At 67.8% G+C, this 57,671-nt stretch carries 49 protein-coding genes and 1 pseudogene (1 of these 50 only partly in view); 22 read left to right on the top strand and 28 right to left on the bottom strand.

Annotated features, from left to right (window positions below):
- Window positions 1-214: 214 nt before the first annotated feature.
- A complete protein-coding gene (locus tag EV648_RS34275; protein ID WP_132299261.1) occupies window positions 215-526 on the top strand; it encodes an antibiotic biosynthesis monooxygenase in 312 nt (103 codons plus the stop codon).
- 49 nt (window positions 527-575) lie between these two features.
- On the opposite strand, the gene EV648_RS34270 is transcribed toward EV648_RS34275, so the two are convergent.
- Window positions 576-1,724, bottom strand: coding sequence for an epoxide hydrolase family protein (locus tag EV648_RS34270; protein WP_132299260.1), 1,149 nt, complete (start codon window positions 1,722-1,724; stop codon window positions 576-578).
- A gap of 60 nt (window positions 1,725-1,784) precedes the next feature.
- Between EV648_RS34270 and EV648_RS34265 the strand changes: the two genes are divergently transcribed.
- From EV648_RS34265 to EV648_RS34250, 4 genes are all read left to right on the top strand, one after another.
- Window positions 1,785-2,756 carry a YafY family protein gene (locus tag EV648_RS34265; RefSeq protein WP_132299259.1) on the top strand — a complete coding sequence of 324 codons (972 nt, stop codon included), beginning with the start codon at window positions 1,785-1,787 and terminating at the stop codon, window positions 2,754-2,756.
- A 125-nt stretch (window positions 2,757-2,881) separates the two neighbouring features.
- Entirely contained in the window at window positions 2,882-3,643 is a 762-nt protein-coding gene (locus EV648_RS34260) for a 3-hydroxybutyrate dehydrogenase (RefSeq protein WP_132299258.1), read from the top strand.
- Window positions 3,628-5,493, top strand: coding sequence for a helix-turn-helix domain-containing protein (locus EV648_RS34255; RefSeq protein ID WP_132299257.1), 1,866 nt, complete (start codon window positions 3,628-3,630; stop codon window positions 5,491-5,493). Before EV648_RS34260 ends, EV648_RS34255 begins: the two co-directional genes overlap by 16 nt.
- 267 nt (window positions 5,494-5,760) lie before the next feature.
- Entirely contained in the window at window positions 5,761-6,423 is a 663-nt protein-coding gene (locus EV648_RS34250; RefSeq protein WP_132299256.1) for an alpha/beta hydrolase, read from the top strand.
- Window positions 6,424-6,425: 2 nt separating this feature from the next.
- On the opposite strand, the gene EV648_RS34245 is transcribed toward EV648_RS34250, so the two are convergent.
- From EV648_RS34245 to EV648_RS43465, 7 genes are all read right to left on the bottom strand, one after another.
- Window positions 6,426-7,334: an ornithine cyclodeaminase family protein gene (locus tag EV648_RS34245; protein WP_158294147.1), complete on the bottom strand. Its 909-nt coding sequence runs from the start codon at window positions 7,332-7,334 to the stop codon at window positions 6,426-6,428.
- Between the two features lies 1 nt (window position 7,335).
- Window positions 7,336-8,397 (bottom strand): branched-chain amino acid ABC transporter permease, encoded by a 1,062-nt coding sequence (locus EV648_RS34240; protein ID WP_132299254.1) that lies wholly within the window; start codon window positions 8,395-8,397, stop codon window positions 7,336-7,338.
- Complete coding sequence (locus EV648_RS34235; RefSeq protein WP_132299253.1) at window positions 8,394-9,266, bottom strand: branched-chain amino acid ABC transporter permease; 873 nt, start codon at window positions 9,264-9,266, stop codon at window positions 8,394-8,396. The genes EV648_RS34240 and EV648_RS34235 overlap by 4 nt, the downstream gene beginning before the upstream one ends.
- A complete protein-coding gene (locus EV648_RS34230) occupies window positions 9,263-10,525 on the bottom strand; it encodes an ABC transporter substrate-binding protein (protein WP_132299252.1) in 1,263 nt (420 codons plus the stop codon). Before EV648_RS34230 ends, EV648_RS34235 begins: the two co-directional genes overlap by 4 nt.
- A 33-nt stretch (window positions 10,526-10,558) precedes the next feature.
- Window positions 10,559-11,242 (bottom strand): ABC transporter ATP-binding protein, encoded by a 684-nt coding sequence (locus EV648_RS34225; RefSeq protein WP_199234970.1) that lies wholly within the window; start codon window positions 11,240-11,242, stop codon window positions 10,559-10,561.
- Between the two features lies 1 nt (window position 11,243).
- Entirely contained in the window at window positions 11,244-12,026 is a 783-nt protein-coding gene (locus EV648_RS34220) for an ABC transporter ATP-binding protein (RefSeq protein WP_132299251.1), read from the bottom strand.
- Between the two features lie 208 nt (window positions 12,027-12,234).
- The gene (locus EV648_RS43465; protein ID WP_199234969.1) at window positions 12,235-13,179 is read right to left on the bottom strand and encodes a hypothetical protein; all 945 of its coding nucleotides are present in this window, start codon (window positions 13,177-13,179) and stop codon (window positions 12,235-12,237) included.
- Between the two features lie 357 nt (window positions 13,180-13,536).
- Between EV648_RS43465 and EV648_RS34210 the strand changes: the two genes are divergently transcribed.
- The 4 genes from EV648_RS34210 (at window position 13,537) to EV648_RS34195 (ending at window position 19,324) form a co-directional block, all read left to right on the top strand.
- Window positions 13,537-14,112, top strand: coding sequence for a hypothetical protein (locus tag EV648_RS34210; protein WP_132299250.1), 576 nt, complete (start codon window positions 13,537-13,539; stop codon window positions 14,110-14,112).
- Between the two features lie 114 nt (window positions 14,113-14,226).
- A complete protein-coding gene (locus tag EV648_RS34205) occupies window positions 14,227-14,811 on the top strand; it encodes an OsmC family protein (protein WP_132299249.1) in 585 nt (194 codons plus the stop codon).
- Window positions 14,808-15,995 (top strand): NAD(P)/FAD-dependent oxidoreductase, encoded by a 1,188-nt coding sequence (locus EV648_RS34200; RefSeq protein WP_199234968.1) that lies wholly within the window; start codon window positions 14,808-14,810, stop codon window positions 15,993-15,995. Before EV648_RS34205 ends, EV648_RS34200 begins: the two co-directional genes overlap by 4 nt.
- Window positions 15,996-16,099: 104 nt before the next feature.
- Window positions 16,100-19,324 carry an AAA family ATPase gene (locus EV648_RS34195; protein ID WP_158294146.1) on the top strand — a complete coding sequence of 1,075 codons (3,225 nt, stop codon included), beginning with the start codon at window positions 16,100-16,102 and terminating at the stop codon, window positions 19,322-19,324.
- A gap of 420 nt (window positions 19,325-19,744) precedes the next feature.
- Here EV648_RS34195 and EV648_RS34190 read toward each other — a convergent pair whose 3' ends face one another.
- Both EV648_RS34190 and EV648_RS34185 read right to left on the bottom strand, forming a co-directional pair.
- Entirely contained in the window at window positions 19,745-20,404 is a 660-nt protein-coding gene (locus EV648_RS34190; protein ID WP_132299246.1) for a response regulator transcription factor, read from the bottom strand.
- A complete protein-coding gene (locus EV648_RS34185; protein ID WP_132299245.1) occupies window positions 20,401-22,467 on the bottom strand; it encodes a histidine kinase in 2,067 nt (688 codons plus the stop codon). Before EV648_RS34185 ends, EV648_RS34190 begins: the two co-directional genes overlap by 4 nt.
- Before the next feature lie 171 nt (window positions 22,468-22,638).
- Between EV648_RS34185 and EV648_RS34180 the strand changes: the two genes are divergently transcribed.
- From EV648_RS34180 to EV648_RS34170, 3 genes are all read left to right on the top strand, one after another.
- Complete coding sequence (locus EV648_RS34180; RefSeq protein ID WP_132299244.1) at window positions 22,639-22,992, top strand: hypothetical protein; 354 nt, start codon at window positions 22,639-22,641, stop codon at window positions 22,990-22,992.
- Window positions 22,989-23,696: a DUF4386 family protein gene (locus tag EV648_RS34175; protein ID WP_132299243.1), complete on the top strand. Its 708-nt coding sequence runs from the start codon at window positions 22,989-22,991 to the stop codon at window positions 23,694-23,696. Before EV648_RS34180 ends, EV648_RS34175 begins: the two co-directional genes overlap by 4 nt.
- A gap of 193 nt (window positions 23,697-23,889) precedes the next feature.
- Window positions 23,890-25,290 (top strand): hypothetical protein, encoded by a 1,401-nt coding sequence (locus tag EV648_RS34170; protein ID WP_199234967.1) that lies wholly within the window; start codon window positions 23,890-23,892, stop codon window positions 25,288-25,290.
- Between the two features lie 273 nt (window positions 25,291-25,563).
- Here the strand turns inward: EV648_RS34170 and EV648_RS34165 are convergent, their stop codons facing one another.
- The 3 genes from EV648_RS34165 to EV648_RS34155 form a co-directional block, all read right to left on the bottom strand.
- Window positions 25,564-26,622: a hypothetical protein gene (locus tag EV648_RS34165; protein WP_132299242.1), complete on the bottom strand. Its 1,059-nt coding sequence runs from the start codon at window positions 26,620-26,622 to the stop codon at window positions 25,564-25,566.
- Between the two features lie 30 nt (window positions 26,623-26,652).
- On the bottom strand, window positions 26,653-27,339 hold the full coding sequence (locus EV648_RS34160; protein ID WP_158294145.1) for a DUF429 domain-containing protein: 687 nt from the start codon (window positions 27,337-27,339) through the stop codon (window positions 26,653-26,655).
- Between the two features lie 77 nt (window positions 27,340-27,416).
- Window positions 27,417-28,250: a S9 family peptidase gene (locus EV648_RS34155; RefSeq protein ID WP_132299240.1), complete on the bottom strand. Its 834-nt coding sequence runs from the start codon at window positions 28,248-28,250 to the stop codon at window positions 27,417-27,419.
- A gap of 386 nt (window positions 28,251-28,636) precedes the next feature.
- Between EV648_RS34155 and EV648_RS34150 the strand changes: the two genes are divergently transcribed.
- Window positions 28,637-29,713 (top strand): restriction endonuclease, encoded by a 1,077-nt coding sequence (locus EV648_RS34150; protein ID WP_132299239.1) that lies wholly within the window; start codon window positions 28,637-28,639, stop codon window positions 29,711-29,713.
- A 113-nt stretch (window positions 29,714-29,826) separates the two neighbouring features.
- On the opposite strand, the gene EV648_RS34145 is transcribed toward EV648_RS34150, so the two are convergent.
- A complete protein-coding gene (locus tag EV648_RS34145; RefSeq protein ID WP_132299238.1) occupies window positions 29,827-33,276 on the bottom strand; it encodes a S8 family serine peptidase in 3,450 nt (1,149 codons plus the stop codon).
- A 252-nt stretch (window positions 33,277-33,528) separates the two neighbouring features.
- Between EV648_RS34145 and EV648_RS34140 the strand changes: the two genes are divergently transcribed.
- Both EV648_RS34140 and EV648_RS34135 read left to right on the top strand, forming a co-directional pair.
- Window positions 33,529-34,518: a helix-turn-helix domain-containing protein gene (locus EV648_RS34140; protein ID WP_132299237.1), complete on the top strand. Its 990-nt coding sequence runs from the start codon at window positions 33,529-33,531 to the stop codon at window positions 34,516-34,518.
- A gap of 51 nt (window positions 34,519-34,569) precedes the next feature.
- Window positions 34,570-35,133 (top strand): flavodoxin family protein, encoded by a 564-nt coding sequence (locus tag EV648_RS34135; protein ID WP_241995872.1) that lies wholly within the window; start codon window positions 34,570-34,572, stop codon window positions 35,131-35,133.
- Here EV648_RS34135 and EV648_RS34130 read toward each other — a convergent pair.
- Together EV648_RS34130 and EV648_RS34125 are read right to left on the bottom strand one after the other, a co-directional pair.
- Window positions 35,123-35,806 (bottom strand): TIM barrel protein, encoded by a 684-nt coding sequence (locus tag EV648_RS34130; protein ID WP_241995870.1) that lies wholly within the window; start codon window positions 35,804-35,806, stop codon window positions 35,123-35,125. The genes EV648_RS34135 and EV648_RS34130 overlap by 11 nt on opposite strands.
- A complete protein-coding gene (locus EV648_RS34125; RefSeq protein WP_132299235.1) occupies window positions 35,731-36,009 on the bottom strand; it encodes a 3'-5' exoribonuclease in 279 nt (92 codons plus the stop codon). The genes EV648_RS34130 and EV648_RS34125 overlap by 76 nt, the downstream gene beginning before the upstream one ends.
- A gap of 479 nt (window positions 36,010-36,488) precedes the next feature.
- Here EV648_RS34125 and EV648_RS34120 point away from each other — a divergent pair, with 479 nt between their 5' ends.
- Entirely contained in the window at window positions 36,489-37,046 is a 558-nt protein-coding gene (locus EV648_RS34120; RefSeq protein ID WP_132299234.1) for a hypothetical protein, read from the top strand.
- 247 nt (window positions 37,047-37,293) lie between these two features.
- Complete coding sequence (locus EV648_RS34115; protein ID WP_132299233.1) at window positions 37,294-38,664, top strand: FAD-binding oxidoreductase; 1,371 nt, start codon at window positions 37,294-37,296, stop codon at window positions 38,662-38,664.
- Between the two features lie 132 nt (window positions 38,665-38,796).
- Here EV648_RS34115 and EV648_RS34110 read toward each other — a convergent pair.
- The 5 genes and pseudogenes from EV648_RS34110 to EV648_RS34090 form a co-directional block, all read right to left on the bottom strand.
- Window positions 38,797-39,195 (bottom strand): annotated as a pseudogene (locus tag EV648_RS34110) (class I SAM-dependent methyltransferase); the annotation flags it as partial.
- 156 nt (window positions 39,196-39,351) lie between these two features.
- The gene (locus EV648_RS34105; RefSeq protein WP_132299232.1) at window positions 39,352-40,017 is read right to left on the bottom strand and encodes a hypothetical protein; all 666 of its coding nucleotides are present in this window, start codon (window positions 40,015-40,017) and stop codon (window positions 39,352-39,354) included.
- Entirely contained in the window at window positions 40,014-40,637 is a 624-nt protein-coding gene (locus EV648_RS34100) for a hypothetical protein (RefSeq protein WP_199234966.1), read from the bottom strand. The genes EV648_RS34105 and EV648_RS34100 overlap by 4 nt, the downstream gene beginning before the upstream one ends.
- A 205-nt stretch (window positions 40,638-40,842) precedes the next feature.
- Window positions 40,843-41,382, bottom strand: coding sequence for a dihydrofolate reductase family protein (locus EV648_RS34095; RefSeq protein WP_132299231.1), 540 nt, complete (start codon window positions 41,380-41,382; stop codon window positions 40,843-40,845).
- A gap of 31 nt (window positions 41,383-41,413) precedes the next feature.
- Window positions 41,414-41,989: an NADPH-dependent FMN reductase gene (locus tag EV648_RS34090; protein WP_370452758.1), complete on the bottom strand. Its 576-nt coding sequence runs from the start codon at window positions 41,987-41,989 to the stop codon at window positions 41,414-41,416.
- Between the two features lie 151 nt (window positions 41,990-42,140).
- Here EV648_RS34090 and EV648_RS34085 point away from each other — a divergent pair, with 151 nt between their 5' ends.
- A complete protein-coding gene (locus EV648_RS34085) occupies window positions 42,141-45,221 on the top strand; it encodes a BTAD domain-containing putative transcriptional regulator (RefSeq protein WP_132299229.1) in 3,081 nt (1,026 codons plus the stop codon).
- A gap of 34 nt (window positions 45,222-45,255) precedes the next feature.
- Here EV648_RS34085 and EV648_RS34080 read toward each other — a convergent pair whose 3' ends face one another.
- The gene (locus EV648_RS34080; RefSeq protein WP_132299228.1) at window positions 45,256-45,612 is read right to left on the bottom strand and encodes a pyridoxal-phosphate dependent enzyme; all 357 of its coding nucleotides are present in this window, start codon (window positions 45,610-45,612) and stop codon (window positions 45,256-45,258) included.
- Window positions 45,581-46,012, bottom strand: a complete 432-nt coding sequence (locus EV648_RS34075; protein ID WP_132299227.1) for a MarR family winged helix-turn-helix transcriptional regulator — start codon at window positions 46,010-46,012, stop codon at window positions 45,581-45,583. Before EV648_RS34075 ends, EV648_RS34080 begins: the two co-directional genes overlap by 32 nt.
- A 120-nt stretch (window positions 46,013-46,132) precedes the next feature.
- On the opposite strand from EV648_RS34075, the gene EV648_RS34070 reads away from it, so the two are divergent.
- Window positions 46,133-47,719, top strand: coding sequence for an LLM class flavin-dependent oxidoreductase (locus tag EV648_RS34070; protein WP_132299226.1), 1,587 nt, complete (start codon window positions 46,133-46,135; stop codon window positions 47,717-47,719).
- Window positions 47,720-47,802: 83 nt separating this feature from the next.
- Here the strand turns inward: EV648_RS34070 and EV648_RS34065 are convergent, their stop codons facing one another.
- The 5 genes from EV648_RS34065 to EV648_RS34045 form a co-directional block, all read right to left on the bottom strand.
- Window positions 47,803-48,429: a DUF6308 family protein gene (locus EV648_RS34065; RefSeq protein WP_132299225.1), complete on the bottom strand. Its 627-nt coding sequence runs from the start codon at window positions 48,427-48,429 to the stop codon at window positions 47,803-47,805.
- A 183-nt stretch (window positions 48,430-48,612) separates the two neighbouring features.
- Window positions 48,613-48,951 (bottom strand): NUDIX domain-containing protein, encoded by a 339-nt coding sequence (locus tag EV648_RS34060; protein WP_132299224.1) that lies wholly within the window; start codon window positions 48,949-48,951, stop codon window positions 48,613-48,615.
- A gap of 72 nt (window positions 48,952-49,023) precedes the next feature.
- Window positions 49,024-49,656 carry a LysE/ArgO family amino acid transporter gene (locus EV648_RS34055; RefSeq protein ID WP_241995869.1) on the bottom strand — a complete coding sequence of 211 codons (633 nt, stop codon included), beginning with the start codon at window positions 49,654-49,656 and terminating at the stop codon, window positions 49,024-49,026.
- 237 nt (window positions 49,657-49,893) lie between these two features.
- Window positions 49,894-53,460 carry an exodeoxyribonuclease V subunit beta gene (locus EV648_RS34050; protein ID WP_132299223.1) on the bottom strand — a complete coding sequence of 1,189 codons (3,567 nt, stop codon included), beginning with the start codon at window positions 53,458-53,460 and terminating at the stop codon, window positions 49,894-49,896.
- Entirely contained in the window at window positions 53,453-56,548 is a 3,096-nt protein-coding gene (locus tag EV648_RS34045; RefSeq protein ID WP_241995866.1) for a PD-(D/E)XK nuclease family protein, read from the bottom strand. Before EV648_RS34045 ends, EV648_RS34050 begins: the two co-directional genes overlap by 8 nt.
- Before the next feature lie 141 nt (window positions 56,549-56,689).
- Between EV648_RS34045 and EV648_RS34040 the strand changes: the two genes are divergently transcribed.
- From EV648_RS34040 to EV648_RS34030, 3 genes are all read left to right on the top strand, one after another.
- Window positions 56,690-56,887, top strand: a complete 198-nt coding sequence (locus EV648_RS34040) for a hypothetical protein (RefSeq protein ID WP_132299222.1) — start codon at window positions 56,690-56,692, stop codon at window positions 56,885-56,887.
- A gap of 7 nt (window positions 56,888-56,894) precedes the next feature.
- Entirely contained in the window at window positions 56,895-57,293 is a 399-nt protein-coding gene (locus tag EV648_RS34035; protein WP_132299221.1) for a VOC family protein, read from the top strand.
- 113 nt (window positions 57,294-57,406) lie between these two features.
- Window positions 57,407-57,671, top strand: partial view of an FtsK/SpoIIIE domain-containing protein gene (locus tag EV648_RS34030; protein ID WP_241995863.1) — the 5' end (the start) only. The gene runs 2,486 nt beyond the window's last position; only the first 265 of its 2,751 coding nucleotides appear in the window; it begins with the start codon at window positions 57,407-57,409; its stop codon lies beyond the right edge, outside the window.

The raw sequence follows: 57,671 nt of genomic DNA, 5'->3' as shown, positions 1-57,671 counted from the left end.
CGCTGCCTCAAGCGCTACATCGCCCGCGAACTCCTACCCCACATCCACCAAGCCCTCACCCCAACTCCTTGACGATCTATAGGAGCGTCAGGCCGCCGCGTCTCAATGCAGTGCCCGCCTGCGCGACGGCGACGCCCTGGCGGCGATTTGCTGGTCTGTGCGCGGATGGGGATCGGTGGGAAGGTGAAGGTCGGGTCTGTGGGAAGGGGCGGTCATGATTGTTCGGGTTTGGCGGACGGGGATCGATCCGGAGCGGGCGGCGGAGTATGACGCGTTTGCGACTGCGCGGTCGTTGCCGATGTTTCGGCGGCAGGATGGGATTCGGGCGGTGTTCTTTGTCCGTACTGCGACGGGGCGGGCGGTGATCTCCGTGTGGCGGGATCTGGCTGCGGTGGAGGCGCTTGGGGAGTCTTCCGACTATCTGGAGACTGTTGAGGCGATTCGGGCTGCTGACTTTCTGAGGCCGCCGTGGTCGGTTGAGTTGCTGCCCGCAGATGGCGCGTGGCTGTCGCCGGACCTCGTTTGAGCAGCCTGGCGGGGCGTCTCGGTGGAGACGCCCCGCGGTGGTGGTTGGGTCAGGAGGCGCGGAGGCCGGCGAAGAAGGTGCGGAGGTCGGCGACTACCTCGTTGGGGCGTTCGAGGGTGGCGAAGTGGCCGCCGTCCTTGAAGTTGCTCCAGTGCACGATGTTGGTGTTGTCGCGTTCGGCGAGCGAGCGGATCGTCTTGAAGTCGTCGGCGAAGACGGCGACACCGGTGGGCGCCGAGTTGATGGCCGGCTCGGTGCCGGCGTGGGCCTCCTCGTAGTGGTAGCGGCCGGCGGCGGCTGAGGTGTTGGTGAACCAGTAGAGCGAGACCTCGGTCAGGATCTGGTCGCGGGAGACCAGGCTGGTGCCGTCGCCGAAGTTGTTGAAGAGTTCGTTCCAGGCGAGCTGGCCGACCGGGGAGTCGGAGATGCCGACGGCAACGGTCTGCGGGCGGGTCGCGTTGATGGCGTTGTAGCCGCCGACCGACTGGAACCACTTCAGGTGTTCGAGCGCCGCGTAGTCCTCAGGGGTGAACTTCTCGAACTCGCTCGGGTCGCCCGACGGGAACGAGAACAGCTGCAGGACATGCATGCCGAGGTACCCGGGAGGGTTCAGCAGGCCGAGTTCGCGGGAGATCATGGCGCCTGCGTCGCTGCCGTGCGATCCGTACGACGAGTAGCCGAGGCGGCGCATCAACGTGTCGAAGGTGCGGGCGACCCTGGCCATGGTCCAGCCGCGGTCGACGAGCGGAGTACTGAATCCGAAGCCGGGGATCGACGGGACGACGACCGAGAAGGCGTCCGAGGCCTTGCCGCCGTGCGCGACGGGATCCGTGAGCGGGCCGATCAGGTCGAGGAAGTCGACGAACGAGCCCGGGTAGGGGTGGATCAGCAGCAGCGGGGTGGCGTCGGCCTCGGCCGAAGGTACGTGGATGAAGTGCACGTTCTGGCCGTCGATCTCGGTCAGGTAGTGCGGGAATTCGTTCATCCGCGCCTCCTGCTCGCGCCAGTCGAACCCGGTCTGCCAGTGGTCGACCATCTCGCGGAGGTAGTGGTTCGGAGTACCGAGGTCCCAGTTGTCGCCCGGCGCCGGCTCGGGGAGTCGCGTGTTGGCGAGGCGGGCGAGCAGGTCGTCCAGGTCGGCCTGGGCGACATCGACGCGGAAGGGGTAGATCTCTGCGGAGGAGCCGTTGTTGTTCATGGCTTCACCGTAGGAGCCATATAGGAACGTTAGATTCCCAATTGTGAGACTATTTTCCGTATGCGTGAAACCTCGTCGCGGTTGCTGGCTCTGTTGGCGTTGATGCAGTCGCGGCCGGCCTGGCCCGGGTCGGAGTTGGCCGAGCGGTTGGGGGTGTCCACGAGGACCATCCGCAACGACATCGATCGGCTGCGCGAGCTCGGCTATCCCGTGGATGCGATGCGGGGTGCGGCTGGGTACTACCAGTTGGGGGTGGGGGCGAAGTTGCCGCCGCTGTTGCTGGACGACGAGGAAGCGGTTGCTGTTGCCGTCGGGCTGCGTACGGGCGCGGGGGTCAGCGGGATGGAGGAGAGCAGCGCTCGCGCGTTGGCGAAGCTCGAGCAGGTGCTGCCGCATCGCCTCCGCCGCCAGGTGAACGCGATCCACACGACGCTCTCGAAGGGGCCGGACAACACCGGGTCGAACGTGAAGGATCCCGAGGTGGACCCGGTGGTCGTCACGACGATCGCGGCGGCGATTCGCGATGGGCACTACCTGCGCTTCGACTACGCAGTACCGGACTCGGAGAGCGCTCCCTCGTTTCCGATCCTGGTCGAGCCGTATCGGTTGGTGAGCTGGCAGCGCTACTGGTATCTGGTCGCGCGGGACGAGTCGGGCGACTGGCACACCTATCGGGTCGACTGGATGGATCTGCGGATGGCGACCGGCCGGAAGTACGAGCCGCGGCCGATGCCGGAGGACGACTACATGGATTTCGTACTGCGTGACGTCGCGTCGACCGGGTGGAAGTTCCATGCCAGGATCACGATCTTCGCGTCGGCCGAGGAGGTGCTCTCCCGAATCCATGCCGCGGTGGGCATCGTCGAGCCTGTCGACGACAAGTCCTGCGTTCTCCTCACCGGCGCCGAGTCCCTCGAGGTGGTTGCCGTCTACATCGGCATGCTCGGTCTCGACTTCCACGTCACCGCTCCACCCGCCCTGGTCGAACACCTCAAGATCATCGGACAGCGCTATCTCCGCTCGATCGAGTGAGCTCAGTCGGCTCAGTTGAGAGGACATCGAGTAGCGGGGGTATGTCTGCGCCGGACATCTGAAGGCATGGCGGTGTGTGAGCAGAGCACGTGTTGGATCCAGCTCGCGATGCATAACGTCGGGGGATGGGCGATGTGGGGCTTGGCGCGCTGGTCGGACGTTCTGTGGTGGTGACGGGCGGGGCCAGTGGGATCGGGGCGGCCTGCGCGGAAAAGTTCGCCGGAGCAGGTGCTGACGTGGTTGTGATCGATCTGGACGGTCCCCGGGCGAAGGAGGTTGCGGATCAGATCGGTGGCCGGGCTGAGATCCTGGACCTGTCCGACCTCGGTGCTGTGGATGCGCTCGAGCTGCGATGCGACATTTTGATCAACAACGCGGGGCTCCAGCACATCAGTGCGATCGAGGACTTTTCTCCGGAGCAGTTTTCGCTCATGCTGCGGGTCATGTTGGAGGCGCCGTTTCGGTTGGTGAGGCAGGTGTTGCCGGGGATGTATGCCAACGGGTGGGGCCGGGTCGTCAATATTTCCTCGGTGCATGGGTTGCGTGCGTCGCCGTTCAAGGCGGCGTATGTCGCGGCCAAGCATGGTCTCGAGGGGTTGTCGAAGGTGATCGCGCTGGAGGGCGCGGCGCAGGGCGTTACGTCGAACTGCATCAACCCGGCCTACGTGCGGACGCCGTTGGTCGAGAGGCAGGTCGAGGCTCAGGCGGTCGCTCATGGGATTGAGCCTGATGAGGTGCTGGAGCAGATCATGTTGGCGCCGGTGGCGATCAAGCAGCTGATCGAGCCGGAGCAGGTCGCTGAGTTGGCAGCCTATTTGTGCAGCCCGCATGCCGATTCGATGACGGGGACTTCCTTCGTGATGGATGGAGGGTGGACCGCACGCTGACCGAGACGAAGTTCCTGAACCTGCTTGCTCGCGACGCTCCGGCCGAGGAGTACGACGAGGCGCTGCGTGCTGCGGTCGCAGCGGGCGCCGGCCGCGCGGAGCTGCACGATCTCGAGCAGGCGAAGGCGCTTGCGTTGAGGGTGCGTCGGGCGTTGGAGCATCGGCGGCGTCGGGAGATCGAGCTCGAGGCGTTGTTCGAGACGGCGGGTGACCTGGCCGGACTGCAGGACGTTGATGCCGTGCTCACTGCGATTGTGCGTCGGGCTCGCACGCTGTTGCATACCGATGTCGCCTACCTGACACTGATCGACCCCGACCGCGGTGACACGTACATGCGAGCTACCGCCGGCGTGGTTTCGGCGAGCTTTCAGCGGGTCCGGCTGGCCATGGGAGCTGGTCTGGGCGGCCTGGTCGCCGACACTTCGTTGCCGTATGCCACCGACGATTACGCGGCTGACCAGCGGTTCGATCATGTCCAGGATGTCGACAGCGCTGTTGGTGACGAAGGGCTGGTGGCGATTCTGGGCGTGCCGCTGCTGCTTGGGCCGCAGGTGCTCGGGGTGCTGTTTGCGGCCGACCGCAGCAGGCGTCCGTTCGCAAGGGATGAGATCTCGCTGCTTTGCTCGTTGGCGGCGCACGCGGCGATCTCGATTGACGGAGCACGTCTGCTGGAGGAGGCACGGGCCGCAGTACGGGAGCTTGATGCGGCCAACAAGCTTGTACGGCGGCATAGCGAGGCGGTGGAGCGGGCTGCTGAGGCGCACGATCGGTTCGCCGATCTCGCGCTGCGGGGAGGTGGGGTTGACGAGGTCGCAGAAGCGGTGACGGAAGTGCTTGGAGGCAGTCTCGTCGTGTTGGATCCGGATGGGGTGGGCCAGCACAACGAGGCGCCGGCCGGCTGGCCGACGGCCGTTGCGGAATCGCGCGCCGAGGGTAGAGCGGTATGTCGCGACGGCACGTGGTTTGCCGCTGTGGTGGCTGGTTCGGAGGAGTTCGGAGCGCTGGTGCTGCAGGGTCGAGAAGACCTGGAAGGTGCTGATCAGCGGGTGTTGGAACGCGCCGCGCTGGTGACGGCCCTGTTGCAGCTGATGAACCGTACAGCGATGGAGACCGAGAACCGGGTTCGCGGCGAGCTGATCTCCGACCTGGTCACGAACGGCGAGCGCGCCGGTGATGGCCTGCGGGAGCGAGCGCGGCAGGTCGGCTTCAACTGCGATGGCGAGTTCGTCGTGGTGGTTGCACAGACGGATCGTGAGCGCCTGCACCGGCTGGCGTTTGCGGCGAGCCACCTTGCTCCGCGGAGCGACGGAATCGCCGGGCTGCACCAGGATCGCGCAGTACTGCTGCTGCCTGGCGAGGAAGCAGGTGCGGCTGCGCGTCGGCTCGCCAAGGAGTTGGCGGTTGCTATTGGTCAGCCGGTGACCGTCGGTGCCGCGGGACCAGTGTCCGGGCCCGAATGTGTTCCAAAGGCCTATGCCGAGTCGCTGCGGTGTCTCGAGGCTCTGACGGCGCTCGGCCGGTGTGGGGACGGAACGAGCAGCCGCGAGCTCGGCTTCATGGGTGTCCTACTGGGCGAGTCCCGTGGCGTCGAAGGGTTCGTCACCTCAGTGCTCGGTCCCGTTCTCGAGTACGACGAACGCCGTGGCACCGGGCTCCTCCAAACTCTGGAGACCTATTTCGCCAACGGCGGCAACCTCACCCGCGCCAAGGACGATCTCCACGTGCACGTGAACACCGTTGCCCAGCGCCTCGACCGGGTGTCGCAATTGCTCGGCAGCGACTGGCAGGACGCCGAACCTGCGCTGGAGATCCAGCTCGCACTGCGGCTACACCGCCTGGTGCGTTCGTAAAGGTCGGCTATGCGGCCCGTTGGGCGCTCTATATTGAGGGCCATGTCGCACAGACGGGTCGCCGCGCTTTCCCTATTCACGGTCGTTGTGCTGGGGTTGACCGGCTGCAGCGCTGACACGGAAACGGGCGGGCCGAGCCAGCCACCGGTCTCGTCTACGTCGGTCACGTCGCCGATTGCCACGCCTGTCTCGCCCAGGCCGTCCGCCGAGCCTCTCGGTGCGATCACGCCGAGCGGACGGCGCACTGCGACGGTCCCGCCTTCGCCCTTGCCTGAGGTCGGCGCCACCTGCCTGGAGCCATCCGATCGGGCACGCCGCGTCATCATTCCGACGAGTACTGGGGCGAAGCTCACCGCTGCGTTGTTGGGTCAAGGGCGACGCGGCGTGGTTCTCGTCCATGAATCCAACCAGGACGTGTGCCAATGGCTGCCGTATGCCCGCGAACTCGTGCGGACCGGCTACTTCGTTCTCGGCCTCGACCTGTCGACATCCGGCTACGTGCAGTACGAAGGCGTGCAGCCGAGCCCGCTAGGCCTGTCCGTCTCGGCCGCAGCCGGCTATCTGCGCAAGCAAGGTGCAGGCAGGGTCGTCCTGGTCGGTGCCTCGATGGGCGGAACGGCGTCGCTGGCCGCTGCGGCGATCACCACACCTCGGGTCGATGGAGTGGTGAGCCTGTCGGCCCCGGCGGAGTTCGACGGCATCGACGCCCGCACCGCGGCAGGCATGCTACGCGTGCCGGTGCTTTATGGGGCGGCGGCAGACGACAGGAGTTTCGCCGATGCCAGCAGGGTCTTGCATGCGGCAACCACATCGAAGAAGTCGATCCACATCGTGCCGGGTACCAGGCACGGTGTCGCCCTCGTTGCGCAGGACGGCGACCCGACGCTGCGGCGTGCCGTCGGCGCCTTCATCGCCATGCACGCGCGCTAGTGTCAGCTGTCGACAAGACCGGCATTCCGAGCAGCCAAGGTCGCCACCACGAGATCCGCCATGCCCAGACCGACCGACACGAAGAGCGTGACCTCGTCGTGCGTCTCGCGTCGTACTGAACCGCGAGCCAGCGCGACCAGGTCGCCAGTCATGTCCTCCCACGACATCGTGCCGGCGGCCACGGCGAGCAGCAGGTCACCAGAGGTCCGTGCAGCTTCCCAATCGTCGACGACAACCCGAGACCGGCCCATCAGCTGATCATCGACCTCACGCCGGTCCGGCTGATCGGTCCCGACCGCGTTGATGTGCGCGCCGGGTTTCACGGCGTCATTGATCAGCACCGGCTGCGAACTCGACGTACATGTGCAGATCAGGTCCGCGCTGGACGCGTCCACCGCGCTCGCCGCCACAGCGGGGTGCCCCTCGCCCCGCAGCATGGCGACGAATCGCTCCGTCGCCGCCGACTCGCGTCCCACGACGTCGATCTGCTCCAGACTGGGGCGGACCCAGCGCATCGCGCGGACGTGCTCACGGGCTTGCACACCTGTACCAAAGACTGCCAGGCGCCGTACGTCGGTGCGAGCGAGCGCATCCGTGACCAGGGCTGAGACGGCCGGCGTACGGCGTGCCGTCAGCGCGGCGCCATCCAAGGTCGCCACGACGTCACCTCCGCCGCCGAAGAGCGTGTACAACCCCTGCGCTCCCGACGGCCGAACGGCTACCGCCCCGGCAAGTCGCCCGATGACCGCGGGCAGCACCAGCAGGTCGCCAGAGCCGTTGCCAAGGGCAACTCGCTGGGACGGCGCGACCGACGGGCCGGCGGCGAAGGTCGTCCGCAGCTCGTCAACCACCTCCTCGAACGGTGTGAGCCGGTAGATCCGGCCCGCGTCCAGATGCGGAGGACCGCTCATCTCACGACTTCGGTGCAACGGCCGGCTCACGCTCAGCCACAGACGGAGTACCGCTGAGGTGCGGCTCGACATCAGGGACACCCCGGCGGCGGCTTCGCACCAAGTGCGCGATGGTTCCCCACACGCCTCGCCGGAAGAGCAGGACGACGCCCACGAAGATGAGCCCGGTGATGAGGCCGGGACCGGTGATGTTCAGTGGGCCGAGGTGAATGCCCGAGGTCGCGACGTAGTCCTCGACCTGGACGATCAGGGCGGCGCCGATCACGCTGCCCCACAACGTGCCGATCCCACCGAGCACCGTCATGATCACGACCTTGCCGGACGTCGTCCAGTACACCTCCTGCAGGGAGGCGAACCCGTGGCTGATGGCGTACAGCCCGCCAGCGAGCCCGGACAACCCCGCGGAGATGACGAAGATCATCACCTTGTACCGGTCGACCGGGAAACCGAGCGAGCGCGACCTGGCCGGGTTCTCACGGATCGCGACGAGCACCCGGCCGAAGGGAGAGTGGACCACCCGCCACGCGATGAGCAGTCCGATCAACGCGATCGGCAGCCCGGCGTAGTAGAAGTAGAACGGGTCCGACAGATCCAGCCCGAACAGGTTCTTCGGGATCCCCTGCAGCCCGTTCTCGCCACCGGTAAGGCTGCTCCACTGGTTTGCGAGGTAGTAAACCATCTGCGCGAAGGCGAGAGTCACCATCGCGAAGTAGATGCCGGTACGCCGTACTGCGAGCAGCGCGATCGGCACGGCCAGCACCATCGCCACCAGGGCCGCACCAGCCACCGCGACGGGGAAAGGCGCGCCGGTCTTGATGGCGATGGTGCCGGCCGCGTACGCCGCGGTGCCCCAGAACGCCGCGTGGCCGAACGAAAGCAGCCCGGTGAATCCGAGCAGCAGGTCGAGCGCCACCGCGAACAGTGCCCAGGCAACGATGTCCATCGCCACCGGCGGGTAGATGAGCCAGGGCAGCGCGAGCGCGATCAGCAGTCCGCCGAGTACAGCGACCAATCGCCACAGGCGAGACATCGCCCCCAGCTTGCGGAATACCAGCGCCGTCATACGGCAGTCTCCTCACGGCCGAACAGCCCAGCCGGCCGCCACAGCAGCACGACGGCCATCAGGATGAAGACCGACGTGGTCGCCAGTCCGGGGACGTACACATTGCCGAGCGCCTGCAGCATGCCGATCAGGAACCCGGCGGCGACCGAGCCGAAGATCGAGCCGAGTCCGCCGATCACAACGACCGCGAACACCAGGATGATCAGGTCCGCCCCCATCAGCGGGCTGACCGCCCGCATCGGGGCAGCCAGTACGCCGGAGAGCGCGGCCAGGGCGATCCCGAACCCGAAGACCGGCGATACCCACCGACCGACATCGATGCCGAGAGCCCGGGTCAGCTCGGGTCGCTCGGTGGCGGCGCGGATGATCATCCCGACCCGAGTACGGGCCAGGAGCAACCAAGCACCTAGCGAGACGAGTACGGAGAACACCAGCACGAACACCTGGTAGGCCGGGAAGTCGAACAACCCGAGGTCGACTGTGCCGCGGAGGCCGGCTGGTTGCGGATAGGGCTGCGGCTGCGAGCCGTACTTCATCCGCAGCAGATCCTGGAAGATCAGCGTCAGGCCGAACGTCAGCAGGAAGTTGTACAGCGGGTCCAGCGCGACCAAGCGGCGTACGAGCAATCGTTCCAATCCCATCCCGAACAGGCCGAGCACCACGGGAACGATCACCAGCGCGAGCCAGAAGTTGACGCCGGCCTCGTTGAGCAGGATGAACGCGCCGAACGCACCGAGCATGTAGAACGCGCCGTGGGCGAAGTTGACCACGCCGAGCATCCCGAAGATGACGGCCAACCCGAGTGCGAGCAGTGCGTAGAAGCTGCCGTTGACGAGTCCGTTGAAGGCGTGTTGAAGCAGATCGGTCATCCCTGGCCCATCTTGCAGGTGCTCTCGGACACCGGCTTGAACGCCTTGTCCGCGGGAATGGTGGTCACGATCTTCTCGTAGTCGTAGTCCTCCTTGACGTCGCTCTTCGGCTTCACCTCGGCGAGGTAGACGTCGTGGATGACGCGGTGGTCCTCGGCCCGGATCTTGCCGTTGCGCAGGAAGAAGTCGTTGATCTCCTTGCCCTCGAGGTTCTTCACCACGGCGTCCGACTCGTCGGTTCCGGCCGCCTGGACGGCTTCGAGGTAGTTCATCGCGGCCGAGTAGTTCCCGGCGTGGGCGAACGACGGCCGGGAGCCGGTCTTCTCCTTGAACTTGTCGGCCCAGTCGCGGTTCTGCTGGTCGAAGTTCCAGTACCAGGCGTCGGTGAATCTCGTGCCGGCCAACGCGTCCGGGCCGAGGGAGTGGATGTCGGTGATGAACATCAGGCCGACCGACAGGCCGACGCCCTTGTCCTTGAGCTTGAACTGGTTGTACTGCTTGACCAGGTTCACCAGCTCACCGCCGGCGTGCATGGTCCCCAGTACGTCGGGGTGCGCCGCGGGGGCCTGCAGCAGTTGCGACGAGAAGTCCCCGCTGGTGTTCGGGAACTCGGACGACTTCTTGCCGACCACCTTGCCGCCGGACGTCTCGATCGCCTTGGTGAAGCTCTTCTCCATGTCCTGCCCGAACGCGTAGTCGGGGTAGACGATGTACCAGTTTTTCGCCCCGGCCTCGGTCACGGTCGTCCCGGTGCCGTTGGCCAGCATGTAGGTGTCGTAGGCGTAGTGGAAGGTGTACTTGTTGCACTTGTCACCGGTCAGCGCGGTCGTCGCCGCGGTGATGTTGAAGTACAGCTTCTTCTTCGCCAGCGCCTGACTGGCCACCGCCAGCGCAGCTGATGAGGTCGGTACGTCGAGGATGATGTCGGCCTTCTGCCGGTCGTACATCTCCTGCGCCTTGGTGTTGGCCACCTCGGGCTTGTTCTGGTGGTCGGCGACGACCACCTCGATGTTCTTGCTGACGGCATCGTCGGCGTGCTTGGCCTTGAAGTCCTCGACGGCCATCTTGACCGCCTCGACGGCGTTCGGGCCGGAGAGCGCGCTGTAGATGCCGGTCTGGTCGTTGATGACGCCCAGCACGATCTTGTCGTCGCTGATCTTCCCGCCGCCACTGGATGGGCCGCCCGCCCCGCCGCCACAGGCTGCCAGCAGCGAGACGACCGCCAGGGTCGAGATCGCCGGGATGAGGTTTCGTCGCATCAGTTCTCCTCCGATGGTGGGGTCAGATCCCCGTCAGATGCCGAGGTACTCGAGCAGTTCGTGCTCGCGTTCCTTGACCTCGGCGTTGTCCAGCGTCTGCGCGACCCGGCCTTGGGCGAGCAGGTAGTGGCGGTCGGCAACGGTCGAGGCGAACCGGACGTTCTGCTCGACGAGCAGCACCGTCACCCCGGCCGCCTTGACGTCGCGCAGGATGTCGCCGATCTGGTGTACGAGCACCGGCGAAAGTCCTTCGGTCGGTTCGTCGCACAGCAGCAGCCGCGCGCCCATCCGTAGTACGCGGGCGATGGCGAGCATCTGCTGCTCGCCGCCGGAAAGCTTGGTGCCTGGGAACCTGCGGCGTTCCTTCAGCACCGGGAACGACTCGTAGACACGGTCCATGGACCACGCGCTCTCGTTGACGCCGGGTGGAAGTCTGAGGTTCTCCTCGACACTCAGGCTGGCGAAGATTCCGCGGTCGTCCGGCACGAGTCCGAGACCTCGACGGGCGCGCCGGTGAGTCGGCAGACCGGTGATGTCGGCGCCGTCGAGGGTGATCGTTCCTGCGGTCGGCCGGTGGAGTCCCATCAAGCAGCGCAGCAGAGTGGTCTTCCCGGCGCCATTGCGGCCGACCAGGGTGACGACCTCACCCGCTGCCACGTCGAGCGATACGTTCCGCAGTACTTGCGCCTCGCCGTACGACGCACTGATGCCCTGCACGCTAAGCAGCGGACTCACCGCCCAGGTAGGCCTCGATCACCCGCGGGTCGTTGCGTACTTCGTCGTACCTGCCCTCGGTCAGGATCCGGCCGAACTGCAGCACCGTGACCCGGTCGGCGAGGCCTGCGACGACGCTCATGTTGTGCTCGACGAGAACGACTGTGCGGTTCGTACGGATCCGTCTGACGAGCTCGACCGTTCGCTCGACGTCTTCCATCCCCATGCCGGCTGTCGGTTCGTCGAGCAGGAGCACAGCGGGATCGAGGGCGAGGGCGAGGGCTAGCTCGAGTGCGCGCTTCTGCCCGTAGGCAAGGGTTCCAGCCGGTACGTTGCGCTGCCTGGCGAGTCCGACCTCGTCGAGCAGCTCGCCCGCGCGGTCCCGGAACCTGGTCAGCACCCGGTCGGACACCCAGAACCTGTGGCCGAGCTTCGTCGTACCCATCAGGGCAAGCTCGACATGCTGCTGCAGCGTCAGCTGCTCGAACAGGTTGGTGATCTGGAAGGAGCGAGCCACACCCAGCCGCGCGATCCGTTCCGGCGACGAGCCGGTGATGTCGCGGCCGCCAAGCCTGATCTGGCCGGCGCTTGGCTTGAGGAAGCCGGTCAGCAGGTTGAACAGCGTCGTCTTGCCCGCGCCGTTCGGCCCGACCAGTGCATGCACGTCACCTTCCGAAACGGTGAGGTCGACCCGGTCGACGGCGGTGAAGCCGCGAAAGCTCTTGCTCAGTCCGGTGGTCGCGATCACCGCCCCGGAATCGCCTCCGGGCGCGTTGCTTGGATCCATGGATGGAACCTAGGTGCGCAGCGAACCACGTTCTATGTCGTAGGAGGACACACTGCTCGAGCAATCGGTGTGGCGGCCGCACAGGGGCAGCATGCCCCAACTCCACCCGCCCCCCTCGCCCGATACCCGAAGCCCGATCACCGTTCGTTCGGCCACTGGCGCCTTGCAAGCCGCCAGTGGCCGAACGAACGGTGATCGGGCGGGTAGGTCAGTTGGTGGAGCGGACGCCGGTGATGGCGAAGCGTTCGACGGATTGGAGGTGGCCGCCGGTTGAGGCGACGATCGTCTGGGCGGGGTCGGTTGCGCCCTGGAAGGTGACTCGGGTGGACCATGGTTGTTGGTCGCCGCCGGCGGCGAGGCAGCAGTAGGTGCCGATCGGCCGGCCGGATGATGGCTGCCGGATTTCTACTCGGATGGTTTCGTCCACGCCGGTGATCCGGCCGCTGACGGTGAGCGGTGAGGCCGCGGTTGCGCCGTACCGTGGGCGGTCCAGCGTGAGCGTGGTGTCGGCGGTGCCGACGACCTCCCAGGGCGCATCCTGACCCTGACCGATCCGGACCAGGTGGAGTACTGCGGCGACGCTGACGGGACCTTCAGCTGCCTGGTTGCCCACGGCGATCCGCGCATCGTCACCTCGGATCGAGCTGGACGCCACCTTGTTGACCTCGGAGAAGCCGAGGAAGCCGGTGGTGAAGGACAGCGCGGTCAGTTCCGCGTCCAGATGCCACGGCTGTTGCCCGCCCGCGCGGTACCTACGCTGCCAAGCGGCGGCCTCGGCTGTTGAGACGAACGGCCAGAGCGGCTGGTACGCGAACGGCCTCGGCGAGGCCGAGGGGCTAGGCGTCGGTGATGCTGTGCGTACCGGCGTGGTGGGCTCCGGGGTGGTTGGCTTCGGTGTGGGCGTGGCTGTGGTCGGCGGGTGGGTCGGCGTGGTACTCGCCGATGTCGTACTGGCCAAAGGCAACGGAACGGCGGGCTGGCCCGAGTCCGACTCGCCGCCGAGGAACACGACCGCGAGCCCGGACAGGAGCGCGGACACCAGCGTGACCGCGGCGGCCGCAGCGACGATGATCACTGAACGCGTACGCCGGGTTGTCCGCCGGCGCGGGTCCGGTTCGGGGCCGGGATCCTGGTCAGGGTCGCTCTGCGTCATGGCTGTCTCCCTTTGAATCGAGGAAACACCACAATCAGCGACCATGGCAGACCATCCCCGCAGGATTAATACAATTGATGTGCGAGTTCTCAAAATGCGCCGAACCGCACACATCGTGTGATTACCTGCCCGTACGGTGAATGATTCGCGCCTTCTGGCCGTGGGTGGCAACATCCCTGATATCAGCCTTTGGGGTGTGTCGATATGTCACGAGCCAAACGGGCAATACCGCACAGGAAAGCGTCGATCGTCACCGCCGTCGGGATTACCGGCGCGGCTGTCGTAGTGGCAGTCGCAATAGCTGCGCAGCTGCGAGCCGACGACGGCCCGAGCGCGAATCCGGCTCCGATCACCTCTGTGCAGACGAACGGCGCGCAACAGACTCCGACCGTCGCGCCGACACGGCAGAGCACGCCCACGGTCGTGGGTGCTCCAGCTGCCATCCGTGCCTGCACCGCCGAGGTCACCTCCACGGAAGCAGTCGTCAGCGCGACGCGCATCGCCGGATCCCATTGGCGAGAGCATGTGCAAGCGCAAACGGACCTGGTCGCCGGCAAGAACACCGAGGGCGATACCAAGGCGATCTGGAAGCGCACCCGCCTCGCAGGGCCGGCCGACACGGCCAGGCTCGGCGCGGCCATCGCAGCCCAACTCGGGACCCAAGGCAGTTGCGCCAAGCTCACTGGCCCTGCGGCGACTGCCTGCAGGCAACGGATTGCCGCCCTCGACGCGGCAGCCACCGCTGGACGCGCCGCCGCGGGCGACTGGGCGAGGCACCTCGCGATGATGGCTGCTCACGCGTCCGGCGACTTCGGCCCCGTGCACGCGCAGCAGGTCTGGATCGAGGCCTGGAGGGCTGCGCCGAAGAACCTCGACGCCTTCGCCCGGGCCGACGCGGCGCTGTCCAAAGCGCCGGCCTGCCCACCCTCCTGACCCTCATCACACCTGGGCTCCCCTGAGCCGAGGGAATTCGTGGGGAAGGTTGAGGGAAGGTGGCATTCCTAGCGTCGGCGGGGTCATGGTCCATCAACCGAACGGAGTCTTGCCATGACCGCAACGGTTCAACGGCCTCCACGCAACGGTGTCGACGTACCGACGCTGTTTGCCACTCTCGACGCGGTGAAGGGGGCGCCGGAGATCGCCCAGTTCCAGTTCCGGGCGAACAACGAATGGATCAGCGGCACCCATAGCCGCTCTGTCATCCAGGGCTTCTACGGCGCCGGACAGGAGGACATGTCGCGCACCGCCCCGTTCGCGTACGACGCCGACCATCCCGCCGTGCTCGTCGGGTCGAACCAGGGCCCGACCCCGGTGGAGTTCCTCCTGCATGCCATCGCCACGTGCCTCACTGCGGGCCTGGTGAACATCGCCGCAGCCCGGGGGATCACCCTGCGGCGGGTGTCGTCGACTGTCGAAGGTGACATCGACCTGCTCGGCGTACTCGGCCTGTCCGATGTGGTCCGCAACGGCTACCGGCAGATCCGCGTGCACTTCGACGTCGAGGGCGACGCACCGCCCGAGGAACTGGCGGCGCTCGTGCAGCGGTCCCGCAGCCGTTCCGCGGTGTACGACGTGCTTGTCAACGGCACCGATGTCCAGATCGATGTCAGCACTCCAGTGAAGCCATCGTGAATCCGCGGATCCGGACAGCCAATTGGGACGCCATCGTCGTCGGCGGCCGCGTCGCCGGAGCCTCGACCGCGCTGCTGCTCGCCCGCAGCGGCCTGCGGGTATTGGTCGTGGACCGTGCCCGCCGCGGCTCGGACACCGTGTCGACGCATGCGCTGATGCGCGGCGGAGTTCTGCAGCTGCGGCGCTGGGGCTTGCTGGACCGGGTGGCGGCGACCGGCGCGCCGCCGATACGCCGGGCGACGTTCCACTACGGCGCGGAGCCCATGGCGGTGTCGCTGAAACCGTATGCCGGTGTTGATGCCCTGTACGCGCCGCGCCGTACTGTCCTCGACGCCATACTCGTCGACGCCGCGGAGGAGGCCGGCGCGCGCTTCCGCTTTGGGCTGGCTGTCACAGACGTGGCGCGCGACGGCGCCGGCCGGGTCGTCGGTGTGGTTCTTCGCGACCATGGCGGGGCTACCTGGACCGAGCGCGCACGGCTGGTTGTCGGCGCAGACGGACGCGGCTCTGTGGTCGCTGGCCGGGTGGCCGCACCGACTATCGCGGCAGGCAGCCATGCTGGGGCGTACGCCTACGGGTACTGGCCGGCCGCGGACCTGGACGGCTATCACTGGTACTACGGCGACGCCTTGTCCGCAGGGGCCATTCCCACGAACGACGGCCTCGCGTGCGTGTTCGTCGGCGGCCCGCAGGACGAACTCGCCAACGCGACGCGCAACCACGGTCCGGCCGCCGCACATCACGGGCTGCTGGTGCGGCTCGACGCCGGGCTCGCCGACCTCACCGCGGCGGCGCCGTACGGGCCGGTGCGCTTCTTCCGCGGGATGCCGGCGCGGCTGCGTCGTCCGTACGGACCTGGTTGGGCGCTCGTGGGGGACGCCGGCTGCTGGGTGGACCCGCTCTCGACTCACGGGATCACCGACGCGCTGCGCGACGCGGAGTTGCTCGCCGCCGCCATCGTCTCCGGGTCGGCATCGGAGCGTGCGGAGGGGATCGCGCTTGCCGACTACCAGGCGCAGCGGGACCGCATGGCCCTGGCGATGCAGCCGATCGTCGATCGCCTCGCCTCCCACGAGTGGGATCTCGCCGAGGCCCGCCGGCTGTTGCGCGGGCTGTCCTCGGTGATGGCGGACGAGGTCGAGGCGATCCGCGGCTTCGACCTGGCGCCCACCCGCACCGCCTGACAGAGCCTGCGCCGGAGAAGGAGCCGACGTCGGATAGAGCAGACGTCAGACAGAGCAGACGTCAGACAGGGCGAGCGGGACTAGACTCGCGGATGGGAGAAGCGATGCGCGTCGAGATCGATCTGTTGGACGGCTTCGCCGTCCGGGTCGATGGGCGGGCCGTCCCCGCCGAGGAGTGGCGCCGCCGCCAGGCGGCGGCGCTGGTCAAACTCCTCGCGCTCGCTCCACGCCGCGCGCTGCATCGCGAGCAGGTCATCGACGCGCTGTGGCCCGGCACCGGGATCGACGACGCGGCGCCACGGCTGCACAAAGCCGCGTACTACGCCCGCCGCTCCCTGGGGGATCCGCGGGCGCTGGTCTTGGCCGGGGACTTCGTGTCCCTGTTCCCGGACGCCGAGGTAGTCGTCGACGCCGAGGTGTTCGAGCGGTGCGCCCAGCAAGCCCTCGCAACCCCGGTCGAAACCGGCAAAGCTGCGGGACCCGGCAAAGCAGCGGGACCCGGCAACGCGGACGGACCCGGCAACTCGGACCGACCCGGCAACGCGGATGGACGCGGCAATGCAGCAGGTGCGAACGGTGCGGCCGCAGCGACTGCGGCGGACCTGTGGGCCGGCGACCTGCTGCCCGAGGACCCGTACGAGTCGTGGCTGGAAGGCCCACGGGATCGGTTGCGTCAGCTGCATCAGGAGGTACTGCGCCGCGCCGGCCGGTGGGAGGATCTCGCCCTTGCCGATCCGGCCGACGAGGACGCCAGCCTGGCCCTTGCGCGAAAGCTCGCCGACGGCGGCGACCGTCGCGGGGCGCTACGACAGTTGGAGCGGCTGGAGCGAGCACTGCGCGGCGAGCTGGGTGTCACCCCGAGCCCGGCCGTCGCCTCGCTTCGCGCCGAGCTGCGCGCGCTTGACGCCCCGCAACCCGACGGCCAGGGGTCGCCGATCGGCCGCGACCCCGAGCTCGCCCGTATCGATAAGCTCATCGTTGCCGCGAGCAATGGCCAGGGCAGGACGCTCTTCGTATCCGGCCCCGCCGGCATCGGTAAGACCGCAGTACTGCGGTGGCTGGACCGGCGGGCCGAAGAGCGCGGGCTGCGCGTGGGCTTCGGCACGGCCGCCGCCATCGAGGGGGCATGGCCGTACGCGCCGGTGCTGGAAGCGCTCGCGGATCTGTGTCGTCGCCACCCGGCCCTGCTCGACGGCCTGGCTGACGAGTACCGCGTCGAGATCGAGGGCGCCCTGAGCGGCACCTCCCCGGACTGGACCGGCGAGAGCCGCCACCAGCGGCTGTTCGTCAGCGCGGCCGAACTGCTGCGGCTCGCGTCTTCCGGCGGTGGCGCCGTACTCGTCGTCGACGACGCCCATGACGCCGACGAGGCCAGCCTGCGGCTGCTGCACTATCTGTCCCGTACCGCGGTCGGCGAGCGGATCTTGATCGTGGTCGCGCACCGCCCCTGGCCGCTGCGTCCGGCGATGGACGCGATGCGCCGCAGCTTGATCGGCCGCGGTACGTCGGTGCCGTTGGACCTCGGACCCTTGGCCGACGAGGACATCCGCCGGCTCGCGGGCCGGGCCGTCGGCGAGGATGAGGTGCTGCTCGAGCGGGTGGTGAAGCTTGCCGGCGGCAACCCCTTCGCAGCGGTGGAACTGGCGCGCACGGCCGGGGCGGCGGACGACCGCGCCGGCCCGATGGGCGCGCTGGTACTCCGCGGTCTCAGCGGCGTCGCGACCGCGGCTCTGACGAGGGTGGCTGTGCTGGGTGGCTCGTTCGACACCGACGAGTACGTCGCCATGTCCGGCGTCGGAGAGGCTCCGGCGTACAAGCTGCTCGACGACGCACTCGCCGCAGGCGCGGTCGAGCGGACCGGCGCCGGCTACCGCTTCCGACACTCGCTCGTGCGCGACGCATTGCTGGACGGACTGCCCCCGCACCGGCTGCTGCCGCTCCATCGTCAGGCCGCTGACACGCTGCGCGGACTCGGCGCGTCTCCGGCACGGATCGGCCACCAACTGCTGCAGGCCGGCGAGGTCGGTGCTGCCGCGCCGTTCCTGCTCCAGGCCGCCCGCACCGACGCGGCCATCGGGGCCTACCGCGACGCGCTCGGGTTGATCGATCTGGTCCGCCAGGAAGTCCGCGCCCCCGAGCGCGGGCCGCTGCTCGCCCTGCGCGCGGACATGCTGTTGGCAACAGGGGACGCCGGCGCCGTGCTCGCCTACCGTGAGGCGCTCGGTGCCACAAACGACGCAGCAGAGCAGCGGCAACTGCTGCCACGGCTCGCCCGGGCTGCCACCTTCGCCGGCGACTACGCGACCGCGGCCGAGGCGCTCGACGGCCTGGAGCCGGACGGATCCGCCGGCGACGCCGCGCTGCTGCTCCAGCGCGGGATCCTGGCCTATCTGACCGGCGATCTGCCGGCGGCCGCCGCTGCCGCAGACGAGGCGCGCCGCCGGATCGGGGTGGCCGACCCCGGCGACTGGCGGATGTACGACCTGATCTCCTTGCAGGGCCTGATCGCGCACCTGCGCGGGGAGTGGTTTGGCCGGCTCGCCGTCGAGCTGCGCGCCGGTGCGCAACGGCCGGATCTTGCGCGGTCGATGTTCGACAGCCACCTGTGTGTGGCGGAGTTCCTGCTGTACGGACCCACGCCGTACGCGGAAGTGCTGGCGCTCGGTGCTACCCTGCGCGAGTCGGCGCGTCGATCCGGCGTACTGCGGGCCGTCGCGTTCGCGACCGCGCTGCGCGGTGAGGCCGCTTTGCTGTCCGGGGACCTGGCCCTTGCCGAGTCCGAGCTCACCGAGGCGACGCAACTGCACCACGACATCGCCTCGACCGCGGGGGAGGCCCACAGCCTGCAGCGGCTCGCCGAAGTGCGCCTTGCGCAGGGGGACCGTGCCGAGGCGACGCGGCTGTTGCACCGCGCGCTCCCGCTGGCCCGCTGGTCGTCAATCGCGCTGCACCTACTGCAGCGCGTGTACGGGACGATGATTCGCGCCGCGCCGGATGTGGACAGCGCCCGCGCCATCGTGGACCAGGCCGTGGCCGCCCTCGGCCAGGAAGACGCCTGCACCTTCTGCTCCATCATGCTCGCGGTGCCCGCCGCGACGGCCTGCGCCGACGCCGGCGATCTCGACGACGCTCGCCGGCACCTCGCCGCCGCCGAGCGGTCCGCCGCGCTTTGGAAGGGCACCGCGTGGCAGGCGGCGATCGCCGAGGCCCGGGCGCACCTGCACAGCGCCGAAGGCGACCGCGACGCAGCGCGCCGCCGGCTGGTCGAGGCCGCCGAACTCTTCACCGCCGCCGGCCAGCCGCTGGACGCCGACCGCTGCCTCGCCTGACGACCGCTGCCTCGCCTGGCGACCCGCGCCGATCCAGTACTCCGAAGTCGGCGTTCCACCCACCTGTCGAGGAAGCCGCGAGGAACCCCGACGGAATGCGACGGTCCTACCTTCGATCCATCGAGTCGGGCGGAGGAGGTGACACCGTGGTCGTCGAGCTGCTGGCGTGGTGCGGTGCCGCCCTGTCCTGCCTGCTCTGTATTCCACAGGCCGCGCGCACGATCCGCGAAGAGCGACTCGACGGCGTGTCCGCCTGCACCTACTGGATCATCCTGGCCAACGCCGCTGTGTGGGCTGCCTGGTCGTTGCTCACCGGCGAGCATGCCGCGGGGGCGCCGGCCCTGGTCAACGGTCCCGCCGCCGTCATCATCCTCCGCCGCCTGCTGGCCGCTCGGCACTCGCCTGAAGCAGGCAGAAGTCCTACGGGCTTCCGAGGCCGGCGTTGCGGGCTTGGATTATGGCGGTGGAGCGGTCGGCGACGTTGAGTTTCGTGAAGATGCTGGAGACGTTGTTGGCGACTGTCTTGGAGGCTAGGGAGAGGCGTTCTCCGATCGCGGCGTTGGAGAGGCCTGCGGCCAGGAGGTTGAGGATTTCTCGTTCTCGGGTGGTCAGTTCCGGGAATGGGTCGGCGGTGGGCGGGGGTGTGGAGAAGAAGGAGAGGACTCGGCGGGCTACGCCGGGGCCGAAGATTGCTTCGCCGGCGGCTACTGCGCGGATGGCTCGGGCGATCTCCTCCTGTTCAGCGCCTTTGACGAGGTAGCCGCGGGCGCCGGCGCGCATGGCGGCGAAGACTGAGTCGTCGTCTTCGAACATGGTGAGGACCAGGACGGCTACCGCGGGCGCAGTACGAGCGAGTTCGCGAGTTGCGGCGAAGCCGTCTAGGTCGGGCATCTGGAGGTCCAGTACTGCGACGTCGGGGTGGGTGGTCACGACCTCGCGGATGGCTTCTCGGCCGGTGGAGGCGACGCCGACTACCTCGATACCGGGGAGCGAGGCGAGAAGGGCGGCCAGGCCGGCGCGGACTACAGGATGGTCGTCAGCCAGAACTACTCGGATCACTTCGGGCGCGGACTGGGTCATTGCGTCACCGCCGTGGGGGCGGTGGGCGTGGCAACGGTGGGGAAGGTTGCCTTGACCAGGCCGCCGGTGGGGGTGGGGCCGGCAACCAAGTGACCGCCTAGTTCGGAGGTGCGTTCTCGCATGGCGGTGAGGCCCACGCCGGGGAGCCAAGGGGAGGTGGGGGAGCCGTTGTCGGTGATCTCGACTTCCAGGCAGGTGGTGTAGCGGACTGAGAGAACCGCGGTCGTTGCGCGGGAGTGGCGCACTACGTTCGTCAGCGCCTCTGTGGCGATGCGGTACGCGGCAACCTCCACGGCGGCGGGCAAAGCAGGTAGGGCGTCTGCCGAGACGTTGACGGAGACAGAAGCGCCGTCGGCTCGCCAGGAGAGTTGGTCGGCTCGTTGGCGGAGGGCTTCGACCAGACCGAGTTCGTCGAGGGCGCGTGGGCGGAGGTCGTCGACGAGACGGCGTACGTCGGCGATCGCGGTACGGGTGTCCGTTCGCAAGGTGCTGAGGAGTTCCGAGGCGCGCTCGGCGTCGACCGGGATCAGGTTCGCGGCGGCGTCCGCGGTGAAGGCGACGCCGGTCAGGGTAGGGCCGAGGCCGTCGTGGAGGTCGCGGCGGAGGCGGCGGCGTTCCTCCTCGCGCGCGGCGACGAGGTTCTCTCGGGAGGCTTGGAGATCAGCGGATAGCTGAGTTGCGTGTACGGCGACGGCCAGCGGGACGGCGAGGAGGTTGAGGACGTTGCGGTCGGCTGTGGACAAGGCGGATTCGCCAGGGCGGAGGCCGACGAGGAGGGAGCCGACTGTGGTGCCGCCGTAGGAGAGTTCGACCGCGACGACGGTGCTGGGGAGTCCTGAGGACGCGAGGATACTCTGCGATGGGGAGGTGATGATGGCGGCGTACGGGAGGCGGAGGGCGGAGCGGATGGCTGCGACGACGCCTGGCATGCCTCCGGTGGCGCCGGCTGCGAGTTCCTCGCCGATCAAGGTCACCACTCGTGCGGGGTCGCGGCGGTCGCCGTACATGGCTCGGTCGACCATTCGCTGCAACCTAGGCAGAACGGGCGCGATCAGTAGCGCCACGAGCACCGTGACGAAGGCTGAGCGGCCGAAGCGGGACGAGATGAAGGAGTCGGTCAGGGCGACCAGAGCGACGTATGCGCCGACGGCAACGAGGGAGAGGAGCGCCCAGGTGAGTGCGCGGGAGACCACCAGACGGATGTCGAGCAGTTGCTGGCGCACGATCGCGACAGCGACCGCCACCGGGATCAGCGGAATCGCCAGCAGCACGAAGATCGGAGTACCGGTCACCAACGCCCACGGAATCATGAACGCCAGCATCACAATGGTTGCAAGGAGCAACCAAAGGAGTTGGCGGCGGCCGGTCTCGGGGGCGCGCCGATAGCGGACGATCAGGCTCGCGATCGCCAGACCGTAGACGAGCAGCCCACGGATCTCGGTTGCCGTCCACAACGGTTGGAGGCTGTCATACGAAGGCAATAACAGATAACCCCTGGGCCCGCCGTCGAAGAGCGGTTCGGCGTCGCCGCCCATCTCCACAGCGAACAGTGGCGCGGTGACCACGATCGCGATCGCCACCCACCGCCAGCGAGGCGATACCAGCCGTCCGTCGGGGAACAACAGCAACGCCAGAGGCAGGAACAGGGCGATCGACCACGGCCAGGACCACATGATCACGGTCGCGACCAGCCGTTGGAGTTCCACCGGCGCCGACCCGTCGTACAGGGCCTGCAGAAGAGGGGCGCCGACGGCGGTGGTGGCGTGACCGATGCCGTCGGCCACGAACAGCCAGCCGATCGGGTTCGACGGGCGGTGCCACGCGATCACCGCGCCGCAGACGGCGAACGTCAATCCCATCAGCCCATTGGTGACGAAGAAGCTGTCCAGCGCGGTGTCGAACGACCAGCCGACCACCACGGCCAGCACGAGCCCCACGACGACCTCGATGACGGCGAACGTACCGAGCCCGGCCGCCAGCCCCCGCCGGACCCCGCGCTCACGTACACCGGGCAGGCCGCGATCGGTCGTTCGACCCGCTGCCGCGCCTGGTCCTCCCGTCATGTGCATCAGTGTGCCCCCGGAAGTGTCCCGGCGTCCCGGGAACGCATTCCCGATCCGGCCGGGCGACCTCCCGCCGACCGGTGAACGCCCACCCAGGCGCCAGGGTTCGCCCAGGCTCGACGTTGGTTGCGAGGCCTCAGACGAGGGGCCGCAGTTCAAGGGGAGGTTCTGATGTCTCGTACGTTTCGCGCCGGCCTGATCGTGTTCGGGGTGCTGTCGGTGGGTGATTTGGCCGGGCCGCTGCTGACCGATGGTGAGCACCCGCCGATGTCTGTCGCGCTGATCGGTTCGGCTCTCGGGCTGATCAGCCTCGTCCTGGTGGTGCTCGCCTGGCGCGGTGCCCGGCGGGCCGTAGTACCGCTCATCGTGCTGAGGTTGCTGTCGGGCCTGAGCGCGGTACCGGCCTTCTTCGCAGGCGACGTACCGGCCGCGGCGATGGTTGCTGCCGGCGTCACGATCGCGCTCTCTGTGATCGGTACTGCGTTGCTGCTGGTGCCCGCGCGCGAGCTGGTAGGTGCGCGATGACCACGACAGCGACCCGTACTGCGAACGTGGCTGACGTCCGCCCCGCGAGCAGGTGGCTCGCGGCGATCGTGTTGCCGATCGGGCCGGCCGCGGTCGCAGTACTGCGGTATGTCTTGCCCTATGACACCACCGACGATGCGGCGACGATCACCGCGAAGACGATAGGCGCGCAGGGTCGGATGTCGGCGGTGCTGTGGCTCGGGTTCATCGCGGTTCTGACGCTCGTACCGGCCGCGTTCGCGGTGGGGCGGCTGACCAGGCGGCGGGCTCCGAGGCTGACGGTGATCGCGCTGTTCCTGCTGGTACCCGGGTATCTCTCGCTCGGGTGGCTCGCCGCGGAGGACCAGATCGTGTGGTCCGGAGCCCAGGCAGGGGTGAACGCTGACCAGATCACCCGGCTGGCCGAGGCCATGCACCCGTCGGGCGAGGTGGCTGCCGCGTTCTTCGTGCTCGGGCATGTGCTGGGGACGATCTTGATCGGCGTGGCGATGTGGCGGGCACGAGTGGTTGCTCGGTGGGCGGCGATCGCGGTGATCGTGTCGCAGCCGATCCACTTTATGGCCGCGGTGGTCGTGCCGAATCACACGCTCGACCTGGTCGGCTGGGGACTCCAGGCAGTCGGGTTCGCCGCGGCGGGGTGGGCGATCCTTCACCTGGCCGACGACGAGTGGGACCTGCCGCCGGCCCTGCCCGTGGGGGCTTAACCGGCTCATCGCATTTGGGGGTGTGGTTGGGGTTTGAAGCCTCCGGCTCCGAGCAGCGATCTGGCGATGTAGTTCGTCGGGTTGCGGAACATGAGGGCGGAGCCGCGGAGGTGCTCGAGCCGTTGGCCAGTGGCTTCCAGGTCGAGCTCGTCGAGGCGGCAGAACTCCGTGAGGTCAGGGCACCGAAGGTAGCGTGGGCCACGTCAAGGTCTTCCGTCGGACGGTGAGCGTAGGGTCCCCATCGTGGAAGATCCTCGACGCCCAGCCCCAGACCGCTGCGCACCTCGACTCCACCACCCTCAACTGCGCAGAGCCACGTTCCCTGCCCACACTTCAGGAGCCGACGATGGATAACGAGATTCAGCTGATCAGTGACGGCGATGGGCTGGCGGTCATCGGGAATCCGACGGCCGTCGAACGCTTCCTCGTCTCTGAGGGACTGCCGTCGAAGGACCTCGGACTGCAACGGCTCGGATCTGTCCTCAGTACCGGGGCTGGAGCCGCACAGGCCGGTTCCGAGATTGCAGCCAACTCAGGTCGCTGGGTGAAGCTGACCAAGGAGTCCGCCGAGGCTCTCAACAAGTTCAGCCTGATGAAAGGTTCGAGCCCGGGCGTCGGCCGTGCTGTGTTGACGGATCGCGGCAAGATCAAAGGATTCGTCGAAATCGTGAAGGGGCCCGGAACGCTTCTGGCCAATCCGGCGGTTTTGGCTGGTGCTGCCGGGATCATGGCGCAGCTCGCGATGCAGCAGACCATGGATGAGATCACCGACTATCTCGCCACGATCGACGAGAAGGTCGACGACGTGCTCCGCGCCCAGAAGGACGCTGTGTTGGCGGACATGATCGGCGTGGACTTCGTGATCGACGAGGCCATGACCATCCGGGAGCAGGTGGGCCGGGTCTCCGAGGTCACGTGGTCGAAGGTGCAGGGCACCACGATGACGATCGCACGAACTCAGGCGTACGTGTTGCGTCAACTCGACGCGGTCGCGGAGAAGATGGAGCGCGAGTCCAAGATCGGTGAGCTCGCCAAGACGTCCAAGGAAGCGGAGTCCAAGGTTCAGGAATGGCTCGCCGTTCTGGCTCGATGCTTCCAACTGCAGGACGCGATGGCCGTGCTCGAACTCGATCGGGTGCTGGATGCGTCTCCGGAGGAGCTGGACCGGCATCGCCTCGCACTCCGGGTTGCCCGTAACAACAGGTTGGAACTCATCTCACGGAGCACCGAGCGCCTGATGGCCCGCATGGACACGGCCGCCGGCACGGCCAACACAAAGGTGCTGCTGCACCCGACCACCTCTCGGGATGTGGTGCATTCGAGCAACCATGTCGCGAACGCCGTCGTTGACTTCCACGGGCGGCTCGGGATCGAGCGCGGCCGACAGTCATTAGAGGCGAGACGATGGACGGAAGCGGCCACGGAGGTGAGGGACAAGGCGCTCGAGACAGGGGCAGACGGCGTCGATGCCGCCAGACGCCTCGGCGACGAGACCCTCGACCGGGCCAAATCGGCGACAGGCAAGCTCTCCAACCGGATCACCGATCGAGCGCTCCGTCGGCGCAGGGACGAGAAACGCGACGAGGAAGACTGAGTGGGCGCCGACCGTCAGCCACGTGGCCTCTCCGGTTGCACTGGACCAGTGAGTCTCTGCGAAGAGCCGCTTAACCGCCCGATTCGTCCGGCGACACGTCGAGGTGGTCCGGAGGGAAAGGACCTGTCCGAGGTGTTTTCGCCGGACGAATCGACGCCTGGCAGCGTCAAGTTGTCCGACCTGGACACGCAGAATACGGCCCGGCTGGCCGCGGTACTCGACTTCCGCGCCATGTACGCCATAGCACCAGCGAAGCCCTACCGCCGCGCTGTTTCAGTCGGAGTCCGCGACTCGAAATGTGACCTTGGTGGCGGGAAACATGCTGGCCAGGCGCGACAGAGTCTGTTCAGTGTTGAGACCCCACATCCGGATCAGTACGTAGGTCCTCGCCTCGGACGTATCGACCAGTGGGTCGTCGGTGAAGTATCGAGGTAGATCGAGGGTCGGCTCCTGCTCAGCAAGGAGCCGACGGACCTCTTCGGGGTCGGTGGTAACCCCAGGTAGCACTTTCAGTTGCCGGGGTTTCATCAGTGATTTGATCTCCGCCAGCGGTGCTCCGCGTTCAACCAGCTTCTTGACCATCAGCAACATCGCATTGCGCTTGTTCTGGTCCGGCAGCTCCACACCATCGACAATCACGTGGTAGCGGCTGAAATCCCGACCGTCTGAGCGTGCGGCCCGCTCCCGTGCCGTGTCCTTGCGCTGCAACCGGACCTGGTAGTCGCCCGCCTCCGGCAGCGGGATGAGTTGCTGGATATCGATCAACACCCGTCCGTCCAGCTCGTAGGGCACCAGCCGGATGCAGCGAATGTCCATGCCCTCGAAACGGTTCAGCCAGAGAACCGCAGTGGTGATCTCGCGTCCGAATCCAGCCGATACGAGCATGATCCGTACATCGGTGGACAGGTCCGGATCGCCCGACCCGTCGACCTCCAGGAAGGTGGCAATCTCGGCGCGAGCGTCGATCTCGTCGTTCGGTCGCTTGTCGGCCCAGTACTTCGCGTAGGCGGCGGCTGCCTCGTCGATACTCATGGAGGAGACCATCGCCGCGTATCGCAGCGCCTGGAGTTCCATGTGCCCACCGGAATCGGTCCGCTTGAGCTCGATCACCACCAGGCGGCCGTCGCGGTCGAGAGCGAGGATGTCGATCCGTCGGTTCGCGTCCTCCCAACCGCCGAACTCCTCTGCGATGACCAGCAGATCCTCGCCCAGTACCTTCGGATCAGCCGCGATCAGGCGCTGCAGATCCGCGCGTTCGTACATCCCGAGTGCGGAGAACGCACCCGGTGCGCGTTCGGCCAGGCCATCGTCCGTCACTTCGTAAAGCGCCATGGTTCCTTCCGTGGATTGACCTCGTCGCGTTCAGGCCCAGATCGCACTTGGCCAGCCGTCTGCGAATGTCTCAGGAGGGTTGGGCAGCGAGGTGGCTTCGCCGGCCGCAACGCGGCGTGCGGACCAAGCGGCCGCGCCGGCGTCTAGTACGTCGTCGACGCCGACTGCAAGCCCCGACAGACCCAGTTCTCCGGTGAGGTGGATTCCTGCGTCCTGCAGCAACGCTCGCCTTCGCTCCACGCCGGCCCAGGTCGACTTTCGGACCGTCAGTGGTCTGCCGGCCAAGAAGGCGAAGCTGACCTCAGGATGGACTTCGACAACCTGCATGGTGGCTTGGCGCACCCATTTGTCGATCTCGAACAGCTTCACCCGTAGGCCGTAGGCCTGAACGGAAAGTCCTTGTCCGGCGTGATCGCGGTTGACCTCGACCGCCTCGGGATGAGTAGCCGCCAACAGGGCAGCTCTGACGGGTGTTGTGAATACAGACGATGTCAATGGACCGATCGCCGCCCGCGCAAGCAGGTCGGCCCTGCGTGGCCCCTTGTCCGGCAGTCCGATGGGCATGTCTATCGCCACGGTTGCGAGTGGACCGCTCAATTCAGCGTGTGCGACCAGCGCATCGATGGTCGCTGCGACCCGGACATCAAGGCGATCGTCGTCCAGCAGCACACCTACCCAGCCGGCTTTGCAGGCGTCGACACCGAGCACTCGCGTCATAACCCCCCGATCAACAGTTCGCTGCATTCTGTCGCACGATCGAGCGGGCTGTCACTGGCCGGGATGAGCCAGAGGCCCTAGACGCCGTTCTGTTTGAGGAAGGCGACCGATCTGGTCATGGAGAGGGGCCAGGCGGCGGCGAAGGCGTGTTCTTCGCCGGGGTAGGTGAGGAGGGTGGCGTTCTTGCCGGCTGATTTCAGGGCGGCGAGGGTGTCTCTGGACCAGGATGGGGGGCAGGTGGAGTCGGCTGTGCCGTGGTGGATCTGGACCGGTTCGGTGACTCGGTCGAAGAAGTTCACGGGGGAGACGTTGCGCCAGAAGGTCGGGTTGCGGGCTGGTTCGCCGTGGGTGCGGAGGATGGCGGTGGCGTCCGCGCCGTCCTGGCGGGTCCAGCGGTTGAAGTTGTCGGCTGTGTCGGAGCTGACCGGGGCGTACACGATGGCCGCTTTCACCAGGCCTGGTTGGGCCACGAGGACGTTGTAGGTGACACCGCCGCCCATTGATCGGCCGAACATGCCGACGCGCTGCGGGTCGACGTACGGCGAAGCCTTCAGCGCGAGTACTGCGTTGATGGCGTCCTCGGTGTAGCCAAGGCGGAGGTTGACCTCGGAGCGCGGGTCCTTCGACGACTGTGCGTGATTGCGGTAATCGGTGTGCAGTACTACGTACCCGCGGCGGGCGAGGTAGTCCTGCTCGCGCATCAGGCCGCGGCCGTTCGTGTAGATGCCGAGATCGATGTGGCCGTGGTTGAGCACCAGTCCGGGATGCCGGCCGGGGGTGCGCGGGACGTTCAGGATGCCGGAGATCGTCAACGTGCCGCTGGTGTAGGTGACGAAGTACCGCGTGTACGCCTCGTTGCGGGCGAGCACCCGGCCGAGGCGGAGGTTGGAGCCGTTGTATTTCTTAGTCATCAACGCCTGCAGCGACACGGGGTTCACAGGCGAAGCGGGCGTTGGTGTCGCGGACGGCCGAGGCGTCGCCGGCGCAGAAGTGGCCGGTACAGAAGTATCCGGCGAAGGGCTGAGCGGTGACGACGAGGCCGAGGGAGTCGGCTCCGGAGCGGAGGCGTCGTCCGGGGAACACGCGGCCACAGTCGCTAGACACAGCGCTAGTAACCCAGCAACTGACAACCTGCGGTGCCCGCCCATACCCCCAATACTGCCGTCCACGGTCAACTGACGTCCGGTTCCGCCATTGAATAGCCGCTGGCCATGCTTTGATAGTTCGCTCGCACCTGCCGTAGCTGCACGGCTGACTGCGCGCCTCAGTCATAGGGACATGTCAGGAGAAACTACGGATGACCGCATGGATCGTACGGGGCGGCCTACACGGCGAGCGCGAGCCGTGGGCGCTCGACCACTCATTCGCTGGTGGCGGTTTCCACGAAGTTCCGGATCTGGCTGCGCATACGAACAGGGAGGCCATCGCGTCCCTGGTCGGCTCGTCGTTCCCGGCTGACTCGCATCCTGGCAGGCTCGCAAACTACACCGGCCAGATGCTTGCGCTCCGTACGTCGATTGTTCCCGGCGATGTCGTCGTGATGCCGATGAAGACTCGCAAGCGCATCGCCATCGGCATTTGTGTCTCCGGCTACCAGTACCGTGCCGACGAGCCGGATCCGACCCGTCGCCACACGATCGGGGTGAATTGGGCAAACGTGGACGTCTCACGTGGTGCTCTGAAGGACGATCTACTGAACACAGTCAACGGCGCAATGACGATCTTCCGTGCGACGAAGAACAACGCGGAGGCGCGGCTGCGTGCGGTCATGGAAACGGGCGTCGACCCCGGTTCTGCAGTTCTGGCAGCAGGCCCGATCAGCCATCCGAATGGTTCTGTGGGAGCCGAGCAAGCCGTGCAGGTCGCCGACGTGACGGATCCGACCAGCGCCCCGACGTTGCAGGCCATCCGCGACCGGGTCCGCACTCATCTCATCGAAAACTTCGGTGGGCACAAGCTGACCCACCTGATTGCTGACATCCTCCGGACGGAGGGCTACACGTGTGATGTATCGCCTGAGGGACCAGACTTCGGCGTCGACATCATCGCTGGTCGTGGCCCGCTCGGCCTGGACTCACCGACCCTCATCGTCGAGGTCAAGTCTGAAGCGGGTCAGATCGGAGCGCCGGTCGTCCGCGGGTTGCAGGGTGCGATGGCGTCGAACAAGGCGGATCAGGGACTCCTTGTTGCTTGGGGTGGCCTGAACAAGCAAGTTCAGACCGCCATCCGCACAGACCGTCTCACCATCCGGGTGTGGGATTCCGAGGAAGTTCTCGACCATCTGTTTGCCGCGTATGAGCGCCTGCCCGATGCGTCGAGATCGTTGATTCCACTCAAGAAGGCATGGGTTCTCGACGAGGACTCGGATGCTTGAGTCGGGCCGGTCTGCATCCGTCCGTTCAGTTGCATTCTGTTGACAGGACCAAGTTGCGTCCGAAGAACCTGGGTTCAGGGCCCTCGGTTCTTCGGACGCAACGGTTTCAGGGGTCAGCGTTTGACCGTCAGGGTGCCGGTGAGGGGGCCGAGGGTGATCGTGTGGCTGCCCACGGCGGTCGGGCGGACGGTGAAGCTGAGCCTGGTGTCCTGGGCGGTCTTCAACCGCACGGTCTGCCGTTGGGCAACCGAGCCGTTGACCTTCAGTACTGCGTCGTACGAGCCGGTCGCTTCGCCGACGTTCTTCAGCCAGGCGGTGACCTGGGTCGACTTGCCGGGCCGGACCGTCGACGGGCTGAACGAGAGGTCGGTCAGGGCCCAGCGGGGCGCCGGGCCGGCGATCAGGTCGTGGACGAAGATGTCCGAGCGGTGGTTGGTGTCGCCGCCGACCAGGTTGCCGGAGGTGCTCTGGAAGGACACGTAGCGTCCGTTGCCACTGATCATCGGGAGCTCGGATCGGCCGTCTCCCTGGACCTGCTGCGGGCCGCTGGAGACCAGCGTCGTGGTGTGGGCGGCCAGGTCGCGGACGAAGATGTCCGGCTTGGCGTTGGTGTCGCCGGCCACGAGGTTCGTCGCGTCACTGTAGAACGCGACCTTGTTGCCGTCGGCGCTGATCGAGGCGGCGAACGACCAGTTGTTGCCGGCCTCCCCAGAGCCTGAGGCCGACGCCAGTTCGGTGGTTCCGGTCTGCAGGTCGTAGACGTACAGGTGCATGTTCCAGTCGGGTGCACTCATGTTGGCGAAGGCAACCTTCCGGCCGTCGGCGCTCAATACCGGCGAGGAGTTCTCGCCAGGCCGCGACCCGGCGATCCGTTGGGTGGTACCCGTCTGCAGGTCACGGACGAACATGTCCCGCTGATCCGCGACGTCGTCGGTGACGAGGTTGGTCGCGTCGCTGACGAAGGTGACGTACCGGCCGTCCGCGCTGATCGACTGCTCTCGTGAGCCACCGTTGCCGTTGGCACCGTCCAGCGCGACCGATAGCAGCTTAGTAACGCCGGTCTGGCGGTCACGCAGGAAGATGTCGGTCTGACCGTTGGTGTCACCCGGGACCAGGTTGGTCGCGTCGCTGTTGAAGACGACGTACCGGCCGTCCGCGGTGAACGACGGCGGCGACGACATGTTGTCCGCCGGTTCGCCGTTGAGCCCGACGGAGATCAGTTCGGTCTTGCCGGTCGTCCGGTCGTGGACGAACGAATCCGCCTGGCCGTTGGTGTCCCCGGGCACCAGGTTCGACGCACCGCTGTTGAAGCCGACGTACCGGCCGTCGGCGTTCAGCGTGGGGGAGAGGGAGAAGCTGTTGCCCTGCTCGCCCGACGACGAGATCGAGACCCGCTCGACCGCGCCGGTCTTGCGGTCGGTCACGAAGATGTCGAGATCGTTGTTGGTGTCGTTCGGGATCTGGTTCGAGGAGGCGGTGGCGTAGGCGACCACGCTGCCGTCGTCGTTGAGCTCGGGCCACCAGATGTCGGAATTGCCCTGCAGGCCGGCGACCGAGGTCGACACCCGCTCGGTCGGGAACGGCTTGGGCAGCGCGAGATCCGCCCGGCCGTGAGTCCGTACTGCGACCGTGGCCGGCGGGGTCCGCGAGATCCCCGGAGCGTTGGCGACCACCTGGTACGAGCCCTCGGGAACGTCGCGAATCGTGTATCGCCCGTCGCGAGAAGTCGTCGCGGACAACTTGTCCGGCACGTTCTGTACCTCGACGGTCGCGCCCGGCACCGTCGTACCGGTCGGGCCGTAGACCACCTTGCCCGAGATCGTGCCCCAGCGCGTGCGATCGAGCGAGACCCGTACATCGGTCAGGCGGTCGGAGCGGACCTCTGCGGATGTGAAGATGCTCTTGTAGCCGAACCGGGACAGGTCGAGGCGGTAGTTGCCAGCGGCAAGTCGAAGTTCGAAGTGCCCGGTCGAGTCGGTGACGACCTTGCGTCCGGTCGGCAGGGTGACCGTGACTCCGGTCAGCGGCTTGCGCGACTTGTCGTCGGTGACGACTCCCCGGACCCCGCTCTTCAGCCCAGCCTCGGTGACCGCGGCGAGGGCGTTGATCCGGCCACGGCCGACCCGGTCATTCGGGACCTGTCCGTACCGCGTGTCGGCGAACGCAGTACCGATGAGGATGTCGAGGGCCTCGTCGACTGTGAGCTCAGGCCGTGCCTGCAGCATCAGGGCGACGGTGCCGGAGACGTGTGGGGTTGCCATGGAGGTTCCGCTGAGGTCGCCGTAGTTGCCGCCTGGAAGGGTCGAGAAGACGTCTACGCCGGGGGCGGAGATGTCCGGTACGACGAAGGACTCAGGCCACTCGGCCGGAGCGTCGACCCAGTCGGTACGGCGTACGGTGCCGCCGCAGGACCAGTCCGGGACATCGTCGTTCACGTCGGTGGCTCCGACCGCGACCGACTCGTAGATGTTGCCGGGGCTGGAGGACCCGCCCTCGAGGCATTCGTTGCCGATGGCAAAGGAGGGGAAGACGCCGGCGCGGTAGATGTTGCGGACCGGCTCGATCATCTCGTCCTCGAAGCCCTCCGCGCCGAGCGACATGCTGACCACATCCGCGGGCTCACCGGCGGGCTTGCCGTCGGCGTCGTACGGCGCGATGGCCCACTCCATGCCGGCGATCACCTGGGCGAGGGAGCCGGAGCCGTTCGGGATCACCAGGCCACCCATCAGTTCGGCACCGGGGGCGACGCCGACCTGCGTGCCGGACGCGTTGCCGCCGGCAATGGTGCCTGCCACGTGGGTGCCGTGGTAGCTGCTGTCGTGGGGCTGCGAGTGCACCGGCTCACCGCCGGTACCGAACTCCATCCAGCCGCCGGGGTACTCCGGGTTCGAGGCGTCCGCGCTGACCAGCTTGCCGGCCAGGTCCGGGTGGGTGACGTCGATACCGGTGTCGAGGATGGCGACCCGGACGCCGTCGCCGTTCAGGCCGCGCTCGGACTGGACCTTGTCGGCGCCGATCTTGGCCAGACCCCAGGTCGACGTCTCCGCCGCGGCCTTGGCCGCCTTGACCGGCTTCTCCTCCGGAGCCTTGAACTCGAAGTTGGGGATGATGCGATCGACCAGCGCGATGCCGCTGAGGGCGTCGAGGGTCTCGGGCTTCGCGCGGACCAGCACCATGTTCTTCAGCCAGAACGTGCTGACGACCTCGTCGCCGTGCGCCTGGACGGTGTCGATCACCGGGTTCTGCAGGTCCTTCGCCTGCTTCTCGAGCTCCGCCGGCATCTGCTCGGGCGCGGCCGTGGGGGCGGGCTGTGCACCGAGGACGACGGCTGCCTCGATCCGGCCGTCGCTGGAGCGGCTCGTCTTGGCCTTATCGAGCAGCGAGCGGTCGATCTTGCCGGGCTGCGGCTGCCCGACCTCGGCCACCCCGCGCATCGACGTACCCATCGAAGTGGCCATTGACGTACCCATCGGGGGCGCGGCCGCGGCGGGGGACAGCGCCAGGGTTCCGGGTAGCAGCAGGGACGCGGCCACCCACCATCGGCGGTGGACGGGCAGTGACATGTGTTCTCCTCGAGCCGGGCGTGCGGCAATGACGGGCCGCGGCTGGTGGCCGGGTCCGGGTCGTGGCGCTGCCGGTGGTTGGACGGAAGGGCGAGCCGGTCGTGGTGGTGACCAGCGTCAAAGAACATTGGCATTCGATCTATGCACTGACAAGCTGTTCCGGCGGCGACTTCCGGTCACGTGGCGGGTCTACGACACCCCGGATGACGGCGCGGCACCACAGCAGAGAGCGGCGGAACAAGGAGGACGGCAGTGCTGGAGACGATCGGGCTGAGCCCACCGGACGAAGAGGTCTACCACGCCTTGGTCCGCCGCTCGCAGGCCACGGTCCCCGAGCTCATGGGGGACACCCGTACTCCGGAGGCGACCGTCCGCCGCTCTCTGAACCTGCTCGTCGACCTCGGTCTGGCGACTCGCTCCAACGGCCGGCCGGCGCGGTTCATCGCCGTGTCGCCCGACAGCGGGCTGGAGACGATCCTCCGGCAGCGGGAAGGCGAGTTGCACGACGTCCGCTCGCACGTCCGGACCTTGATGGAGATGTATCGGGCCGGCGCGCGGTTCAACCACCCCGGCGAGCTGGTCGAGGTGGTGTCGGGCCGGGACGAGGTGAACCACCACTGGGTGCAGATGCAGCAGAACACCCGGTCGGAGATGCGCGGCTTCGACCGCCCGCCGTACGCCGCTCCGCAGGCTCACTCCGAGTCGAACCCGGTCGAGCTTGAGCTGCTGAAGCGGGGAGTGAAGTACCGGGTCATTTACGACAAGAGCGTGCTTGAGCTGCCTGGGTGGCTGGAGGACGTGACGCGGGGGATCCGGCACGGCGAGCAGGCGCGGATCGCCGCGGATCTGCCGATGAAGCTGGCGATCTCGGACGACCGGCTGGCGATCATCCCGTTGCTCCGGACCGGGGACGACGCGGTGACGGCGTCGTACCTGATCCATCCGTCGCCGCTGCTGGATGCGGTGGTGGCGCTGTTCGACCTGGCCTGGGAGCGCAGTGTGCCGGTGCGCCTGACGACGCCGGGACTGGCGTCCGTCGAAGAGGTCGGCGAGGGGCTGACCGATGACGAGGTCAAGCTGCTGACGCTCCTCGCGGCCGGAGCGACCGACAAGGCAGCCAGCCGCGCCCTGGGCTGGAGCGAGCGCACGGTCCAGCGCCACGTCATGAAGCTGTCCCAGCGGGTAGGCGCCCAGACCCGCTTCCAGCTCGCCATGGAAGCCACCCGCCGCGACTGGATCTGATCCCGCCGCAGTTGTATGCTCGTGCATCATTTGCGCACGCAAGGAGTCGTCGTGTCGTTTCTCTTCCTGCTGGGGAGCAGTCGTCCGGGTGGCAACACCGAGGCGCTCGCGCGGCTGGCGGCCGAGCACCTGCCCGCGGACGTCGACCAGACCTGGCTGCAGTTGAGCGAGCTGCGGCTTGATCCGTTCCGGGATGTCCGGCACGACGGCGACGGCGTGTACCCACCGGCTGTCGGTGACGAGCAGGTGCTGCTGGACGCGACGCTCGCTGCGACGGACCTGGTGATCGCGTCGCCGCTCTACTGGTTCAGCGTCTCCACGAGCGTGAAGCTATTCCTCGACTACTGGTCCGCGTGGATGCGCGTGCCTGGCGTGGAGTTCCGCGACCGGATGCGCGGGAAGACGATGTGGGCGATCACCGCGCACACGGCGAAGAAGCCGGCCGAGGTCGAGCCGCTGCTCGGCACCTTGCGGCTGACGGCGGACTACCTGGATATGAACTGGGGCGGCGAACTGCTTGCCTATGGCAATCGCCCGGGCGAAGCGATCACCGCCGACGGCGTCCTCGAACGCTCCCGCCAACTCTTCGCAGGCCGGGAACTCGCTAGGGCCTGATCCAGTTCAGGCTGGTCGCGGTGTCGGTGGTCGGCTTGTACTCGCAGGCGACGATCCCGCTGTAGCCCGCGGTCTTCAGGGCGTCGAGGGTCTCGTCGATCGGCAGCGCGCCGGATCCCGGCTCACCCCTGCCAGGGCTGTCCGCGATCTGCACGTGGGCGAGGTTCGCGCCAAGCCGAGCGGCGGTTGCCGGCAGGTCGACGCCGTTGCTGCCCAGGTGGAACGTGTCGAACAGCAGCGACACGTTTTCCACATCCGCCAGCGGACCGTCGAGGATCTCGAGTACGTCGTCCGCCGTGAGCAGGGGATAGCGCCCGTTGAATCCCTCGGTGAGTGGTTCGAGCAACACCGTGCCGCCAACAGACGCCACAGCCTCGGCGGCTGAGCGGATCGCGGCGACTGCGGTCTCGGCCTGCTCCTCGGGGCTCCAGGCGTCGTCGAGTTGCCCGTAGAGCAGGTTGAACAACCGGCAACCGGTCCGCTCGGCGATCGCGACCACCACGTCGAGGTTCGCCGCCAACTCGTCCTGGCGATCGGGCCGCGAGGCGATCCCTCGCTCGCCGCCGGCGATGTCGCCACCGAAGAAGTTCAGCGCGCTCAGCGAGACCCCGGCGGTACGTCGGCTCCGATGAACTTCACCAGTTCGTCCTTCATCTGCGCCCGGCTCATCCACACCGGATCGCCTGGCGGCGCCAGCAGCGGAATCACCACCGTCTTCACGAACTCGTTGGCCCGCGACGCGTCGAACTCCGTCGAGACGGCATAGAACTCCCGCCCGTCCGCCGCCACAATCCCCAGACTGATGAGTTCGATCTCCCGCTCCAGCTCGATGAACTCCCTATCGATGAAGTAGTCCACCCGCCTATCGTCACCCATGCGCTGGAGAAGTAGGTCGGTCTTTGGGGGCCAGCGCCTCGTCAAGAAACGTTCGGGATGCCGGCGCCTGCGGTCCTAATGCTCGGCCGCTGGCAGGTTGTCCGGCCGCTGGCCGCCTATAAGCCGCCAGCGGTCCCACAGACCGCTATCGGTGATCCGCCCGGGACGGGGTGTCTGGTGAAGTGATGGAGTGTTGTGGGGACTTTGAGCAGGAAGTGGGGACCGCGGACAAGGTATGTGGTGTCCAAGGTCCCCGGTGGGTGTCCGAGGTCCCCGGTGAGTGTCCGAGGTCCCCGGTGGGTGTCCGAGGTCCCCGGTGTCACCATGGACGAGGTGGTGGAAGAAGTCGCCGTGGCCCACGAGGTCCTCGGCGACGACCTGGTGTCGGTTGAACTGGGCAACGAGTACGACCACGTCACGACGCTCACGCCCGCGCAGTACTGGGAGAAGCTGAAGGAGTATCACGCCGCGATCCAGGCGTGGTTGCCGCACGCACCGCGATCTGCGGCGACTTCAAGCCGCGCGACTCGCCTGACTACCCGATCTCCTACCGGTACTACGGCGCCTTCTGCGCGGCGGATCAGGCAGCTTTCGACAAGGGCGACCTCTCGGCGACCCCGCTGTACTACGGGATCTGGGCCTTCCGTCAGATCGAGCAGGGCAGGTTCGTCGATCTCGACCTCCCGGACACGGAACTGGGCAAGCTCCGGGCGTACGGGGTGGAGGGACGGCACGGCGAGCTGACGGTGGTGCTGATCAACGTCCAGGATCCGGCCGCGGCCGACAGTACTTCGGATGTGGTCAGCCTGGAGTTGCCGTCGAGCTATCGGCACGGGAAGGAGGTGACGTTGGGCAGTTCGGCGCCAGAGGGTCTTGCGTCGTCCGATGCGTCGGCAGTCTCGCTCGGCGGCTGGCAGATCCGTCCGGACGGCAAGGCAACCGGTACTCCGGTCGGCCGGTCCATGAAGGTGCACGGCACCACGTTCGCGGCCGAGGTCGAGCCGGGCACCGCCCAGCTGATCACCCTCACCCGCTGATCCGCCGCTCACGGGTCCCGGACGTTGATGTCCGCTGGGGGAATGGGCATTGACTTCCGGGCCGTGCCGGGTGGAATCTCTGTGGGGACGGTATGTCAGGGGAGGTCCGGCTGCCGTCCGGGGGACCAGATGCACTCTGGGGTGAAGTACTCGCGCTGCGTTCGACGGGCGGCCTGGCCGGTCTGGTCGGCGCGGCAGCCTGCGCGCCGGTCGTCACGTGTGTTGAGCCCGCCGCACAGGAGGAGTCATGGGCGAGTACACGATCGAGGACTTGAAGGAGCGCACCAGGGGACCCGTCTACACCCGCGACGACGCGGGGTACGACGAGGCGCGGAAGGTCCACAACGCGATGATCGACAAGCACCCGCGGGTCGTCGTGCACTGTGAGAACGCGGGTGACGTGATGGAGACGGTCAGGTTCGCCGCCGGGAACTCCCTGGACCTGGCGGTGCGCGGGGGTTCGCACAGCGTGCCCGGGTTCGGCACCGTGGACGACGGCGTGGTCGCCGATCTCAGCGGGATGCGGAACGTCCGCGTCGACCCGACGACCAGGACGGCGAGGGCCGGCGGGGGAGCGACCTGGGGCGACTTCAACGCGGCGACGCATGCCTTCGGCCTGGCGACGACCGGCGGCATCATCTCGACCACGGGTGTCGGTGGGCTGACGCTCGGTGGCGGCATCGGGTACCTGGACCGCGGCCTCGGCCTGTCCTGCGACAACCTGATCTCGGCCGACGTGGTCACCGCCGACGGGCGGTTCCTGATCGCCAGCGAGAAGGAGAACGAGGACCTGTTCTGGGCGCTGCGCGGTGGTGGCGGCAACTTCGGCGTGGTCACCGCGCTGGAGTACCGGCTCGCTCCGGTGGACACGATCTACGGCGGCCCGATGCTGTTCGAGATGTCCGACGCGGCCGCAGTACTGGCCGGGTTCCGGGACATGATCAAGGACGCGCCGGAACAGCTCGGTGGTTTTCCGGCGTTCCAGCTCGCGCCGCCGCTGCCGTTCATCCCCGAGGACCGGCACGGGGACTGCTTCACGCTCATCGTCGGCTGCTGGGCCGGGGATCCGGAGCGCGGTGAGCAGGAGATCGCGCGGTTCCGCGAGTTCGCGCCGGTGGTCGCCGAGAGCGTCGGCCAGATGCCGTATCCCGCGCTGAACAGCGCCTTCGACGCGCTCGTACCGCCGGGCCTCCAGCACTACTGGAAGGCGAACTTCGTCACCGAGCTCACCGACGAGGCGATCCAGGCGCATGTGCAGCACGCGCCCGGGCTGCCGGCGGTGAACTCGACCGTGCACATCTACCCGATCGACGGCGCCTGTCACCGGGTGCCTGCCGACGCGACCGCCTTCGCCTACCGCGACGCGAACTTCGCCACGGTGATCGCGGGGATGTGGCCGGATCCGGCGCAGAACGAGGCCGGGATCGAGTGGGTGCGGAACTACTACGACGCGGTCGCGCCGCACTCCGAGGCCGGCGGCTACATCAACTTCATGGCCGGCGACGACCAGGTCCGGATCGCCGACAACTACAAGGGGAACTACGAGCGCCTGGTCGAGGTCAAGCGCAAGTACGACCCGGACAACCTGTTCCACCTCAACCAGAACATCGCGCCCTGACGAGTGCTTGGGAAGGCCTCGCCCCGCGTCATGGCTGGTGGTCCCAGACCATGGCGTGGGCGTGGCCGACCTGGCCCGCCCGTACAGCCACCAGCGGGGAGTCGCCGGTCGCGGTGAGACGACGTCGACGAGTGCGGCGCGGCCGCCGGGATTGACCAGGGACTTGATGTGGGTGAGGGCGGCGGGCAGGTCCGGCACGTGGTGGAGCGTGGCCGCGCTGATGACGAAGTCGTAGCCGCCTTCGACATCGAGGATGCCCGACTCGAGATAGCAGACGTTCTGGCGTGGGCGTTTGCGCCGGGCCAGCCGGATCATCGGGCCGGACAGATCGACGGCGTCCACCTGGTCGAACCAGTCGACGAGCAGTACTGCGTGCCGACCTGCGCCGCAGCCGAGGTCGAGCGCCCGGCCGCGGGGCGTCGGCAGGACGGACGGCAGCCAGTCGCCGAACGGATCGTTGCTCAGGTCACCCAACCGGTCGTAGTTCCCGGCGAGCCGGTCGAACGATTGTGCCTCTTCCCACGACAACATCTTCTGCGCCTCCGCCAGATGTCTCATGAAAGAGAGACGCACGGCGGGGCTGGATGGTTGTAGGACTTTCGGACGAGTTTTCGGGGTCACCACGCACTGGTACGGCGAGCCGCCGTGGGCGCGACTCGCCGTACCAGTGGGCTCAGGTCAGGCCGGTCAGAGGGTCAGCAGGCGCTCGAAGAAGGCGCGGTACCGCTGGAGCGCGGCGCGGAGGTCCTCGGTGGACGGCTCGCCGTTGGCCCATTGGCTTTCCAGGCCCTGGTGCTGCTGGTCGAACGACGTGGACAGCCGCTGCAGCACGTCGCCGACGAGCTTGTCAGCGTCCGTGACCGAGTTTCGCGGGTCGTCGACGAAGCCCTGCTGGATGACGTCCCAGCGCGCCTTGAAGTCCACCGCGGTCTCGGTCGGCACCAGCGGGTCGTCGGCCGACAGCCCCTCGGTCGGGGTCTGCTCTCTGGTGTCGCCGGAGCGATCGTCGTCCGCAGTACGGTCGGCGTCGTCCAACCCACGGCCGGCGTCCGACGGCGTGTCGCCGTCGAGCCCGCGGTTGGCGTCGACCGGGTGGTCGTCGTCCACGAGGCGGGTGTCGTCCAGTGGCTGGTTGTCGTCCAGCCGTTGGTTGTCGCCGAGGCGTTGGTTGTCGTCCAGGCGTTGGTCGTCCTCGAGGCCGCGGCCGGCGTCCAGCGGGCGGTCGTCATCGAGGCGACGATCGTCGAGCGGGCGGTCGTCGAGCGGGCGGTCGCTGTCGAGCGGGCGCTCGCCGTCCAGCAGGCGGTCGTCCTCGTAGCGGTGGTCGAGCGGCTCGTTGTCCCTGGTGGTCATGATTGCTCCCTGGTGTCGGTCGGCCCCGTGACATGCCTTCCATCGATGTCCGCGCCATCAAGGTCCGCGCGTTGTCCGTCCAGCTCGGCGCGTTCGTCGACGAGCAGTACGTCGACCAGGCGCCGGTAGGCGGTGACGGCCTGGCGGAGGTCCTCGGTGTCCACCGGGCCCTGAGTCTGCGCGACCGCGACCCGGTGTGCCTCGCGGTAGTTCTCCGCGACCTCGGGGTGGTCGACCGAGATGTCCGCCGCCCGCTGGTCGAAGTCGTCGACCGGGTAGCCGGACTCGCGCATCATCCGCAGGACCAGGCGATCGGCCTGCTCGACGGAGTCGGCCGGCGCGTCCACGAACCCCTGCTGCAGGACGTTCCACTCCGCGCGGTACCGCTCGGCAGTGGCACCGGTCAGCGGGTGGATGTCGAGCTTTGCGCGACGCTGCTCGCGTTGACGCAGATCGCGTTCGGCGGCCTTGCGGTCGCCCGACTCCTCGATCGTGCGTTCGTACTCCGGTCCGAACCGCTGTTGCAGCTGGTCCGACCGCCGCCGCTTGTACGCGTACGCCGCCATGATGGCGGCAGCCACGACCACGACGATCACGATGATGGTGATGACGGTTCCCATCAGACCCTCCAGTCCGACTATCAGGCCTGCGATCTTGGGTGGACCGCGAGGACCTTCTCACGGCGGCCGAAAAGCTGTTCCGGTTCGCCTCACGTCCCCGTAGTTCTGCCCGTACCCAGCCTGAAACGACGAAACGTCCAGGGAACCATGGGTGGTGACCCACGGTTCCCTGGACGTGACAGCCGGTGCCTGATCCCGCTCGTCGTCAGGCCTTGGGGGCGAGCTTGTGCACGATGATGCCTGACTTGAAGGTGGTGGAACCGAGCAACTCGAGGTGGTTGATGTCGAGATCGACACCCTCGAACATCCGGTCGCCGCCGGCCAGCACGGGGAAGATCCAGAAGTGGTACTCGTCGACCAGCTTCCGCTCCAGCAGCGCCTTGTCGAACTCGCCGGTGCCGTACTTCAGCAGATCGCCGCCGTCCTGCTTCTTGAGCTCGGCGACCGCGTCGGCCGCGTCGCCCTGGAGCAGTTGCGCGTTCCAGGTGGTCTCCTTGAGCGTCCGGGACGCGACGTACTTGGGCATCGCGTTCAACTTGTCCGAGTACGGGTCGCCGCTGCGCTGCGGCCAGACCTCGGCGAAGCCTTCGTAGGTGACCCGGCCGAGCAGCAGTGCCTCGGCGTTCTCCATCAGGGCGACGGAGTAGGCGGTGTGTTCGTCGTCCCAGTACGGGCCGCTCCAGTTCTGCGGGTTGCCGATGGAGCCGTTCAGGGTCATGAAGGTGGATTCGATCAGCTTCCTCATGGTCTTGCCTTTCTTCTTTGATTTTGGGTGTTCACGGTTGGTACGGGTGTTCGGTGCGGGCGTTGCGGAGTGCTCGGGCCCACCAGACGAGCTGGTCGAGCGTGTTCTTGGCCGCGGCCTCGTAGCCGGAGCCGGAGCGGGGCCAGCTGCCATCGGCGGCGAACTGTTCCCAGTAGCAGGGCAGCGAGACGGTGTTACGAATGGCCACCGCCTGCAGCTCCGTGAAGACCTGCCGAAGTTGAGCCGCGGCGTACAGGCCTCCGCTCTCGCGGCCGTAGGCGACGATCGCGACCGGCTTGGCGTGCCACTCCTCGTAGTACCAGTCCAGTGCGGTCTTCAGCGGCGCCGGGAAGCTGCTGTTGTACTCCGGCGTCACCACCGCGAAGGCATCCGCCGCAGCCAGCCGCGGAGCCAGTACTGCGACCTCGGCCGGCGTCGGCTCGTCCGTGTCCGTCATCGTCGACGGCAGGTTCGCAACGGCCAGGTCGACCAGGTCTACGTCGAAGGCGGCCCGCTTGGCTGCCTGCTGGGCGAACCAGCCGGCCACTGTCGGTCCGAAGCGCCCGTTCCGGGTGCTGCCGATGATGACCGCCAGTCGCAACTTCAACCTGCTCACCTCCTCCGCGCCTGTTCCTCCGTGGCTGTTGAGGAAGACTCTGCCGGAGACCCTTTACGGTTTCTTTCCGGTCGTGGACGGCGCGGCCGGAAGGCTCCGAAAAGCGCAGGGCCGGAAACCCCGGGAAAGATAGGGTGCGGCCATGCGTTTCGGCGTGCTCGGACCGGTCACGGCCTGGACCGACAGTGGCGAGCCCGTCACTGTCCCAGGCCTGAAGGTGCGCGCCCTGCTGGCGGACCTGCTCGTGCACGAGGGCCGCCCGGTGCCGGCCGACCGCTTGATCGACCACCTCTGGGGCGAGGACCTGCCCGGCAACCCGTCCGGCACGCTCTCCGCCAAGGTCTCCCAGCTACGCCGAGCCTTCGACGACGCCGAGCCCGGCAGTCGGGCGCTGGTCGTGTCCGGTCCGGCCGGATACTCCCTGAAGGTCGACAGCGGCTCGTACGACGCGCTGGGGTTCTCCGCTCTGGTGGAGCAAGGGCGGTTGGATGACGCGCTGGCGCTCTGGCGAGGACCGGCCTTTGCGGACTTCGCCGACGAGGCGTACTTGGAGACGGCCATCGCGCGGCTGAGCGAGCAGCGGCTGACGGCGCAGGAGGAGTACTTCGAGACTCGGCTGGCGCGCGGCGAGCACAACGCGCTGATAGGTGAGCTAGCGGATCTCGTGGCGCAGCAACCGCTGCGGGAGCGTCTGCGGGCGACTCACATGAAGGCGCTGTACCGGGCGGGAAGGCAGAGCGAGGCCTTGGACAGCTACGAGCAGTTGCGCGTGCTGCTGGCCGACGAGCTCGGTCTGGACCCGAGTCCCGAGCTGGCGGCGGTGCAGCAGGCCGTGCTGCAGCAAGCGGTTCCGCCGCCGGACGTGCGGCCTCGCCGGACCAACCTTCCTGCCCAGCTCACTGATCTGGTCGGCCGCTCCGAGGCACTTGCGGAGATCCAGGACCGATTGTCTGAGGATCGCCTGCTGACACTGACCGGGCCCGGGGGAGTGGGCAAGACCCGCCTCGCTCTTGCTGCGGCTGCAGGACTGGCCGAGCGATTCCCCGACGGGGTGATCCTGGTCGAGCTGGCTGCGGTGACCCCTGACGCTCTTGACGTGACCGGCTCGCTCAGCGACGCAGTACAGGCTGCGTTGGATCTTCGGGACAGTGGGCCTGAGTCGGGTGGAGACAGGCTTGTTGCGGTCCTGGAGACGCTGGAACTACTGCTGGTGTTGGACAACTGCGAGCACGTGGTAGAGGCGGCTGCTGAGCTGACGGACCGCCTGCTCGCTGCCGCGCCTGGTCTGCGGGTACTGGCGACCAGCCGTGAACCGTTGGGACTGCCTGGTGAGGCGGTCTGGAGTGTGCCGCCGCTAGAGGTGCCTGCTGTGGCTGCTGACCTCGACGAACTCCGTGCATCCGCTGCCGTCCAGCTTTTCGTCGGGCGAGCGACGGCGGCTGACAGAGGGTTCGCCTTGGACGCCGACACTGCTTCAGCTGTCGCGGTGCTCTGCAGAAGGCTGGACGGCATCCCGCTCGCTCTCGAGTTGGCCGCTACTCGGGTTCGCGCGCTTGGTGTGCAGGGGCTGGTCGCACGGCTTGACGACCGGTTCCGTCTGCTGGCGACCGGACATCGGGGTGCCGCGCCCCGGCAGCAGACGTTGATGGCGATGATCGACTGGAGCTGGGAGCTGCTCTCTCCTGAAGAGCAGACCGTGCTCCGCCGGCTCGCAGTACACGCAGACGGCTGTACTCCGGACGCGGCCGAGCGGGTGTGCGCCGAGGAGGGCGTGGACGACGTACTCATCCGGCTGGTGGATCGGTCGCTCGTGGTGTCCGTGCACGGGGCCGACGGCCCGCGGTACCGACTGCTGGAATCGGTGGCCGCGTACTGCGTCGGCAGGCTGCGCGAGGCGGGTGAACTCGACCAGCTCCGTCAGCGGCACCACCTGTATTACGCGGACTTCGCGGAGCTGGCTCGGCCTCATTTGTATGGACCGGAGCAGAGCAAGTGGCTCCAGCGGCTCGACGACGAAGCGGGCAACTTCCGGAGCGCTCTGGACGGTGCTGTCGCCGCGGGGGACCTCGAGCTTGCTGAGCGGCTGGTGGACTCCCTGAGCTGGTACTGGTTCCTCAGGGGCCGCTTTGCTGAGGCGCGGCGGTCGTTGTTGGCTGTGCCGACGGATAGGGCCGCAGCTTGGCTCGCGGGGTTCATGTATCTCGACGGTGACAGTGATGCGGCCGCCGTTCGTGACCGTGTCCTGGCCACCGCGGACGCGAGGGCCAAGTGGTGGATCTCCTTCACTGGTAGCGATGCGGGCGATCTGGTGACCTGTCAGGCGCTGCTGGATGAGGCGCTGCCGGCCTTCGAGGAGGCCGGGGATCAGTGGGGCGTGGCTGCGGTGCTGGTGGCTCGTGGCAAGCACTCCCATGTCCGGTCGGACCTCAAGGCGTTGGAGGAGGATGCCGCTGAGAGCGCTCGGATGTTCCGGCAGCTTGGTGATCGCTGGGGTCTGCTGCAGTCCGTTGGCTGGCTCGGGGCGGTCGCTGAGCTCAGGGGAGAGCTCGAGCAGGCTGTGCGGCTCCACAGCGAAGCCCTGCAGATGGCTGAGGAGCTTGGTCTCTGGCCGGAGGTTGCAGGCGAGCTGGGATGGCTCGGCTGGACCTTCGTGAGGCAGGGCGACTACGACCGGGCGCTCGAGTACGGGGAGCGGGGACTGCGCTTGTCGACCGAGCAAGGATCCCGGCCGTCGCAGGCCCTGGCGGAGATCGTCCTGGGCTGCACGGCCCGGCGTACGGGTGATCTGGACGTTGCTGAGAAGCGGTTGCAGTCGCTGGTCGATGCGGCGCGTCGGCAGGACGAGCCGGTGCTTTATCTGTCAATGGTGCTGGAAGAGCTCGGGTACACGCTGGAGCTGCGCGGCGAACCTGCCGGCGCACGCGAACGGCATGTGGAGGCGTACCGGATCTCCCGCGAGTACGAGTCGGGGCGGGGGATGTGCTGGGCTCTGGAGGGGCTTGCGGCCTGTATTGCGGACAAGGTTGTGGCGGCGCACTTGCTGGGGGCTGCGGCTGTCGTCCGGGCTGCTGAGGGGCATCTGGTAACGGAGGCCGAGCAGCCGGATATCGAGCGGGCGGTCGTGGCTGCGCGGGCTGCGATTGGCACGGCTGCGTTCGAGGCGGAGTACGCGCGCGGCTCCGAGTTGGCGCTGGACGAGGCGTTCGCCGAGGTCGCTGAGTAGCTTTCGGGCTTCGCGCTGGGGCCGGGGTGGTTCGTCAGAGGTAGAGGTCGCCGGCCAGGTACTTGAGGCCGGTGTCAGCGGCGATGATGCGGTCGACCTCGTGCCGCATCCGGACGAACAGGTCGGGCGTGATCCGGCCACCGTCGCTCGGTACCACGACGAGGTCCGCGCCGAACGCCTGCATCGTGCGCAGCTTCTCCGGCGAGAACGCGTCCGACGAGACCAACGTCATCGGGTAGCCCTTCACCGCGCAGATGAACGCGAGCGACGACCCGGTACTGCCGCCGGTGAACTCGACCACCCGCCGCCCAGGCCGCAGTACGCCGCGTCGCTCGGCGCGGAGGAGAGGATCACGGCACTCAGTCTGCGAACAGAACCGGTACGTCGGCAACGAGTCGCTGCAGAGTCCGGGTGAATCGCTCCCGCTCGGCGACGGGGAGTTCCGCGGTGAGCTTCTCCAGGCGCTCGGTCAGCTCCTGGTGGAACCGGTGCACCGCGGTCGACCCGGCCGGGGTCAGGCTGACCTTCACCGCGCGGCGGTCGTGCGGATCCGCCTCGCGAACGACGAGGCCGCGCTGCTCGGCCCGATCGACCAGACCGGTGAGGCTGGACCGCTCGAGGCAGAGCTGGCCGGACAGCTCCGCCATCCCGACGGAGCCGTTGGTCAGCACGCAGAGCATCCGCGCCTGTGCCTCGGTGAGATCGCACCCGCGGCCGACCTCGGCGTACAAGTTCTGCACCAGGAAGGCCAGCCTGACCAGGCCGCTGGCGGCTCCGATGGTCTCCCGCATGGTGGCTCCACTTGTGATTGTTCGTGGCACGAAGTAATTTGTTCGTCAGGTCAACAGTACGTGGCACGAACTATTCGGGCAACGAGTACTGCAGCGTCTACAACAGGGCACAGGTGGAGCATGGACTACGGGCACGAGCTGGTCTTCGGCACGTTCCTGACGCCGGCGGTGGAGAATGCCGAGCGGGTGATCGCGCTGGCACAGCTGACCGAGCAGGTCGGGCTCGACCTCGTCACCCTGCAGGACCATCCGTACCAGCCGCGGCTGCTCGACGCGTGGACGTTGCTGTCGGTCATCGCGTCGCACACGCAGACCGTGAAGGTGTCGACCAACGTGGCGAACCTCCCGCTGCGCCACCCGGTCGTGCTGGCGCGCAGCGTGGCGACCCTGGACCGGATCACCGGTGGGCGGGTTGAGCTTGGTCTGGGGGCTGGTGGCTTCCTGCAGGCTGTTGCTGCGAACGGTGGGCCCGAGCTGACGACGGGGCAGAGCATCACCGCGCTGGAGGAGGCCATCGCGATCATCCGCGAGGTCTGGACTCCTGAGGGCGGTGGGATTCGGCTTGCAGGCAAGCACTACACGGTTTCCGGCGCCAAGAGAGGGCCGGCGCCTGCGCATGAGGTGGAGATCTGGTTGGGGGCGTACAAGCCTCGGATGCTGGCGCTGACCGGGCGGTTGGCGGACGGGTGGCTGCCGTCGAGCGGATACCTGCCGCCGGAGGAGCTTGCTGAGAAGAACAAGCTCATCGACGAGGCGGCTGTGGCTGCTGGGCGTGATCCGTCGGAGGTGCGGCGGCTGTACAACCTGTCCGGGCGCTTCGACGGACGTGGCGGCTTCTTGCAGGGACCGGAGGAGGTGTGGGTGGAGCAGCTCGCCGAGCTGACCCTCACTGAGGGGATGTCCACCTACATCCTCGGCTCCGACGACCCGGACGACATCCGCCGCTTCGCGGACGTCGCCGAAGGCGTCCGTGAAGCCGTCTCTTCTGCGCGCTCAGCAGCCTCCGCTTCAAGCTCGACGACTTCTGCATCCACGTCTTCTGCTGACGCGCTGTCCGCGGCGCCCGCTGTCGGCTCGCCTTCCTCGGCGCCCGGTGGGCGTGCGGCCGGCAGCTTCAGCGTGGTGCCTACACCGCCGCCTGCTGTGAAGCGGAGCGCAGTACAGCCCTGGGACGAATCCGAGCGCCCGACCGGCCCCGCGCTCGACCCGAACCGCACCTACACACCCCACGAGCTGGCGTCAGGCCAGCACCTCATCCAGGTCCACGACCATCTGCGAGCCGAGCTCGACCAGATCCGTGATCTGGTCGAGCAGGTGGCCGCTGGATCGATGGGCGTCGGGCAGGCGCGCTCCCACATCAACACCATGACCATGCGGCAGAACAACTGGACCCTAGGCGTGTACTGCGAGTCGTACTGCCGGCTGGTGACCACCCACCACTCGATCGAGGACGCTTCGCTCTTCCCGCGGTTGCGCCGGGCCGATCCCGCATTGGCCCCCGTGGTCAACCGCCTGCAGGAAGAGCACCTGGTGATCCACGACGTCCTGGAAGGCGTCGACAAGGCGCTGGTCGGACTGGTTGACGGATCAGGAGACATCAACGGCCTCCGCGCCGCGGTCGACCTCCTGGACGACGTACTGCTGTCGCACCTCTCCTACGAAGAGCGCGAACTAGTGGAGCCGCTGGCCCGTCTCGGAGTCATGTAGCAGCCCAACCCCGGAGTACGGCGGGACCGCGCGGCGGGGTTCGGCGTACGGGAGGCGGCGCGGCGGTCTCGGCGTACGGAGGGTTACTTCGCCTCGCCCAGGAGGGAGGCGAGGATGTCGAGGAGGCGGAGAGTGGGGGCCTCGCCGAGGACGCGGGCGGCGGAGGTCGCCGGCTCGGCGATCAGGCGGACCTGGAGCAGCTTGAAGTCGCGGACGTTGGCCGGGTTGACCAGGTCGCGGTGCACGGCCGCCAGGAACTCGGCGCCTGCGGACGAGCTGCTGTAGGTCATCCGGATGAAGCTGTCGCTGACCGGGTACAGGTACGGCCGCTTCAGGTGCAGCAACTTCGACTTCTTCGCCTGCCCGAAGCCGCGGTGCCCGGAGAATTTCTCGTCCAGCGCGTTGGCCGCCTCGAACAGGTCGGTCCCGGGAGCGGCGTCCTCGAGCCGCGCGTCGACCGGGATCGCGGCGAACTCCTTGTCCGCCTCCACCTCGAGCAGCCAGGGGATGTCCGCCGCCCGCAGGTCGGACCCGATCACCATCGTCCGGGCGAGGTCCTCCAAGGTCACCCTGTCCGGGTCCGACCCGCCGACGTTCGTCATCCCGGGCAGACCGTCGTAGTACCGGAGCACCGCGCCGTTCGTCTCGGCGTACAGCCGTAGCTGCGCGATTGCCTCGTCCACGACGATCTTCCGACTACCGATGTTCATGGCCACACCCTCACACTCTTCGTGGCAGACCCGCCAGCCGGATCGGGCATCCGTCTGACGAATCCGAACTACACCCGGATGCGCTGAATCGTAGGGGACGCCACCCCTCCCCGCAGCACAGGGTGACATCCCCACTCCTCCACAACCTGTAACCATCACCCCCGCGCCTCCCTGGACTCTCCGTCACAACCCAACCGAAGTGAGATGACCCGACGGGGATCCGCAGTCCGGGTCGAAGCGATCAACCGTGTGCATCAGCCACTCTTCGTGCACCTCGACGGCCCGGCCGTCGTACTCGTAGGTGTGATCGCGTCGCCAAACCGGAAGCCCCGGCGGGAGGTCGACCAAGCCGGTCTCTTCGTGGGCCTCGCGGGCCGCGGCTTCCTGCAATGTTCCGCCAGGTTCGATGCCGCCACCCACGGGGTACCAGCATTCGGCCTGTGTCTGAGGGTCCTTGGCGTGAATGAGCAGCAGACGGTCATCTTGATCCAACAACAGAAGCTTCACCGCGAGTCTCGCCACCGCCCAACAGTAGAGGTGGGGAGTTGGGCGGTGGCCTCCTTCGCTATTTCGGGATCGTAGGTTTCGGTGGAGTCAGAGGGTGGACAGGAGTAGGTGGAGCGCCAGAGCCGTGATCAGGGTGCTGGAGATCAGGGCTGTGGCGAGGCGGGCTCGTGGGGTGGTGAGGGCTCGGCCGAGTACGGCGCCGCTGGTGGCTAGGGCTAGTTGCCAGGAGGCAGAGGCGACGAAGGCCGCCAGGATGAAGACGGCTTGTTGGAGGTGAGTGGGGGTGGTGGCGTCCTGGCTGCCTAGGACCAAGGCGGTGAAGTAGATGATCGTGGTGGGGTTGAGCATGGTCATGGCGAGCAGGCCGGCATAGGCGCGCGCCGGGGTGAGTGGGGTGTCGGTCGAGCCCACGGAGGACTGGAGCCGGCGGTGTTGGGTGATCGCGGTGGTTGCGCCTCGGATTGCCAGGGTCAGGAGGACCAGCACCGAGATCCACTTCAGCGGGACCGTGATCGGTTCGATGAGTGGAGCCAGGGCTGAGCCGCCGAGGGTGGCGATCAGGGCGTAGACGCCGTCGGCTGTTGCGACGCCGAGGGCGGCGAAGGCGCCGAGCTTCAGTGAGGTGCGGGCGGTGAGAGCCACCAGGTATGTCGCGACGGCTCCGACGGGCATGGCGATGCCATAGCCGGCGAGGAGCCCTGCGACCAGGGCGGCGATCACGACTGCGAGTGGCTGGATCCCAACACTCGGCCGGCCTGCTGCTGGACCCGCACCGATCGAGCGGCGGAGGTCAACAGCAGAAGGACAATGGTCGTGGTCATGCCTAGATCGTGCCGTTCGCCACTTGCCCCAGCAACCCAATTTCGCTGGAACGCGTGGACCGGCGACCGCTCGAGCGAGTCAGCGTGAGCCACCACCGGAGCATGTAGGCGTGCGAGCGTGTGGGGTGAGTTGGCGTCAGAGGGTGTGGGCGTGGGCGATGGTGGGGGCCAGGAAGAGGAGGACGGGGCGGCCGGTGTTGGGGAGCATGGCGGCGTAGGACTGGAGTTGGGGGGCGTAGTAGGCGACCCGGGCGTCAAGAGCGGAGGCGGGGATCGCGTCGGTCTTGTAGTCGACGATGACGAGGGTGCCGTCGTCCTCGCGGTAGATGAGGTCGACGAAGCCTTCGAGGACTGTGCCGTCGGGTTGCAGGGTGCCGACGTACGACTCGCGCCAGTGTTCGCGGGCGGCTGCTCGTTGCACGACGTCAGAGGCCAGCGCCGAACGCACGAGCGCGGTCACGACATCGGCGTACTCGACGACTCCCTCGGCGAGGCACTGCGACGAGACGGCTGCGTCGAGGCCTGCGCCGGTGGCGAGGTCGACCACCTGCAGCACGCCGTGGACGGCTCGGCCGATGGCGGTGCCGTAGCGGCCTTTCGACCACGGAGGCAGCTCGACGTCGCGTGGGGCCTTGGCGATGCCCGGGTCGGCTCCATCGAGGGCGACGTCCGGGCCGGTTCCTTCGAGGCCGGAGGCGCTCTGGGCGGACTTCCGGCGGCTGGCCTGCCGCGCTGCCGTGACCCGCGCGGTCCACTCGGCCCGGTTGACGGGAGGTGCGACCTCAGAGGCCGGCGACTGTGCCTCGCTGGTCCGCGGTTCGAGGGCAGGGCTGGTGAAGAGGACGGCGTTGGCAGCGTCGACGCCACCCGCGGAGGCGAAAAGTTCCGCGTTGCTCGAGTGGCGGCGGTTGCCGGAGCGATGGAGCGAGACCACCAGGTGATCTCGGGCTCGCGTCGCGGCGACATACAGCAGGCGGCGGCGCTCGTAATCGTCCATCTGCTCGTCGACCGGCTGGACCAGGTCGAAGTCCTCGGTCTGGACGGACTTCTTCAGCTTGACCGCGTACCCGCCGTCGGGCGGCCACAACACCTGTACTCCGCGCTGGTGGTTCGGCGCGGCGGTCATGCCCGAGAGGATCACGATCGGGAACTCGAGACCCTTGGCCGCGTGGATCGTCATCACCCGCACGGCATCTGCGTCGGTCTCGGGGAGCACCGCCTCCGCGACGCGCGACGCCTCCTCGCCCTGGTGAGCGGCCCAGGCGAGGTACGACCGCAGGCCGCCGTGCTCCACCTCCGACCAAGCGCGCGCCTGATCCACGACGAACCGCACTCGGCGCCACGCATCACGAGCACGCGGTCCGGTCGCAGCAACCTCGAGCATCCGGCGATCCGCGACGATCTTCGCGAGTACTTCGCTCGGTGTCATCCAGCGCGACGCGTAGTACGTGCGGCGCAGCCACTCCATCGCCTCGCCGACCGGGTGGGTCAGCAGGGAGTCGGCGACAGGCGCCGTGAGGGTGAAGGAGCCGCCGGAGCGCTTCCAGGTGAAGAGGTCGTCGTCGCCGCAGCCGAAGAGCGGGGAGCGGAGAGCCGTGACGAGGGCGAGTTGGTCACTGGGATCGCCTAGCGCTCGGGCGCAGGCGAGGAGGTCGCGGACCTCGGCGGTCTGGTAGACGAGCGAGCTGGCCTCGGCGCGGTACGGGATGTCAGCGCGGTCCAGCGCCTCCTCGAGGAACGGCAGCGAGGTGCGGGCGGGAACCAGTACCGCGATGTCGCCGGCGCCGGCTGGTCGCCACGCCTCGGCCTTCTCGTCGTAGACCAGCCAACCTTCGCCCAGAGCCTGGTCGATGGCGCCCGCGACGTCGGCTGCTTCTCGTTCGCGGAGGACGGACGCCTGCGCGCGCGGCAGGTCGTCGTGAGGCTGCGCTCCCAACACCACCACAGCAGGCCCGGCCCCACTCGACCCCGGTGCCGCCGCGGCCGGCGCCGAGCCTCCGGTATCTGCACCTGCGGTGCCAGAGTCCGCACCCGCGGTGTCGGGTGGGTTGATGCGTCCGGCTGCGCTGGGGGAGTGGGCTTCGGTGGAGGTGGCATCTGGTGCCGGTACCACGGAGAGGTGGCGTCTGAGTGGGACGACAGTGGCGAGATCCGTCAGCACTTCCTCGGCTGCGTCATCCACGTCGTCGAAGTCGCCGAGAAGTGATAGCTGGTCGCCGGTCACCGGAGCCGCGTCGACGGGGTCGTCGGCAGCAGGCACCTCGGGCGACCCGTCACCACCCGCGGGCGCAAGGGAGAGCGTGGGCGATGAAACGCGGTGCGGCGTCAGCGGGTGGTACGTCGGCTGGGCTGCGGGCTCCGGGATGATCAGCTGGGCGAAGACCGTGTTGATCCAGTCGAGAACCGGTGGCACCGTCCGGAAGTTCGTGGTCAGCGTGACCGTCTCGCCGAGGAGCTCCTGAGCGGTCAGGTAGGTGGCGATGTTCGCCCGGCGGAAGCGGTAGATCGACTGCTTCGGGTCGCCCACGACGAAGAGCCGGCCGTCCGGCACCTCCACGTCTCGCCAGTCCGGGGCGTCGGCCTCGGCGCCGCCCGCGATCCGCACGGCCAGCTCGATCTGGATCGGGTCGGTGTCCTGGAACTCGTCCAGCAGCAACCGCTGGTACCGCTCCTGCAGCGCCGACCGCACCGCGGCATCCCGCCGCAGCAGATCACGCGCCAGCACCAGCAGATCGTGGAACTCGAGCCGCCCCTCGGCCCGCCGCAGCTCGGCAGACTCCAGCACCCGCTCCGCGATCCAGCGCGACAGATGCCGCAGGCAAGCATCCAGCAGCAGCTCGACCAGGGACCCGGCGACCTCGACCACCTCGGCGCAGTCGCTGCGGATCTTGGCGACGTCCGGCCAGTTCTCCTTGCGCCCGACCTTGCCGATCTTCAGCGCTCGCAGGCTCTGCAGGATCGCGAGCTGCGTCTCCTGGTCCGTGGCGGCGTCGAGCATCAGCCCGAGTTCACGGACCTGATGCACCTTCGCCAGCATCCGGTCCTCGTCGTCGCGGCAGTGCGCCACGGTCGCACCGATCTGAGCCGCGGCCGCGATCAGCCCGGTCAGGTCAGGCATCGCCACCAGCTCAGGCGGATCCACCAGCACGCGATCGCCGATCAGGTCCCAGTCGTTGCCGAACAACCGCGCCAAGGACCGCAGGTGCTTCAGCTCCACGCCGACGGCCATCGCCAGCAGCAGCGGCTCCGCGATCGAGTCGTCGTCCAGCAACTGCTGCTGCAGCTCGGACCACCGCTCCTCGAAGGCGACCGATGACCCGACCTCGTCCAGTACGTCGATCAGCGGCGGCAGCCCGGCATCGATCGGGTGCGCGAGCAGGAGTTGCTGCGCGAACGAGTGCAATGTCCCGATCGAAGCAGAGTCCAGGTCATCGAGCGCCTCGTCGGCCAAAGACCGGAATTCACCCTTCCGGGCCTTCTCGAACTCCACCCGCAACCGATCCCGAAGCTCCGCTCCCGCCTTCTCGGTGAACGTCACCGCCGCGATCTCCCGCAGCGGGATCCCGTCCCGCAGTACCAAGGTGGTCACGCGGTCGACCAGCGCGTGCGTCTTCCCCGAGCCCGCACCGGCCTCCACGAAGAGCGTGGACGCCGTGTCCGACCGGATCTGCTCGCGCGCGTTCTCGTCCAGGAGTTCAGTCATCGAGAGCCACCTCCTCGAACGCAGGCAGGGCACTCGGATCGATCAGCCGCACCAACCGCTCCAACGTCGGGTCGTTCCTCTTCCGCTCCCACCGGGCCCGGACCTCGCTGTGCCCGATCGCGTCCGGGTTGCAGTAGGGACACTGCACCCACAGGAAGTCCGGGATTTCCGGCGCCTTGGCCGGGAAGTACCCCGCGGCGATCGACGACACGATGACGTCGAGGGTGTCCACGTACCGCGCGGCCACCTCGGGGGTCAGCGGCACCGGGATCCGCCGCCCGCCCTTGCGCACGAACCAGTACGACGCTTCGACCGGCGTCCCCGGATCTCCTAGCCGAGCGCGTGCGGCGTACGCGTACACCGGCAACTGGAGCTTGGTCCCGGCGGCCACCGGATCCGACTCGATCGCCTCGTACCGGGAGAAACCCCCGGTTTTCACATCGGTGACGTAGATCGTGCCGTCCTTGCCGAGGTCGACCTTGTCGGCGGATCCGCGCAGCAACACGCGTCCCGAGGGCACCGGGATCTCCACCGGCGGCTCGCCATCGAACCCGAACCGCAACTCGCTCGCCACCACCGAGGCGTCGTGCTCGGCACGCCAGCGCTCGTCGTCGGCGAGCAGCACCAGCAGATCCCCGAGGATCCGCAACCGCTCGCGCTGCCACAACCGCGGATGGCCGGTCAGTCCTTCCGCCTCGAAGCGTTCAGCGAGATCCGCCCCGATCGTCAGCAGCAAAGACCGTTGCTCCTCCGACCACGGCTCGCCGTACCCGGGCAGCGAACTCGCCAACCGGCTGACGAAGGCGTCGAGGCTGTTGTGGATCAGATTCCCCACTTGCAGCGGCGAGATCACCAGCAGGTCTTCAGGAGCCTCCAGCGGCTCCACCTGCAGCAACCGCTCGACGAAGTACGCGTGCGGGCAGGACGCATACGACTCCAGCGAAGTCGGTGAGGCCACCCGGTCCTCCAGCGCGTAGTCCGGCAGACCAGACACGCCTGACAGGTTCCCGTCGAAGCGGGTGAACTCGTCCGATGCCCTTGCACGCAGCAGGATCCGAGCCTGATCGACCACGCCATCACCCAGCGAGAGACCGGCTGTCGCAGCGCGGACCTGCCAGTCCTGCTCAGTCGCGGGCATGGTTGCCGTAGTCAACGATCCCGCGTAGGAAGCCGACGTGAGCATGCGGTCGCCGTACTCGGCTTGGTCCCATTCGGTGGCGGCGAGCGCGTGGTCGCCGGTCAGCGAACGCAAGGTGCCGAGCAGCCAGCGCGTGGGCAGGCGGCGGCTCGAGCGGCGGAGGTCTCCGCGCGGGAACGACGCGACCACCCGCGACGATCCGGCGGAGAAGGCGGCGAGCAGGTGTCGCTGCTTCTCGTCGAGCCGGTCGCGGAACGACGCCAACTCCGGCGCGGCCGCCTCCCGGACCCGGTGGGGGAGCAGCGCGTCCTCGTGCACGCGACCGGGATAGAGGTCCTCCGACAGTCCGACCACGAAGACGGTGTCGACGGCCAGCCCGATGCTCGCAGACAGCGGTGCCACCAGTACTCCGGTGCCGAACGTCCCGACGCGGGGAAGCGACTGTTGCAACTCCAGGTCGAGGACATCCCGCAGTACGGAGAGGCTGGCCGGCGTACCGAGCTCGTCCAGCGTGGACAGCCCTCGCAGCGACACCTCGACCGCGACTGCGGCGTACTGCTCCTCGACAGGCAGCGAAGACACGTCGAGCAGCGCCTGGAAGAGACCGAGCACGGACTGAGCCACCTCCGCCCAGGTCCCGAGTTGAGAAGCCCCCTGCAGACGCCGACGGAGCTCCACAGCAAAGGAGTGCAGTTGCTGCGCATTACCCGCGTTGTACTGCGCTCGGCGGATCACGGCAGGTCGGGGATCCTCGGAGGCCTGCTCCTGCTCCGCAGTACGGCGCTCGGACTCCACATAGCGCGCCAACCGCTCGTCCCAGTCGTCACCGCGCACCACCCCGGCCACGCGCGACAGCCGCTCCCACTGCGGCACAGGGATGCGCTCGCCGGTGAAGTCGCGCGTCGGCGCGTTCGCGAGCGCCCGGAACAGATCGCCTCGCGGCAGATCGTGGTCGACCAGCGCGAGGACCTCCAGCAACGTCCGGGCGATCGCGCGCTCGTGCACAGGACGGGTGCCCGGCCCGTTGACCTCGATCTTGGCCGCGGCCAGGTGCTCGTGCAGCAGCCGCGCGTAGGGCGTCGCCGACGCGTAAAGCACCGCGATCCGATGAGCAGGCGTGCGCTCCAGCGACCTGACCACATCACGCACGACACAACGAACCTCGTCATCGGCATCCGACGCGTTCAGTACTTCGGTGGCGACCGGGTAGTTCTTCGCGATGGACGTCGGCAGGTCGATCCCGATCCGCTCCAGGGACCGCCGCACGGCGCGATCGGCCCGCCGGACATCGGTCAGCCCGACGATCACCGTCAGATCCGCGGCGGCATCGCCCAGCGCCTCGACGAATCTCGCTTCAGCCTGAGTCAGCTCCTGTGGCAGGTAGAGCACCAGCGCGCCGAGCTCCGCGACCACCGAGGGATCCTCGGAGCACCGAGTGGAAGCAGCCATCAGAAGATCGGTCTCGTCGTACCACTCGGGCGCCAGGTCATCGGTGACGTGGCGGTGCAACCGGACCAGGTCAGGGCCGAGACTGGAAGCGGCGGCGACCTTGTCGAGCGCGGTGGCGCTGAGATCACGCAGCTCTCGATGGGCCGCTGCAAGCGCTTGAATGGTGGACGGATGCTCCGCCACGTCCGTGAAGATCCCCGGCGCCTTCGACAACGCAGTACGCCAGGTCGCGGCGACGATCGGGCGGGTGGCCGGGCGCCGCGGCGCGAGCAGACCGCCGGCAAGCTGCTCGGCGAGCCGCGGCAGCGTGGCCAGGAAAAGGCCCGCGATTCCGGACTGGGCCAGGAAACGGCGGGCGGCGACACCGGCCAGGTTGTTGGGCAGCAGCAGCGTGACAGGCTTCATCGGGTCGTCGCTCTTCAGCCCCGCCACGACACCCTGGAGTCGCTCCAGGGCGGCCGCGCCGTAGGCCGTGATCTCGATCCGGGTCGCGCTCACCATTCCCCCTGCTCGACTGTTACTGCCTGCTCGACTGTCACCGCAGACGTTAGCGCCCCCCTCCGACAAACAAGCGACATTCGAGCGAACCCGCGAAACGCCCACGTAGCTGCGGTGGCGGCGATCGCCTCGGACAATGAAGGAATGACCAAGGAGACCACGATCGCCCGCGTCCTCGTGGTGCTGGTCTTCGCCCCGGCGGGCGGCCTTTTCGGGAAGGCCGTCGCCGTCGCCGCGTCCGGCCGGCACTGGTGGCCGTGGCTGGTCGCGGCGCTGGCCTGGCTGGTGATTTCGGGGCTGGTCGCGGTGGCGGTGTCGAGCCGGTTCGACGAGCACAGATAATGCTCCGATGGCCGCCGCTGTGCACCACATCGAGATCTGGGTCCCGGACCTCTCCCGAGCGCTGAACGACTGGGGCTGGGTCCTGCGCCGGCTGGGCTGGAAGGACGGGGACGGCTGGCCCGGCGGATTCATCTTCAAATCGGGCGTCGACAGCTCGTACATTGTCGTCGAGCAGAGCCCGGCACTGTCCGCGACCACCCACGACAGGCTCCGGCCCGGCATGAACCACCTGGCGCTGAACGCCGCCAGCCGGGCCGAGGTCGACGCGATCGTTGCCGAGGCAGCGAACCACGGCTGGACACTGATGTTCGCCGATCGTCATCCGTACGCCGGCGGCCCGCAGCATTACGCCGCTTTCCTGCATAACCAGGACGGCTACGAACTCGAGATCGTGGCCCCCGACTGACGGATCGGCAGGTGAGACTTCTGATGTCTGGAGTGACACCCGGGACTGTTGGTGTGACATGGTTGGCAAAGGCATTTGCTGGGTCGCGGGGCAAAGGTGGAAGGACGGTGCTCGTGACGGAGACGCCTGACGGGGGAGGTGTGCCCGGACCGGTTTCTCCAGAAGTTCTGGAAGCACGGATCCGCGGCCTGCAGTTCGCGCTCGGCGAACTCCTCGAGAACGCCCGTCGGCACACCCGAGGCGAGCACCAGCGCGCCGTGCAGTTGCATCGGCAGATGCAGGCCGAGACAGTCGCCGCACGGCGGGAGTCGCGCGGTCTGGTCGAGGCCGCGACCGCGGAGGCACTCGCCACCGCGGAGCCCGCGGCCCGGCTGGCGG

Source organism: Kribbella sp. VKM Ac-2568, from assembly GCF_004345365.1.
Taxonomy (GTDB): Bacteria; Actinomycetota; Actinomycetes; order Propionibacteriales; family Kribbellaceae; genus Kribbella; species Kribbella orskensis.
This window is presented reverse-complemented; position numbering and strand designations above follow the sequence as displayed.

Bases quoted from the DNA above. Each gene is read 5' to 3' on its own strand.
- EV648_RS34275 (WP_132299261.1), top strand. From the start codon at position 215: ATGATTGTTCGGGTTTGGCGGACGGGGATCGATCCGGAGCGGGCGGCG.
- EV648_RS34270 (WP_132299260.1), bottom strand. From the start codon at position 1,724: ATGAACAACAACGGCTCCTCCGCAGAGATCTACCCCTTCCGCGTCGAT.
- EV648_RS34265 (WP_132299259.1), top strand. From the start codon at position 1,785: ATGCGTGAAACCTCGTCGCGGTTGCTGGCTCTGTTGGCGTTGATGCAG.
- EV648_RS34260 (WP_132299258.1), top strand. From the start codon at position 2,882: ATGGGCGATGTGGGGCTTGGCGCGCTGGTCGGACGTTCTGTGGTGGTG.
- EV648_RS34245 (WP_158294147.1), bottom strand. From the start codon at position 7,334: ATGAGCGGTCCTCCGCATCTGGACGCGGGCCGGATCTACCGGCTCACA.
- EV648_RS34240 (WP_132299254.1), bottom strand. From the start codon at position 8,397: ATGACGGCGCTGGTATTCCGCAAGCTGGGGGCGATGTCTCGCCTGTGG.
- EV648_RS34235 (WP_132299253.1), bottom strand. From the start codon at position 9,266: ATGACCGATCTGCTTCAACACGCCTTCAACGGACTCGTCAACGGCAGC.
- EV648_RS34230 (WP_132299252.1), bottom strand. From the start codon at position 10,525: ATGCGACGAAACCTCATCCCGGCGATCTCGACCCTGGCGGTCGTCTCG.
- EV648_RS34220 (WP_132299251.1), bottom strand. From the start codon at position 12,026: ATGGATCCAAGCAACGCGCCCGGAGGCGATTCCGGGGCGGTGATCGCG.
- EV648_RS43465 (WP_199234969.1), bottom strand. From the start codon at position 13,179: ATGACGCAGAGCGACCCTGACCAGGATCCCGGCCCCGAACCGGACCCG.
- EV648_RS34205 (WP_132299249.1), top strand. From the start codon at position 14,227: ATGACCGCAACGGTTCAACGGCCTCCACGCAACGGTGTCGACGTACCG.
- EV648_RS34195 (WP_158294146.1), top strand. From the start codon at position 16,100: ATGCGCGTCGAGATCGATCTGTTGGACGGCTTCGCCGTCCGGGTCGAT.
- EV648_RS34190 (WP_132299246.1), bottom strand. From the start codon at position 20,404: ATGACCCAGTCCGCGCCCGAAGTGATCCGAGTAGTTCTGGCTGACGAC.
- EV648_RS34185 (WP_132299245.1), bottom strand. From the start codon at position 22,467: ATGACGGGAGGACCAGGCGCGGCAGCGGGTCGAACGACCGATCGCGGC.
- EV648_RS34180 (WP_132299244.1), top strand. From the start codon at position 22,639: ATGTCTCGTACGTTTCGCGCCGGCCTGATCGTGTTCGGGGTGCTGTCG.
- EV648_RS34175 (WP_132299243.1), top strand. From the start codon at position 22,989: ATGACCACGACAGCGACCCGTACTGCGAACGTGGCTGACGTCCGCCCC.
- EV648_RS34165 (WP_132299242.1), bottom strand. From the start codon at position 26,622: ATGGCGCTTTACGAAGTGACGGACGATGGCCTGGCCGAACGCGCACCG.
- EV648_RS34160 (WP_158294145.1), bottom strand. From the start codon at position 27,339: ATGACGCGAGTGCTCGGTGTCGACGCCTGCAAAGCCGGCTGGGTAGGT.
- EV648_RS34155 (WP_132299240.1), bottom strand. From the start codon at position 28,250: ATGACTAAGAAATACAACGGCTCCAACCTCCGCCTCGGCCGGGTGCTC.
- EV648_RS34150 (WP_132299239.1), top strand. From the start codon at position 28,637: ATGACCGCATGGATCGTACGGGGCGGCCTACACGGCGAGCGCGAGCCG.
- EV648_RS34145 (WP_132299238.1), bottom strand. From the start codon at position 33,276: ATGTCACTGCCCGTCCACCGCCGATGGTGGGTGGCCGCGTCCCTGCTG.
- EV648_RS34125 (WP_132299235.1), bottom strand. From the start codon at position 36,009: ATGGGTGACGATAGGCGGGTGGACTACTTCATCGATAGGGAGTTCATC.
- EV648_RS34115 (WP_132299233.1), top strand. From the start codon at position 37,294: ATGGGCGAGTACACGATCGAGGACTTGAAGGAGCGCACCAGGGGACCC.
- EV648_RS34105 (WP_132299232.1), bottom strand. From the start codon at position 40,017: ATGACCACCAGGGACAACGAGCCGCTCGACCACCGCTACGAGGACGAC.
- EV648_RS34100 (WP_199234966.1), bottom strand. From the start codon at position 40,637: ATGGGAACCGTCATCACCATCATCGTGATCGTCGTGGTCGTGGCTGCC.
- EV648_RS34095 (WP_132299231.1), bottom strand. From the start codon at position 41,382: ATGAGGAAGCTGATCGAATCCACCTTCATGACCCTGAACGGCTCCATC.
- EV648_RS34085 (WP_132299229.1), top strand. From the start codon at position 42,141: ATGCGTTTCGGCGTGCTCGGACCGGTCACGGCCTGGACCGACAGTGGC.
- EV648_RS34075 (WP_132299227.1), bottom strand. From the start codon at position 46,012: ATGCGGGAGACCATCGGAGCCGCCAGCGGCCTGGTCAGGCTGGCCTTC.
- EV648_RS34070 (WP_132299226.1), top strand. From the start codon at position 46,133: ATGGACTACGGGCACGAGCTGGTCTTCGGCACGTTCCTGACGCCGGCG.
- EV648_RS34065 (WP_132299225.1), bottom strand. From the start codon at position 48,429: ATGAACATCGGTAGTCGGAAGATCGTCGTGGACGAGGCAATCGCGCAG.
- EV648_RS34050 (WP_132299223.1), bottom strand. From the start codon at position 53,460: ATGACTGAACTCCTGGACGAGAACGCGCGCGAGCAGATCCGGTCGGAC.
- EV648_RS34045 (WP_241995866.1), bottom strand. From the start codon at position 56,548: ATGGTGAGCGCGACCCGGATCGAGATCACGGCCTACGGCGCGGCCGCC.
- EV648_RS34040 (WP_132299222.1), top strand. From the start codon at position 56,690: ATGACCAAGGAGACCACGATCGCCCGCGTCCTCGTGGTGCTGGTCTTC.
- EV648_RS34035 (WP_132299221.1), top strand. From the start codon at position 56,895: ATGGCCGCCGCTGTGCACCACATCGAGATCTGGGTCCCGGACCTCTCC.